Genomic DNA, 56,550 nt, shown 5'->3' with positions numbered 1-56,550 from the left:
TCACGATCAGAACGGCGACGGCGATGCCGATCAGGTTCGCGGCGACGATGAGGACGGTCATGATGACCTGAATCCGGACCCGACGGCGGTGCTGGTCTTCGGATACCCGCCCGAGCAACCAGGATCCGTAGGCGGGCGTGTCCGGCAGTCGGCCGCTCTGTCGGGTCACCTTCTCCAGGACCCGGCCCAGACGCTGCGCGACGCTTTTCTTGGGGGCCGTATTGGGCGACATGGTGGCGTCAGCCTAATTCTTGCGGGGCGGTCCGGATGACGTCGGGTCTGGCCGCGCCCGTTCTGCCGCGGTCTGTGCCGCGCCAGCGGGCCACGTCGGGATTACCCCATCAACAGCCCGTTCTCTGCGCCGGGTGGGTCTGATTTCGTGCAGCACGCTCGAGGGCTACTCGTCGGCACGTTTTAAGGTGATCGGGTGCGTCTCGTCATCGCCCAGTGCACCGTCGACTACGTTGGCCGTCTCACCGCGCACCTGCCGTCCGCGCGCCGATTGCTGTTGTTCAAGGCGGACGGTTCGGTCAGCGTGCACGCCGACGACCGCGCCTACAAGCCACTGAACTGGATGAGCCCGCCGTGCTGGCTCAGCGAAGAGCCAGGCCCGGTGTGGGTGGTCGAAAACAAGACCGGTGAACAGTTGCGCATCACCGTGGAGGCGGTCGAGCACGACTCCAGCCACGACCTGGGCGTCGATCCGGGTCTGGTCAAGGACGGCGTGGAGGCCCACCTGCAGGCACTGCTCGCCGAGCACGTCGGCCTGCTGGGGGAGGGGTACACGCTGGTCCGCCGGGAGTACATGACCGCGATCGGACCGGTCGATCTGTTGTGCCGCGACGAGAAGGGCGGCTCGGTCGCCGTGGAGATCAAGCGGCGCGGCGAGATCGACGGCGTGGAGCAGCTCACCCGTTATCTGGAACTCCTCAATCGCGACACCATCCTGGCGCCGGTCAAGGGGGTATTTGCCGCCCAGCAGATCAAGCCGCAGGCCCGCACGTTGGCGACCGATCGCGGAATCCGTTGCCTGACACTCGATTACGACAAGATGCGGGGAATGGACAGCGACGAGTACCGGCTGTTCTGAGATGGCCCGCCGCCGTCGACCGCCTCCGCGGCAGACTTTATCGCTACCCAGCCGGATCGAAATCGGGCCGGACGGATACGACTACGAGGTGCGTCCCTTGGCCGCGGCCCGCGCCGTCAAGACCTATCGCTGCCCCGGTTGCGATCACGAGATACGTTCGGGCACAGCGCATGTGGTGGTGTGGCGGGTCGGCGCACCCGACGCGGCGGACGACCGCCGACACTGGCACACGCCGTGTTGGGCCAACCGCGCCACCCGCGGCCCGACCCGGAAATGGTCCTGACGTGGTCCTGACGAAGGGCTTAGTGCGCCGGCTCGACCAGCTCGATCAGCACGCCGCCGGCGTCCTTGGGGTGAATGAAGTTGATCCGCGAATTCGCGGTACCGCGCCGGGCCTTCTCGTAGACCAGGCGGACGCCCTGGGAGCGCAGCTGCTCGCACATGGCATCCAGGTCCCTGATCCGGCAGGCCAGCTGCTGGATGCCGGGTCCGCGCTTGTCGATGAACTTGGCGATCACCGACGTCTCATCCAGCGGCGCCATCAACTGGATCTGCGCACTGGTCCCCGGCACCGCCAGCATCGCTTCGCGAATGCCCTGGTCGTCGTTGATTTCTTCGTGCACCAGGATCATGCCGAGGTGGTCGTTGTACCACGCGATCGCGGCGTCGAGGTCGGCGACTGCGATGCCGACGTGATCGAGTCCGGTCACCAGTGACGTAGCCAGGGTGGGACGGGCGTCAACTTGATCGGTCGTCATTACATAACGGTAACCTCATAAGAAAGAATCCGCTTCTCCGGGTTGGCCCGATCAGCCGTTCCCGTGCCGTTTAGGAGGTTTCATGACGACGTCGGTGATCGTTGCTGGGGCTCGGACGCCCATCGGCAAATTGATGGGATCGCTGAAAGACTTCAGTGCCAGCGACCTGGGTGCCATCGCGATCAAGGCCGCGCTGGAGAAGGCTAACGTGCCGGCATCGCTGGTCGAGTACGTGATCATGGGGCAGGTGCTGACCGCGGGCGCCGGGCAGATGCCGGCGCGTCAGTCCGCCGTGGGTGCGGGCATCGGCTGGGACGTGCCGGCCCTGACGATCAACAAGATGTGTCTGTCCGGGATCGACGCCATCGCCCTGGCCGACCAGCTCATCCGGGCCGGTGAGTTCGACGTGGTGGTCGCGGGTGGTCAGGAGTCGATGACGAAGGCGCCGCACCTGCTCATCGACAGCAGGGCCGGTTACAAGTACGGCGACGTCACGGTGCGCGACCACATGGCCTACGACGGCCTGCACGACGTGTTCACAGACCAGCCGATGGGCGCGCTGACCGAACAGCGCAACGACGTCGACAAGTTCACCCGCCAGGAGCAGGACGAATACGCGGCTCAGTCGCACCAAAAGGCCGCTGCGGCATGGAAAGACGGCGTGTTCGCCGACGAGGTGGTTCCGGTGGACATTCCGCAGCGCAAGGGCGATCCGCTGCAGTTCAGCGAGGACGAGGGCATCCGGGCGAACACCACTGCCGACTCGCTGGCCGGCCTGAAGCCCGCATTCCGCAAGGACGGCACCATCACGGCGGGTTCGGCGTCGCAGATCTCCGACGGCGCGGCCGCCGTGGTCGTCATGAACAAAGAGAAGGCCCAGGAGCTCGGGTTGACCTGGCTGGTCGAGATCGGTGCGCACGGCGTGGTGGCCGGGCCGGATTCCACGCTCCAGTCCCAGCCCGCCAACGCGATCAAGAAGGCGCTCGACCGCGAGGGCATCTCGGTCGACCAGCTCGACGTCGTCGAGATCAACGAAGCGTTTGCGGCAGTGGCCCTGGCCTCCACCAAAGAGCTCGGCGTCAACCCGGAGATCGTCAACGTCAACGGGGGCGCGATCGCCGTCGGGCACCCCATCGGGATGTCGGGAGCACGCATCGCCCTGCACGTGGCGCTGGAACTGGCGCGCCGCGGCTCGGGCTACGGTGTCGCGGCGCTGTGCGGCGCGGGCGGACAGGGCGACGCACTGATCCTGCGGGCCGGGTAACCGTTCCGGCGCGTTGCTGGGTTTGCTGGCGGGGTGCCGTGATAGATACTGTCGGGGTTACTGTGAGATTGGTCATATCGTCCGATCGCGGGCTTCGCGGCGGAATTCCGTCCACTGTTTGCGCGCCCAGGAGGTCGTCGCGCCCGGGCCGTGACGGCGTGACAGACTTGATGCCGTGACTCGTCCCCGTCCCTCGATCGGGCCAGCGTTGGCCGGTGCGGTCGACCTGTCTGGTCTCAAGCAACGCGCTCAGCAGAAGGCCAGTGCGCCGCCGGGTGGCCCCGGTGGTCCGGGTGGTCCTGCTGGCCCCGGCGGCCCGGGCGGCTCCGGTGGCCCGGGCGGGTCCGGTGGCCCCGGGATCGTTCAGGTCACCGAGGCCAATTTCGAGGACGAGGTGATCAACCGGTCCGACGAGATGCCGGTCGTGGTCTTGCTGTGGTCGCCCCGCAGCGAGGTGTGCGTCGACCTGCTCGAGACGCTGGCCGGCCTGGCCGCCGACGACAACGGCACCTGGGCGCTGGCCGCGGCCAACGTGGATGCCGCCCCCGGAATAGCCCGGATATTCGGTGTGCAAGCGGTCCCGACCGTGGTGGCATTGGCTGCCGCACAACCGGTTTCAAGTTTCCAGGGTCCCCAGCCGGCGGATCAGTTGCGGCGCTGGATCGACTCGCTGCTCGAGGCCACCGCGGGGAAGCTGAAAGGCGGACCCGGCTCCGGACAACCGGAGGAAGTAGATCCGGTGGTCGCCCAGGCGCGTCAGGAACTCGAGGCCGGTGATTTCGACGCGGCGAAGCAGTCCTATGAGGCGGTTCTGGCGGCCGACCCCGGCAGCGTCGAGGCCAAGGGGGCCATCCGCCAGATCGAATTCCTCACCCGCGCGACCGCGCATCCTCCCGACTCGGTCCCGGCAGCCGATGCGGCACCCGACGACATCGACGCGGCCTTCGCCGCCGCCGACGTCCAGATTCTCAACCAGGACGTCACCGGCGCGTTCGACCGGCTGATCGTGTTGGTGCGCCGGACATCTGGCGACGACCGCAGCAAGGTCCGCACCAGACTCATTGAGCTTTTTGAACTCTTCGACCCGGCCGATCCTGAGGTGGTCGCCGGCCGCCGCAACCTCGCCAACGCGTTGTACTGACGGGTTCCCCGCGGGCAGACGCAAAATCGCCCCGGAACGTGAGTTCCAGGGCGATTTTGCGTCTGCTCGCCAAAGGCGCCAGAGGACTCAGGCGGGTTCCAGCCAGATCGCCGACGACGGCGGCAGCACCAGCACCGCTGACGCCGGACGTCCGTGCCACGGGTCCTCGGTGGCGTCGACGCCACCGAGGTTGCCGATCCCCGCACCGTTGTAGACGGTCGCGTCGGTGTTCAGGACCTCTCGCCAGCGTCCCGCCTGCGGCAGGCCCAGCCGGTAGTTGCTGTGTTCAGCTCCGGCGAAGTTGAACACGCACGCAAGCACGGAGCCGTCGCTGCCGTAGCGCAGGAAGCTCAGCACGTTGTTGCCCGAGTCGTTGGCGTCGATCCACGAGTAGCCCTCGGGTGTGGTGTCCCGACTCCACAGCGCGGGGTGGCTCGAGTAGATCCCGTTGATGTCGCGCACCAGGCGCAGCACACCGTTGGAGAAGCCCTGCTCGTCGAGCTGCCACCAGTCCAGGCCACGCTCCTCGGACCACTCGGCGCGCTGGCCGAACTCCTGGCCCATGAACAACAACTGCTTGCCCGGGTGTGCCCACTGGTAGGCGAGCAGGCTGCGCAACCCGGCCGCCTTGGCGTGGTTGTCGCCGGGCATCCGCCCCCACAGCGTGCCCTTGCCGTGCACCACCTCGTCGTGGCTGAGCGGTAGCACGTAGTTCTCGCTGAACGCGTAGAGCATCGAGAAGGTCATCTCGTGATGGTGATAGGTGCGGTAGATCGGATCGCGGCTGAAGTAGTCCAGCGTGTCGTGCATCCAGCCCATGTTCCACTTCATCGAAAAGCCAAGGCCGCCAAGGCTGGTCGGCCGGGTGACACCGGGCCACGAGGTCGACTCCTCGGCGATGGTGACGATGCCGGGCGCGGCCTTGTGGGCGGTGGCGTTCATCTCCTGCAGAAACTGCACCGCCTCCAGGTTCTCGCGCCCGCCGTAAATGTTGGGTGTCCACCCACCCTCGGGACGCGAATAGTCCAGGTACAGCATCGACGCCACCGCATCTACCCGCAGACCGTCCATGTGGAACTCCTGCAGCCAGTACAAGGCGTTGGCCACCAGGAAGTTTCGTACCTCCGGACGTCCGAAGTCGAATACGTAAGTGCCCCAGTCTAATTGCTCGCCACGCCGGGGGTCGGAGTGTTCGTAGAGCGGTGTTCCGTCAAAGCGCCCCAGCGCCCAGGCATCCTTCGGGAAGTGCGCCGGTACCCAGTCGACGATGACGCCGATGCCGGCCTGGTGCAGCGCGTCTACCAGCGTCCGGAACTCATCGGGAGTGCCGAAACGGGACGAGGGTGCGTAATACGACGTCACCTGGTAACCCCAGGACCCGCCGAACGGATGTTCGGCGACGGGCAGCAACTCGACGTGGGTGAACCCTTGTTCGACAACATATTCGGTGAGTTGTGCGGCGAGGTCCCGGTAGCTGAGTCCGGGGCGCCACGAGCCGAGGTGAACCTCGTAGGTGCTCATCGGCTCGAAGACGGGGTTGCGCTGGGCCCGCTGCTCCAACCACTCGTGGTCGTTCCAGGTGTACTCGCTCACCGTCACCCGCGACGCGGTCTGCGGCGGCACCTCGGTGCCGAACGCGAACGGATCGGCGCGGTCGGTGACGGAGCCGTCGGCTCCGTGTACCCGGAACTTGTACAGGCCGTCGATCGGGAAGTCGGGCCAGAACAATTCCCATACGCCGGAGGAACCGAGCACCCGCATCGGGGCGTCGGTCCCGGTCCAGCCGTTGAATTCACCGATCAGGCTGACGCCCTTGGCATTCGGGGCCCATACCGCGAATGACACCCCGGTGACGACGCCGTCGGGAGTGGTGAACGAACGGGGATGGGCGCCGAGCACCTCCCAGAGGCGTTCGTGACGTCCCTCGGCGAACAGATGCAGGTCGACCTCGCCCAGGGTGGGCAGGAACCGGTAGGCGTCGGCGACGGTGTGCGGTTCGGACCCGTCGTAAGTCACCTCGAGTCGGTAGTCGACGAGGTCGACGAACGGCAACGCGACGGCGAACACGCCGGAGTCGATGTGCTCGAGCGGCAGCCTGTCCTCGCCGACGAGTGCGACCACGCTGACGGCGTGCGGGCGGTAGGCCCGGATGACGGTGTGGTCGTCGTATTCGTGGGCGCCCAGAATGCCGTGCGGGTTGTGAAGGGTACCTGCGGTCAGACTTGCCAGTTCGGCGGGATCAGGCGCCAGATGCGTTTTGGCGAGTTCATCGGTGTGATTCACTTGCCGTCACCTCCTGCGTAACAACGTGATTCGGGATTCCTCGGGTATGAGCGGCATGTTGATGATGTGGGCGACGGCACGGCCCGGGTCGATGCGGATGTAATTGGATTGCCCCCATTGGTATTCCTCGCCGGTGATCTCGTCGCGCACCCAGAACCGCTCGTAGGGCTCCATGCCCAATGCCGCCATGTCCAGGTGCAGGGTCGCTTCCTCAGGCCCGAAAGCGTTCAGCGTCACCACCACCAGGACGCAGTCGCCGGTTTCCGCGTCGAACTTGCTGAAAGAGAGCAACGCGTCGTTGTCCACGGTGTGGAAGTGGATGGTGCGCAACTGCTGCAGAGCCGGATGCAGCCGCCGGATCTCGTTGAGCCGGGCGATGAACGGCTCCAGAGAGCGGCCTTCGGCCAGCGCACCCGCGAAGTCGCGGGGACGCAATTCGTACTTCTCCGAGTCCAGGTATTCCTCGCTGCCTTCCCGCACTGCCCGGTGCTCGAACAGTTCGTAGCCGGAATACACCCCCCACGCCGGGCTCATCGTCGCCGCCAGCACCGCGCGGATGGCGAACATGCCCGGGCCATGATGCTGCAGCACTTCGTGCAGGATGTCCGGGGTGTTGACGAACAGATTCGGCGTCCGGAAGTCGGCGAGTCTGGCGATGTCGTTTCCGAATTCGGTCAACTCCCACTTCGCCGTGCGCCAGGTGAAGTAGCTGTAGGACTGCGTGAAGCCGAGTTTGGCCAGCCCGTACTGGCGTGCCGGCGGGGTGAAGGCCTCGGACAGGAACAGCACATCGGGGTCGACGGCCTTCACCTTGCCGATCAGCCAGGCCCAGAAGTCCGGTGGCTTGGTGTGCGGGTTGTCCACGCGAAATACCTTGACCCCGTGGTCAATCCAATGCCGCACTACTCGCAGCACCTCGTTGTAGAGCCCGGTGGGATCGTTGTCGAAGTTCAGTGGATAGATGTCCTGGTATTTCTTCGGCGGGTTCTCCGCATAAGCGATGGTGCCGTCGGGCAGTTCGGTGAACCACTGGCGGTGGTCGCGTGCCCACGGATGGTCCGGGGCGCACTGCAGCGCCAGGTCCAGCGCCACCTCCATGCCCAAATCTCTTGTCGTGGCGACGAAGTCGTCGAAGTCGTCGATCGTGCCGAGCGCGGGGTGGACGGCGTCGTGGCCGCCCTCGTCACTGCCGATCGCCCACGGCGAGCCCACGTCGCCCGCGGCGGCAGTCGGATTGTTGTTGCGGCCCTTGCGATGCACCTTGCCGATCGGGTGAATCGGTGGCAGGTACACCACGTCGAAGCCCATCTCGGCGATCCGGGGAAGCGCCGCTGCGGCCGTGGCGAACGTGCCGTGCACCGGGTGACCGTCGGCGTCCCAGCCGCCGGTGGAACGCGGGAACAACTCGTACCAGGAACCGAAGCGGGCCAGCGGCCGGTCCACCCAAATGCCGTGCTGCTGGCCGCGGGTGACCAACTCGCGCAACGGGAACTGGTCGAGCAGTTCCTCGATCTCGGGTGCCAACGCCAGCGCCGTGCGGGTCAAGGGATCACCGGGCTTGCGCAGCGCGGCGGCGGCATCGAGCAGCGGGCTGCGCTGTTGACGGGGGACGCCGGTGGCGGCGCGATCGAAAAGCGCGGCACCCACCAGCAGGTCGTTGGAGAGTTCCTTTTCGCCTTGGCCCGCATTGAGTTTGGCGACCAGCCCATGACGCCAGGAATGAATCGGGTCACCCCACCCGTCTACCCGGAAAGTCCACAATCCCACCCTGTCCGGGGCGAATTGTCCGTGAAACACAAACGGCTCCAGGCCCATTGTCATCGGGAAATTCCGGGGTTTCACCTTTTCGGCGACCTCGACGCCCCCAGCCTCCTGCTCAGCGGCGGCTTGCACGGCCTTCATCCCGCGGGCGTCGCCCACCTGGGGGTAGCGCGAGCCGAGGTACCGCACCACCAGCGTCGCGGCCACGGCCTCATGCCCCTCGCGCCACACGGCGGCGCTGACCGGGATCACTTCACCTACGACCGCCTTGGCGGGGTACGTACCACACGAGACCACGGGCTGTACGTCGTCGATCTCGATACGACCGGGCACCCAATCACTCCATTCGATTGCCCGGCGTCGTGGCGGCTCGTCGTTGCGCCGCATCGTCGCCGGGGCGTTCCGGATTAGTCACCCCAAGCGGCCGCGCCGGTCGTCGTTGAGGTGTCGTTCGTCAGCTCGATGTCTGTCGCCTCTTTGCGCCCCATACCCACCCTAGTGTCCGGCTACACCGGTGAGTGCCCAAGCGCACTGGATAAGTGGTTGCGATAGAACGCTGCACGCAGCGAAAACCGCACTAAGGTTGAAATGCGTGAAAGCCCTCCGCCGCTTTACCGTCCGCGCCCACCTTCCGGAACGCCTGGCCGCGCTGGATCAGCTCTCGACCAACCTGCGCTGGTCATGGGAAAAACCCACGCAAGACCTGTTTGCCACCATCGACCCCGACCTGTGGTTCAAGTGCGGCAAGGATCCGGTCGCGGTGCTCGGCGCGGTGAAGCCCGCCCGGCTCGACGAGCTGGCAGTCGACGAGGAGTTTCTGCGCCGGCTCGACGAGCTGGCTGCCGACCTGAACGACTATCTGACCCGTCCGCTCTGGTACCAGCAGCAGGAAGCCGCCGGTCTGCCGATGCCTACCGGAATCGCGTACTTCTCGATGGAGTTCGGCGTCGCCGAAGTGCTGCCCAACTACTCCGGTGGCCTGGGGATCCTGGCGGGTGACCATCTGAAGTCGGCCTCGGATCTGGGGTTGCCCCTGATCGCCGTCGGTCTGTACTACCGCTCGGGGTACTTCCGGCAGTCACTGACCGCCGACGGCTGGCAGCAGGAGACCTATCCGTCGCTGGATCCGCAGGGGTTGCCGCTGCGGCTGCTCACCGACGCCACTGGTGATCCGGTGCTGGTCGAGCTGGCGTTGCCGGAATCTGCGCAGTTGCGGGCGCGGATCTGGGTGGCGCAGGTCGGCCGGGTGCCGCTGCTGCTGCTCGATTCCGACGTACCGGAAAACGAGCACGAGCTGCGCAGCGTCACCGACCGGCTCTACGGCGGTGACCAGGAACACCGCATCAAGCAGGAGATTCTAGCCGGCATCGGCGGGGTGCGGGCGATCCGCGCGTTCACCGCCATCGAGGGGCGCCCGGCCCCCGAGGTGTTTCACATGAACGAAGGCCACGCCGGGTTCCTCGGCGCCGAACGCATCCGGGAGTTGGTCACCGACGCGGGCCTCGATTACGACACCGCACTGACGGTGGTGCGATCCAGCACGGTCTTCACCACCCACACCCCGGTCCCCGCCGGCATCGACCGGTTCCCGGTGGAGATGGTGCAGCGGTATTTCGACGACGAAGGCAGCCGCGTGACCACGCTGCTGCCGGGCGTACCGACCCAGCGGATCCTCGCACTGGGCGCTGAGGACGACCCGACGAAATTCAACATGGCCCATATGGGCCTGCGGTTGGCGCAGCGGGCCAACGGGGTGTCGTTGCTGCACGGCGAGGTGAGCCGGGCGATGTTCAACGAGCTCTGGCCGGGTTTCGACCCCGAGGAGGTGCCGATCGGGTCGATCACCAACGGCGTGCATGCGCGCACCTGGGCCGCCCCGCAGTGGCTGCAGCTGGGCCGCGAGCTGGCCGGATCGGACTCATTCAGCGAGCCGGCGGTGTGGTTGCGGCTGCAGCAGGTCGACGCCGGGCATCTGTGGTGGATCCGGTCCCAGCTGCGCGAGCTGCTGGTCGAGGACGTCCGGGCCCGGCTCCGCCAGTCGTGGCTGGAGCGGGGCGCATCCGAAGCCGAATTAGGTTGGATTGCAAAGGCTTTCGATCCGAATGTGCTCACGGTCGGCTTCGCCCGGCGAGTCCCGACGTACAAGCGGCTGACATTGATGCTGCGCGATCCCAGCCGGCTGGAACGCCTCCTGCTCGACGAGGAACGCCCGGTTCAGCTGATCGTCGCCGGCAAGTCGCACCCGGCCGACGACGGCGGCAAAGCGCTGATCCAGCAGGTGGTGCGATTCGCGGACCGGCCAGAGGTGCGGCATCGCATCGCCTTCCTGCCGAACTACGACATGTCGATGGCGCGGTTGCTGTACTGGGGCTGCGACGTGTGGCTGAACAACCCGCTGCGGCCGCTGGAGGCGTGCGGCACCTCCGGCATGAAGAGCGCGCTCAACGGCGGGCTGAACCTGTCCATCCGCGACGGCTGGTGGGACGAATGGTACGACGGCGAAAACGGTTGGGAGATACCGTCTGCCGATGGCGTCATCGATGAGGACCGGCGCGACGACCTGGAGGCCACCGCGCTCTACAACCTGCTGGAGCAGGCGGTGGCGCCGAAGTTCTACGAGCGCGACGAGCACGGGGTGCCGCCGCGCTGGATCGAGATGGTGCGCCACACCCTGCAGACGCTGGGTCCCAAGGTGCTCGCTTCGCGGATGGTCACTGACTACGTCGAGCACTACTACACCCCGGCGACGCAGTCGCGGCGCAAAACCATCGCCGAGGGCACGTTCGAACCGGCTCGCGAACTGACCGCGTACCGGCGGCGGGCCGAGGAGGCGTGGCCGCGGATCGTCGTCACCGATGTCGACAGCACCGGACTGCCCGACACTCCACTGCTCGGGTCGAAGCTGACGTTGACCGCCACGGTCCAGTTGGCCGGGCTGGCACCCGACGAGGTGACCGTGCAAGCGGTGCTGGGCCGGGTCGACAGTGGCGATGAGCTACTGGACCCACACACCGTCGAGATGACGTACACCGGCAGCGCCGAGGGCGGCAACCAGGTCTTCTCCACGACGACGCCGCTGCCGCTGGCCGGGGCGCTGGGCTACACGGTGCGGGTACTGCCGCGTCATCCGTTGCTGGCGAACAGCAACGAGCTCGGCCTCGTCACGCTGGCCTGACAACCCCGCGAGCAGACGCGAAGTCGCACGTTCTCACGGAGAATCGTGCGACTTCGCGTCTGCTCGCGCCAGCGCGGGGGAGTCGCGCAGTCGGCGCAGCGCGGCGCGGACCTGCTCGGTGTTGGTGGTCTGCCAGAACGGTGGCAGCGACGCCCGCAGGTAGTCGCCGTACCGCGCCGTCACCATGCGCGAGTCCAGCACCGCGACCACACCGCGGTCAGACACCCGGCGCAGCAGCCGGCCAGAACCCTGCGCCAGCAACAGCGCCGCATGGCTGGCCGCCACCGCCATGAACCCGTTGCCGCCGCGCGCGGCCACCGCACGCTGGCGCGCGCTCAGCAGTGGGTCGTCGGGACGGGGGAACGGGATGCGATCGATCAGCACCAGGGACAGCGACGGACCCGGGACGTCGACGCCTTGCCACAGTGACAACGTCCCGAACAGCGATGTCTCGGGGTCGTCGGCGAATTGCTCGACCAGTGCCGAGGTGCTGTCGTCGCCCTGACACAACACCGGGGTGGACAGCCGCTCGCGCATCGCCTCGGCCGCCGCCCGGGCCGCGCGCATCGACGAGAAGAGGCCCAGGGTGCGCCCGCCCGCGGCGGTGACCAGCTCCGCGATCTCGGTCAGTTGTTCGGCCGTGCCGGTGCCCTCGCGGCCCGGTGGCGGCAGGTGCGCGGCGACGTAGAGGATGCCTGACTTGGCGTGGCTGAACGGCGACCCCACATCGACGCCGCGCCACGCCGCTTCCGCGCCGGTCAGGCCCCACGCCTGGGCCATCGCGTCGAAGGCTCCACCGACCGTCAGGGTCGCCGAGGTCAGCACCGTCGTGGCACGCGAGAACACCTTGCTGGCAAGCAGTTCGGCGACCGACAGCGGCGCCACCCGCAGCACGGCGCGCGGCGAACCCCGGTTCTCTTCGTGATCCAGCCACACGATGTCGGTGCGGTCGGGGATGGCCGGTCCGAACGAATCGAGGATCCGCGCCGCGGTGTCGGAGATCTCGATCAGCGCCGAGGCAGCTTCCGCGCGCGCCGCGGCCGCCCGCGCGTCGCTGGTGCTTTCGATCGCCGACCGGGCCGCGTTGGCGGCATCGCGCAACGCTGCCAGGTACGTCGCCAGCTCGTCGTCGAGGTGGTCGATGCGGCCGGGCTGCGCGTCGTGGATCGCGGAGGAGAAGGTGGCCGAGGCTGCCTCCAGGCGATCGACCAGTTCCGGACCCACCAGCCTGCCCAGCCGCCGGGCGGCCACTCCCAGCGCCGCCGACGTCAGCTCGGCGGTAGCCACCGAGGTCACCCGGTCGGCCAGTTCGTGCGCTTCGTCGACCACCAGCAAGGAGTGTTCGGGCAGCACCGCGGAGTCAGACACCGCGTCGATTGCCAGCAGCGCGTGGTTGGTGACGACGACATCGGCGGTTCCGGCGCGCGCCCGGGCCCGCTCCGAGAAACACTCCGAGCCGAACGAACAGCGTGCCACCCCGATACATTCGCGCGCCGAAACGCTGACCTGAGACCAGGACCGGTCCTGCACACCGGGCTTCAGGTCGTCACGGTCGCCGGTCTCGGTTTCGGCCGACCATTCGGTGAGACGTTGCACGTCGCGGCCCAGCGCCGTGACCGCCATCGGGTTGAACAATTCCTCCTGCGGCCGATCGTCGGTGTCGTCGGCCGCGCTGCCGTTGTGAATCTTGTTCAAGCACAGGTAATTTCGACGCCCCTTCAGCAACGCGAAGGTCGGCCTGCGGGGCAAGGCGCCGGCCAGCGAATCGGCGAGCCGGGGCAGGTCGCGGTCGACGAGTTGGCGCTGCAGTGCGATCGTGGCGGTCGACACGACCACCGGTGCGTCGTCCTCGACCGCCCGGACGATCGAGGGAACCAGGTACGCCAACGACTTTCCGGTGCCGGTGCCCGCTTGCACGACCAGGTGCTCACCCGTTTCAAACGCCCGCGCCACCTCGGTGGCCATGTCCACCTGACCGGGGCGTTCGCTACCGCCGAGCGCGGCTACCGCGATCGCCAGCAACTCGGGGACAGACTCGCTCACGGCTCAGACCGGAATGGTTTGCGTCGGGATCGCCGGATCGCCGGGGGACAGCGCCAGCCCCTCCCACGGCAGGCTGCGCAACCCCGACGCCACCAACTCCCGCGCCATCGTCAAGTCATTGTCGACCAGGATCTCGCCGCCGCGGACGAGCGACGTCGTCAGCGCCCGGTGCGGCCCGGTGACCGACGGTGGCCGCCCGAAGGGATGCACGACCTCCTCGGTGACGGTGCCGGTGGGCCGGGACAGCCGCAGCGCCGCTTTGCGGCCGCCGTGCGACCCCTTCTGGCTACTGCGCTTCTGCACCGCGATTCCATCCACCTCCACCAGTTTGTAGACCATGCTCGCCGTCGGTGCGCCCGAGCCGGTGACCAACGAGGTACCGACGCCGTAACTGTCCACGGGTGCGGCCAGTAGCCCGGCGATGGCGAACTCGTCGAGATCGCTGGACAGCACGATGCGCGTGTTGGGCGCACCCAGTTCGTCGAGCTGGGCGCGCACCTGGTGGGCCAACACCGCGAGGTCGCCGGAGTCGATCCGGACGGCACCCAGGTCCGGACCTGCGGCCGCCACCGCGTTGGCCACTCCCGTGGTCACGTCGTAAGTATCGACCAACAGCGTGGTGCCGGGCCCCAGCGCTGCGACTTGCGCGCGGAATGCCGCCAACTCGTCGGGCCCCTGATCGGTGGTGTGCACCATGGTGAACGCGTGCGCGGCGGTGCCCACCGACGGCACCCCGTACCGGCGTTGGGCCTCGAGATTGGATGTGCCGGCGAAACCGGCGATGTAGGCGGCTCGCGCGGCCGCGACCGCGGCCTGCTCATGGGTGCGCCGCGAGCCCATCTCGATCACCGGGCGATCCCCGGCCGCGCTGACCATGCGTGCCGCCGCCGACGCGATCGCCGTGTCGTGGTTGAAGATCGACAGGATCAGGGTCTCGAGCAGCACGCACTCCGCGAAGCTGCCGTGCACCGACAACACCGGCGAATGCGGGAAGTACAGCTCGCCCTCGGCGTAGCCGTCGATGTCGCCGCGGAAGCGGAATTCCCGTAGATACTGCACCGTGTCGGCGTCGAGGAACTCCGACAACAAGTCACAGGCGCCGTCGTCAAACCTGAACTGCGGCAGGGTTTCCAGCAGTCGTCCGGTTCCGGCGACCACCCCGTAGCGCCGGCCCGGCGGAAGCCGCCGCGCGAACACTTCCCAGCTGGTGCGACGGTGCGCCGTGCCGTCGCGCAGGGCCGCGGCCAGCATGGTCAACTCGTATTTGTCGGTCAGCAGCCCAGCAAGTACCGAGTCGTTCACATCGCAAAGGTATCGGCTGGCTGCAATGTAAGCCTGGCTCGGTATCCTTAGCGCCATGGTTGTAGCGATCGCGCCGGCCAAGCCAGGCAGCACCGGACAACGGGAATCCGCTCCGGTCGAAGCTACGACGAGTCCGTGGGTGACCATCGTCTGGGACGACCCCGTGAACTTGATGACCTACGTGACGTACGTCTTTCAGAAGTTGTTCGGTTACAGCGAGCCGCATGCCACCAAACTGATGCTGCAGGTGCACAACGAAGGAAAGGCCGTGGTGTCCTCGGGCAGTCGGGAGTCGATGGAGGTCGACGTGTCCAAGCTGCATGCCGCCGGGTTGTGGGCGACCATGCAGCAGGACCGCTGAGTCCTGATAGTGCGCAAATGGAAGCGCGTCGAAACCCGCAACGGACCTCGTTTCCGGTCGTCGCTGGCCCCGCATGAGGCGGCTCTGCTCCAGAACCTGGTGAGTGCGATGGTCGGTTTGCTCGACGAGCGGCAGGCAACGTCGCCGTCCGACGAACTCGAGGAGATCACCGGCATCAAGACCGGGCATTCCGAGCGCCCGGCCGACACGACGCTCGGCCGGCTGCTGCCGGACTTCTACCGCAACGACGAGGGCGATCCGCTGACTCTCGAGGCTTCGGAAGCCCTCAACTCCGCGCTGCGCAGCCTGCACGAGCCGGAAATCATCGACGCCAAACGCGTTGCGGCGCAACAGTTGCTAGATACCTTGCCGGCCAACGGCGGACGGTTCGAACTGACGGAGGACAGCGCCAACGCCTGGATCTCGGCCGTCAACGACCTGCGGCTGACGTTGGGAGTCATGCTCGAGATCGGGCCACAGGGCCCGGAGCGGTTGCCTGCCGACCACCCGTTGGCCGCGCATTTCGATGTCTATCAATGGTTGACGGTGTTGCAGGAATACCTCGTGCTGGTGCTGATGGGGCCACGATGATCCCTGAAGAAAAAGGCAGGACGGCCGGATGAGTTCCATCACCGACGTCGCCGGTATCCGGGTCGGCCATCACCAGCGGTTGGATCCGGATGCGTCCCTCGGCGGTGGATGGGCTTGCGGCGTCACCGTAGTGCTGCCGCCGCCGGGCACCGTCGGTGCGGTGGATTGCCGCGGCGGTGCGCCGGGGACCCGGGAGACCGATCTGCTGGACCCGGTCAACAGCGTGCGCTACGTAGACGCCGTGTTGCTGGCCGGCGGCAGCGCGTTCGGTCTTGCCGCGGCTGACGGCGTGATGCGCTGGCTCGAGGAACAGCAGCGCGGCGTGGCCATGGGTGACGGTGTAGTGCCGATCGTGCCGGGTGCGGTGATCTTCGACCTTCCGGTCGGCGGCTGGGATTGCCGGCCGACGGCCGAGTTCGGTTACGCGGCCTGCGCGGCGGCCGACGCGTCCGGCGACGCGGCGCCGGTGTCCGTCGGGACGGTCGGTGCCGGGGTCGGGGCGCGCGTCGGGGTGCTCAAAGGCGGCGTGGGGACGGCGTCGGTCACCCTGCCCTCCGGCGTGACCGTCGGCGCGCTGGCCGTGGTCAACGCCGCCGGCGAAGCCATCGACACGGCCGCCGGGTTGCCCTGGATGGCCGAGCTGATCAATGAATTCGCCCTTGCACCACCACCGTTCGAGCAGATCGAGGCGCTGGCGCAATTGCCGTCCCCGTTGAGCGAGCTGAACACCACCATCGCGGTGGTGGCGACGGATGCGGCGCTGAGCCCGGCGGCGTGCCGGCGGGTCGCAATCGCCGCACACGATGGTCTGGCCCGGACGCTGCGGCCCGCTCACACTCCGCTGGACGGCGACACCGTGTTCGCTCTGGCCACCGGTGCCATCGAGGTGCCCCCTTCGGCCAAGACCCCGGCGGCGCTGTCGCCCGAGACCGGGTTGCTCACCGTGATCGGCGCGGCCGCGGCCGACTGCCTGGCCCGGGCGGTGCTCGACGGAGTCATCGCCGCGGAGTCGGTGGCCGCGATACCGGCATACCGGGATGTGCTGCCGGGTGCGTTCGGGCCGTGAAGGCGCTGCGGTGCTGGTGATCCGCGCCGACCTGGTTGAGGCGATGGTCGCCCATGCCCGCCGCGACCACCCCGACGAAGCCTGCGGTGTGCTCGCCGGCCCGGATGGCTCCGATCGGCCGGAGCGGCACATTCCGATGGCCAACGCGGAACGCTGCCCGACGTTCTACCGCTTCGATTCGAGCGAGCAACTCTCCGTGTGGCGGGCCATGGAACGTGCGCGCGAGGTGCCTGTCGTCATCTATCACTCGCATCCGGGGTCCGAGGCGTATCCGAGTCGCACGGATATCGAGTTGGCGGCCGAACCGGATGCGCACTACGTGGTTGTGTCCACCCGCGATCCGCACCGGCACGAGCTGCGCAGCTACCGCATTGTCAACGGTGCCGTAAGCGAGGAACCTGTTGACATCGTCGAGCAGTACTGAGCCGCCATAGAAAGGCCAGCATGACCGTCACCGTGTCCATTCCGACCATCCTGCGACCCCACACCGGTGGCGAGAAGCGCGTCTCGGCCAGCGGCGACACGGTGGGTGACGTCATCAAAGACCTGGAGGCCAACTACTCGGGCATCTCCGATCGACTCATCGATAACGGCCGGTTGCACCGGTTCGTGAACATCTATGTGAACGACGAGGATGTCCGGTTCTCGGGCGGCTTGGACACTGCTGTCGCCGACGGCGACTCGGTCACGATCCTGCCCGCGGTCGCGGGCGGGTAGCGGCGTTAACTACCGGTAGCCTGGACGTTTGGGGCAAGGGATGAGGAGCAGCGGCGCAGATGAATAAGCGCGTTCCGGCGACCCAGTCGGACAAGAAGCCGGGCTGGGTGATCGGCGCGACGACGATCATCACCTTCGTCGCTCTGTTGTACGTCGTCGAGCTGATCGATCAACTCAGCGGCGGCCGGCTGGACCGCAACGGCATCCGTCCCCTGACCACCGATGGCTTGTGGGGCATCGTCTTCGCCCCGGTCCTGCATGCGAACTGGCAACACCTGATCGCCAACACCGTGCCGATGCTGGTGCTGGGCTTCCTGATGACGCTGGCGGGTTTGTCGCGGTTCGTCTGGGCGACCGCGATCATCTGGATCCTGGGCGGCTTCGGGACCTGGCTGATCGGCAACGTCGGCAGCAGCTGCGGCCCGACCGACCACATCGGCGCGTCGGGGCTGATCTTCGGCTGGCTCGCCTTCCTACTGGTGTTCGGCATTTTCGTCCGTCACGCGTGGGACATCATCATCGGCCTGGTCGTGCTGTTCGTCTACGGGGGCGTGCTGCTCGGCGCCCTGCCCGTCCTCGGTGTCTGCGGGGGCGTGTCCTGGCAGGGCCACTTGTGTGGTGCGATCGCCGGCGTGGTGGCCGCGTATCTGTTGTCGGCGCCCGAGCGCAAAGCCCGTGAGCGGAAAAAGGCTCACCGCTCGCCGCACCTGAAGACATGAGTTCGCCGCTGGCTCCCATCGGAGTGTTCGATTCCGGCGTCGGAGGGCTCACGGTCGCGCGGGCGATCATCGACCAACTGCCCGACGAGGACATCATCTACGTCGGCGACACGGGCAACGGCCCGTACGGTCCGCTGGCCATACCGGAGATCCGCGCCCACGCGCTGGCCATCGGCGACGATCTGGTCAGCCGCGGCGTCAAGGCATTGGTGATCGCGTGCAACTCCGCTTCCGCGGCTTGCCTGCGGGATGCGCGCGAACGGTACGACGTGCCGGTCGTCGAAGTGATCCTGCCGGCGGTCCGCCGCGCGGTTGCTGCAACCCGCAACGGTCGCATCGGGGTGATCGGCACGCGGGCGACCATCACCTCGCACGCCTACCAGGACGCGTTCGCCGCCGCGCGCGACACCGAGATCACCGCGGTGGCCTGCCCCCGGTTCGTCGACTTCGTCGAGCGCGGCGTCACCAGCGGAAGGCAGGTGCTGGGTCTGGCCGAGGGGTACCTGGAGCCGCTGCAGCGCGCCGAGGTGGACACCCTGGTGCTGGGTTGCACGCACTACCCGTTGCTGTCCGGACTGATCCAGCTCGTGATGGGCGAGGACGTCACGCTGGTCTCCAGCGCTGAGGAGACCGCCAAGCAGCTCCTGCGCGTCCTCACCGAACGCGACCTGCTGCACCCCCACCCGGACGATCCCGGCGCCGCCCCGCCGTCCAGGGTGTTCGAGGCCACCGGCGACCCCGAGGCGTTCACCAAACTCGCCTCCCGATTCCTCGGGCCCGCGGTCGTCGGCGTGGGCCCCGCTCGCCAGGTTCCCGTCTTGTGAAAAAGCCGACGATTCTGATGGTCCAATGCGGCGATGTTTTCCCCATCGTGGTAAGCGGCATGGCACAGTGGTGTCCGTGCGACTAACCGTGCTCGGATGCTCCGGCAGCGTCGTGGGTCCGGATTCGCCCGCGTCGGGTTATCTGCTTCGGGCACCGGACACTCCGCCGCTTGTGATCGACTTCGGCGGGGGTGTGCTGGGGGCGCTGCAACGTCATGCCGATCCCGGTTCGGTCCATGTGTTGCTGTCGCATCTGCACGCCGACCACTGCCTGGACGTGCCGGGCTTGTTCGTCTGGCGGCGATACCACCCGACCGCGAAGCCGAACGGTAAGGCTTTGCTGTACGGCCCGAGCGACACCTGGTCGCGGCTGGGCGCGGCCTCGTCTCCGTACGGCGGCGAGATCGACGATTGCTCGGACATCTTCGATGTGCGGCACTGGGTCGACGGCGAAGCGGTGGACATCGGCGCGCTGAGCGTGCTGCCCCGGGTCGTCGCGCATCCCACTGAATCGTTCGGACTGCGTTTCACCGATCCGAGTGGAGCCTCGCTGGTCTACAGCGGGGATACCGGTGAATGCGACCAACTCGTGGAATTGGCCCGCGGCGCGGACGTCTTCCTGTGCGAGGCCTCGTGGACCGACTCGCCGAAGCATCCGCCCGCCCTGCATCTGTCTGGCACCGAAGCTGGTCGGGCAGCGGCACGGGCCGGCGTGCGGGAACTGCTGTTGACACACATTCCGCCGTGGACTTCTCGCGAGGACGTCATCAGCGAGGCCAAGGCCGAGTTCGACGGGCCCGTGCACGCGGTCGTGCCCGGCGAGACCATCGAAGTCCGGCGGGCTGGCTGAGGCTGCGCACACTGTTTCGAGTGCGCGGTGGCCGCGCGATTTCCGGCGGATCGCCGCAGTGATCGCACACCGAAAGCAGTCGTCGCACACTCAATGCCGTTCGGTGCGCGTTGGCTGCCCGGCGATAGGGTAGGTGTCGTGTCCAAAAGAGAAGACGGCCGCCTCGACGACGAGCTTCGCCCGGTAACCATCACCCGCGGTTTCACCGACCATCCGGCGGGTTCGGTGCTTATCGAATTCGGCGGCACGAAGGTCATGTGCACCGCCAGCGTCACCGAAGGGGTGCCGCGCTGGCGCAGGGGATCTGGCCTGGGTTGGCTCACCGCGGAGTACGCGATGCTGCCGTCGGCCACCCACACCCGGTCGGACCGGGAGTCCGTCAAGGGCCGCGTCGGCGGGCGCACGCAGGAGATCAGCCGGTTGGTCGGTCGGTCGCTGCGGGCGTGCATCGATCTGGCTGCGCTGGGTGAGAACACCATTGCCGTCGACTGCGACGTGCTGCAGGCCGACGGCGGTACCCGCACGGCCGCGATCACCGGCGCCTACGTCGCGCTGGCTGACGCCGTCACGTACCTGTCGGCAGCCGGCAAGCTGTCCGATCCCCGGCCGCTCTCGTGCGCGATCGCGGCGGTGAGCGTTGGTGTGGTGGACGGACGGGTCCGCGTCGATCTGCCCTACGAGGAGGACTCGCGCGCCGAGGTCGACATGAACGTCGTCGCCACGGACACCGGCACGCTGGTCGAGGTGCAAGGCACCGGCGAGGGCGCGACCTTCCCGCGGTCGACCCTGGACAAGCTGCTCGACATGGCGCTGGGGGCCTGCGAGAAGTTGTTCGCCGCCCAGCGCGAAGCGTTGGCGCTGCCGTACCCGGGCGTGCTGCCCGAGGGGCCGAAGGGGCAGAAAGCGTTCGGAAGCTGACCGTGTCCGAGGGTGATGACCCGCATCGCCCGGCTGCGCCGGGCTTGCGATCATCGGTGCCGGACGGTGATGACCCGCATCGCCCGGCTGCGCCGGGCTTGCGATCATCACGAGTCTTGGTGGCTAGCCGCAACCGCAAGAAGCTGGCCGAGTTGCAGCGGGTGCTGGACGGCGCTGGCCTGTCAGGTGTGACGCTGGTGTCGCTGGATGACGTCGCGCCCTTCGACGAGGCGCCGGAGACCGGCGCGACGTTCGAGGACAACGCCCTGGCCAAGGCGCGTGACGCGTTCGCCGCAACCGGATTGCCCAGCGTCGCCGACGACTCCGGTTTGGAGGTCGCCGCGTTGAACGGCATGCCCGGCGTGCTGTCCGCGCGCTGGTCGGGCAGGCACGGCGACGACGCCGCCAACACCGCGCTGCTATTGGCCCAGTTGCGCGACGTGCCCGACGAGCGGCGCGGCGCGGCGTTCGTCTCGGCCTGCGCGCTGGTCTCCGATGCCCATGAGGTGGTGGTGCGCGGCGAGTGGCCCGGGACGATCGCCCACGAGCCGCACGGCGACGGCGGGTTCGGCTACGACCCGGTCTTTCTTCCCGCCGAAGCCGACGCCGACGGCCGGACGGCCGCGCAACTCAGCCCGGCGGAGAAAGACGCGGTGTCGCACCGCGGTCGCGCGCTGGCCCTGTTGTTGCCGGCGCTGCGGGCGCTGTAAATCAGACCGGGAAGCTGGCCTTGACCTCTTTGGTCTGCCGGTGTTCCACGATGAGGCCGAGCAGCGGGATGGTGCCGGCGAGCAGTACGCCAATGGTCTTGCCGATCGGCCACCGGACCTTGATCGCAAGGTTGAACGCGGCCAGCACGTACACGAAGTACACCCAACCGTGCACGACTTCGATCCACCGGATTTCGCGGTGGTAGACCAAGTGCGAGACGACCTCTCCGCACAGCACGATCAGCCAGATACCCGTCGTCCACGCCATCACCCGATACGCCAGCAACGCAGTGCGGATCTTGTCGGCGGGGAACGCCGAAGCGCTGCGCTCGGGCGTCTCGGGTGTGCTCATGCGGTCGTCCTTTTCTGCTGTGCAGCATCGTCTTTGGCGAGCTCGGCCAGGTAGGCGTTGTACTCGCGCAGCGCGGGATCGTCGGGTTGTTGCGGTTCGGGTTTCGGCCGTTCGGGAAGCAGGCCGGGAGGAATCTCGGTGACGGTGTCGCGCGGGGCGGGCGCGACGTCTTCGTAGCGGACGAATTTACGGTACGCATAGACGCAGAACGCGGCGAACATGGGCCATTGCAGGGCGTAGCCGAGGTTCTGGTAGTCGCCCGACACCGACTGGAATCGGGTCCACTGCCACCAGCCCAGCGCCAGGCATCCGCACGCCGCAAAGACGACCAGCGCTATCGCTGCGGGTCGGCGGCGTCTCGTGCGGACCGGGGTGGACACCTTACGACGGTACCGCGTGGGAGTTCTCCGGCGGCCCTGAGCGGGCGCTCATGACTTGGGACCGACGAACTCGTCCAGGCGCGCCACCGCGGCCTTGCGGTAGACCGCGATGCAGTACTGACTTGGCCGCGTCCACGGAATATCGAGCTGGTCGAGGGCTCCACAGAAGAGCGCGCGGATATCGTCGGATCGATTAGAGAAGTGGTATCGAATGCTTAGCACACCACGGTCGTTGGCGACGACGCGACAGCCGTCACTATCGATCAGACCTCGAACGAATTGTTCTGGCGCTTGACTGACGAGGACTTGCTGCCAAGGCTCCAGCCGAATTGGCCGAAGATGCTTCATGCCAGGGCCATGTTGCGGCAAGAGACAGGGCCAATGGCGGGAGTAGTGCGAAACGTCCACGCACCCATAGCTGCGTGGATGGATCGAGGCGTGTTGTCCTGGGAAGAGAGCATCGATTGCGGCACGACAGCGATCAATGATGCGCGGGTACTTCTTATCCAGGGTGATCCTGAGACGCCATACACGGGTGCTCTTTGAAATACAACCATCACCGAGGTACAGACCGAGCAGGTAGCAGTAGTGCATGGGCGGCAGCGTGGCTAGATCGTGGTCCATACGACAATCCGCCGAACCAGCGTGAACCCTTCGACGCACTTGAAGCCCGCAGAAACGCCAGTCGTGCACTGTCCTGCGGGGAATGCCAGTGTGTCTCGCAATAGCGCAATCGTTCATACCCGCGGCGATTAGACGCTGCACGGCGTCGAACTCCTCAGCTGATCGCACTGGCGAGCCCTTCTGGTCGGGTAACGCTGAATGCACACCCTATGGGGGGCCACTGACACTCTCGCCAGCAAGCAGAGCGGTACGATCAGGCAACGCAGCGGGCGTGATGAAATTGGCATACATGCCGGCTTTAGGTGCCGGTGCTCGTGAGAGCGTGTGGGTTCGAGTCCCACCGCCCGCACCCAAACACACTAAGCGTTTCGCTCATTTCAGCGAACGGGTGTTTATCGAAAGCCCGGATCGGGAAGTGGATACCTACCGTGCTTCAACCGTCTCACGGAAGTTTCCGACAACCCTTGGGGAAGAACTATGGGTTCGACACTTCGCAGTGTCTTGCAATGGAGCAAAGCGCCCGCGGAAGGCGTTTCAACAGCGTCGACGCACTGGGCGAACGTGGCACGGGGGCTGGCTGCCCGAGCGACCACGCCGCTGCTTCCCGATGATTACCTGAAGTTTCTCAATCCGCTCTGGTCGGCGCGCGAACTGCGAGGGCTGATTGTCGGTGTACAACCGGAAACTGAAGACTCCGCCACCGTCACGATCAAGCCGGGGTGGGGCTTCTCCGGTGACTACAAGGCCGGACAGTATGTCGGCATCGGTCTGCGCATCGACGGTCGCTGGCACTGGCGTTCGTACTCGCTGACCTCGGTTCCGCGGCGGGACAACAAGAACATCACCATCACCGTCAAGGCCACTCCCGAGGGTTTCCTGTCCACGCACCTGGTGGAGGGAGTGAAACCCGGGACCATCGTGCGGCTGGCCGCTCCGAAGGGGGATTTCGCGCTGCCCGAACCACCGCCGGAGAAGATCCTGTTCATCACGGCCGGAAGCGGTATCACCCCGGTGATGGCAATGCTGCGAACCTTTCAATCACGGGGTCAGAAGGCGGATATCGTCCACATCCACTCCGCGCCCAGCGAAGGGGACGTGATCTTCGGCGACGAGCTACGCGAACTCGAGAAATCCCAGCCCGGTTATCGACTTCATCTGCAGCTCACCGAAACTGCAGGTCACCTCGAGTTCGGCAAGCTGGCTGACATCGCGGAAGACTGGAAAGACCGCCCGGCGTGGGTCTGCGGCCCGTCCGCTCTGCTGGACGATGCTGAAAAGCTCTGGGAAAAGGCCGATCTCAGCGATCAGCTGCATATGGAGCGCTTCACCATCGCCGCTACCGACAAAGGCGGCGAAGGTGGGACTGTCACCTTCTCAATCTCGGACAAGACGATCGAGATCGACGGTGCGACTTCGCTTCTGGACGCCGGCGAGAAGGTCGGTATCCAGATGCCGTTCGGTTGCCGGATGGGTATCTGCCAGACCTGCGTACTGCCATTGGAAGCGGGACATGTCCGCGACTTCAGGTCAGGAACCGAACATCGCGAAGGTGACCGCATTCAAACTTGCATCTCCACCGCCTCCGGCGACTGCACGCTCAAAATCTGAAGGAGTATTAGATGGCCATCACCGACATCAAGGAATACGCCCACCTGACCACCGAAGACGTCGAGCAACTCGCGCAGGAGCTGGACGCGATCCGTGCCGAGGTAGAAGAGTCCCGCGGCGAGCGTGACGCGCGGTACATTCGCCGCTCCATCCAGCTGCAGCGCGCGCTGGCGGCCGGTGGTCGAATTGCGTTGTTCGCCAGTAAGAATAAGGTCGCCTGGCTGGCCGGAACCGGCATGCTCGGAATGGCCAAGATCATCGAGAACATGGAGCTCGGCCACAACATCACCCACGGGCAGTGGGACTGGATGAACGACCCGGAGATCCATTCCACCGAGTGGGAGTGGGACACCACCTGCCCGAGCGTGCAGTGGAAGCACTCGCACAATTTCGTGCACCACAAGTATACCAACGTCGTCGACCTCGACGCCGACGTCGGTTACGGCATCATGCGGGTCACGCGCGACGAGCCTTGGGAGCCTTATTATCTGGGCAACCCGATCTACAACATCCTGCTCGGCACGCTGTTCGAGTGGGGCGTCGCGTTGCACCACATCGAGTCGAAGAAGCTTCGGAAGAAGGAGAAGACCTGGGCGGAGGCGCGCAAGGACCTGCGCGTGATCGGCACGAAGGTCGCCAAGCAGGCCGGTAAGGACTATTTGGTGTTCCCGGCGCTGACGGGCCGCAATTGGAAGCAGACCATGAAGGCCAATTTCGTGGCCAACCTGATCCGCAACTACTGGTCCTACATGGTCATCTTCTGCGGCCACTTCCCCGACGGCGCAGAGAAATTCACCGTCGAGGAGTTCGAGAACGAGACGCAGGGGGAGTGGTACCTACGCCAGATGCTGGGATCGGCGAATTTCAACGCCGGACCGGTGATGGCTTTTATCAGCGGCAACCTGTGCTATCAGATCGAACATCATCTGTTCCCGGACCTGCCCAGCAACCGCTATGCCGAGATCTCGGTGCGTGTCCGTGAGCTGTGCGACAAGTACGATCTGCCCTATACAACGGGATCCCTTGGCCGCCAGTATTTTCAGTCGTTCTGGACGATTTTGAAGCTGGCGTTGCCGGACCGCATGCTCAAGGCGACATCCGACGACGCGCCGGAAACGCGCTCGGAACTGAAGTTTCGCGTGCGCGCCGGCCTGAAGGAGAGCTTCGTTGATCCCGAGACAGGCCGACGCCGCGGTTTGCGCACCGCATTGCGCGAATTGCGTTCGACCGCAGCCTAACCGGTGCCGCGGCCAGTCTTCTGCTGCAGCTCGTCGATCAGTGCGGACGCCTGGGCTTTGGTCAGGTCGTCCGGGACGTCGGCGCCGGCCTCCTGAGCCAAGGTTTGCACATAACTGCGTTGGGGGCCGGTCATCGGTTCGTCGCCGGTGACCCAGTCGGCGGGATCCTTCTCCGGATTCTCCTGCGGCGCCTGCAGTGCTTCGTTGTTCGTCATGTTTGTCACCTCCGCACACCCGGATAGCCATCGCACAAACTTTCGAAACCTGCGGACCGGCGGTGAATCGATACCATCGGTGTCGGCGTAATGCCCTTGAACTGACGGGAGATCACGTGTCGATTGCACAACGCGAGCGGGCCGCGCTGGTGGAGACCATCCGGGCCGCGGGGCCCGAGGCGCCCACGCTGTGTGAAGGGTGGAAAACCCGCGATTTGGCGGCTCATCTGGTGATCAGGGAGTATCGGCTGGACGCCGCCCCCGGCATCCTCATCCCGTTCTTCGCAAGACACACCGAGAAGGTGCAGACCGAGGTCGCCCAGCACACCGGATGGGACGAGCTGGTGGACAAGGTCGCCTCCGGTCCTCCCGTCTACTCGCCGTTCAAGGTGCTCGACCCGCTGATCAACGTGGCGGAGATGTTCATCCACCACGAGGATGTTCGCCGCGCAGCCGCAAGCTGGGAGCCCCGCGAGCTCGAGCCCGGCCTGAAAAACAGACTGGCACGGACGGTGCCGCTGATGGGGCGGCTCACCTTGGCGAAGGTCCCCGGGCGGGTTGCGCTGCGCACCGCTGGCGGCAAGACGCTGCTGACCGCCGGGAACGGGCCGGCTGTCACGGTCACTGGTGAGCCCGAGGAACTGCTGCTGTTCGCCGTGGGCCGAGCGGCCCGGGTCGATTTCGACGGTGACGAGTCGGCGGTGCAGGCCGTCCGGGAAGCGCCGAAGGGCTTCTAGGCCTCTTAGGGCCGCGTGTACGGAAGCCGATGCCGTATGCCTTACAGTCTCCTACGTGGCTCGTAACCTGGCTGGAGGCGTGTGGTGAGTGCCGTGTCTTCAATCCCGCGCTACCCCACCGACGTCACTGCCGAGTGGTTGTCAATGGTGCTCAGCCGCCGCGGCACATCGGCTGAGGTTGCCGACGCTGAGGTGGTCGCTATCGGTACCGGGCAGACCGGAGCCACTTACCGGGTCACGGCCACCTACGGGTCCGATCCCGCCGGGCTGCCCCAGACGTTCGTGATCAAACTGCCCGCTCAGGATGACGCCGTGCGGGATCGGGTGGTCTTCGGTTACCGCAGCGAATGCTCCTTCTACAGCTCGGTGGCCGATCGGGTGCGGGTGCCGGTGCCGGAGTGCTACTACTGCGAGATCACCGATGATGCAATGGAATATGCGCTGCTGCTGGCCGACCAGGCACCCGCGGTGCAGGGCGATCAGATCGCGGGTTGCGGCGAGCGGGAGGCGCGGCTGTCGGTGACCGCGTTGGCCGGCCTGCACGGACCGACCTGGTGTGATCCCATCTGGCTGGATCTGCCCGGCATCGCGTTCGGGCGTCCCGATGAGGAATCGGCGAAGGGGCTCGGTGACGTCGCACAGATGAGTGCCGACATCACGCTGGAAAAGCTGGGCGACCGGATGACTGAGCAGGACCGCGAAACCTTCGGTGCCACAATGCGTATGGTGACGCCGTGGTTATTGTCCGAGCATGACCGGTACGCCCTGCTGCACGGGGATTACCGCCTGGACAACCTGTTGTTCGATCCCGAGCGCACCCGGGTGAGCGTGGTGGACTGGCAGACGCTCGGCATCGGACTCCCGACTAGGGACCTGGCGTATTTCACGGCCACCAGCCTTGACTCACAACTTCGTGCCGCCGTCGAGGCAAGCCTGGTCGACGACTACTACCAAGCGCTGCTCGGCCACGGCGTCACCGGATACGACCGCGACACCTGCTGGCGTGACTATCGCCTGGGAGTTGTTCAGGCGCCGCTGATCTCGGCGTTGGGGTTCGCGTTCGCCTCCTCAACCGACCGCGGCGACGACATGGTGCTGACCATGCTCACTCGCGGATGTCAGGCGATTCGCGACCTGGGGACCCTGGACCTGATTGGTTGATCACCCGCTCGGGAGAAGCGCCACCATCTTCTCCACCTGCTTGCGGGTGAGCACCACCGTCGACCCGTCGGGTAGACCTAGGATCCGGTCCGTCGCAACGCCATACAGCTTCAGGCGTTTGACTGCGGCGTCGACGACTTTGCGGCGAGCCCGCGCGTCCGGTGCGTTCATGATGCGGACCACCTGTGTGTCCATGCTGGCGGCGAACCCCTGAATCATGTCACCGACACCCTCGGGATCGAAGGTGTCGAACACGCCCTGCCGCACTCCCTCGGTGATCAGTTCGGTCAGCACTGGCCGGAAAAGATCCTCCCAGATAGTGACGATGCGCTGAAACAGTGGCCGGTTCTGCGGTTTCAGCAGTGAGGTCATCGCCGCGATCTGTTCCGGTGCCCCCATGGCCATTTTGACCTGATAGCTCGCCGCGAGGCCGGCGTTGAGGCGCTCCAACGCATTCTTGCCCGGCTGGGCGAAAACCGGACGCAGCGCCTCGAATGCCTGCCCGGCGCTGCGCTGCGCAAGTGCTTCGACCAGTGCCTCCTTGGACGGGAAGTAGTGATAGAAGGCGCCTTTGGACGTACCTGCGGTGGCGAGCAGATCGTTCAGGCTGACGTTTTCGTATCCGTGTTCGAGAAAGAGCGCAAGAGCCTGGTCCAGCACTTCGGCTTGGCGGACATTTTTCTGCTTGATGACGCGTGCCATTGCGGTGGCGACTCAGTCGGACTTTATCGCCCACCCCACGTAGGCGAGGTAGAGACCGCACAGGGCCAGCAGCCCGAATCCGACGCGCACACCAACGAGGGCAGGGCCAGACGGCTGCGCGGAGGATGCGGCCGCATTGACGATCAGCTGTGGCATCGCGAGCAAGACGAAGCCCCGCAGCAGTAGGAACCAACCGAACAGGGAGATGATCACGGCGGCGATGCTGCGCCAAAACTGGTGAAACGCAATGATGAACAGGCCGCCGATGAACAGCAGTGCACCCGTCATCCATGGCCACATCGGGTCGGTCGAGAAGGTGGACAGCAAACCTCTGATGCTCGCGGCCCGGATGGCGACGATCGCGGGAACCACGGCAATGAACGGCCCGAGCACCCGGGCGAATGAGCGGGTGCGCTGTGATCGGTCGATCGTGGTGACAGTAGTGCTCATGCCTCGACTCCGTGTCCTCGTGGCGGTGGCGGCTCGTCCGTCCCCAGTTAGACCACTGGTCTAATTTTAGGCCAGTGGTCTAAAAATCGCGAGTAGGTTATTCCCGACGACCTGCTTCGTGAACCAATTGCATGCGGGAAGTCAGCCCGAGCTTGCTGTAGACGTGCGTGAGATGAGTCTGCACGGTGCGCGGAGAAATGAAGAGGCGGACGCCGATCTCTTTGTTGCTGTGACCTTCCTGAGCCAGGCGAACCACCTCGAGTTCGGTCGGTGTCAGGGAATCCCATCCGCTGGCGGGTCGTTTGCGTTCCCCGCGGCCCCGTTGCGCATAGGCGACCGCCTCGTCGGCGGACAGCTTGGAACCGGCCTGCCAGGCAATACGGAATTCGTCGTCGCTTAAGGCAATACGCGCTTCATCCAGGGAAGCGAGATAGCCGGCGTCATAAACCCGGAAGCGAATGATTTCGAGTTGTTGCCGCATGGCCTGGGTTGCGCCGAACAGGCGGACCGCGTCGAGGTGACTTCCTGCGGCAACGGCCAATTGGGCGAGCGTTTCCATAAGGTCTGGCACGAAGAGGTGTGCTCCCAGCTCGACCGCCCGGGCCAAAGCATCGTGTGCGTCGCGCTCGGCTTGCCCGAATTCCCTCTGCGCAAACGCAACTCGCGCCCGGGTGGTGAGTGCGTGCGCCGAGAAGCAACCAACCCCGGCGGCGACGTCTGCGTCGGCGAAGCTGCGCGCAGATGCCAGCTCACCGCGTGCCAGTGCGACCTGGGCGGCCGGCTTGCTGGGTGTGGCAGCAATCTTGAGCCAGAACCCGTCCAGGTGCTTGCGGGCCTCCTCGCACGCGGTCCATGCCGCATCCACGTCGCCCCCGGCCAGTGCAGCCACGACGAGCGCTGAATAAACCACGCCCTGCTGGTACCGCCCGATCTCTGCAGCGCCGTCGAGCGCTTCGAGCGCGACCCTGCGCGCCTCGTCGGGCTTTCCTCGATAGGCCAGGACGTGGGCCAGGGTTGCCCGAGCGCTCACCTGCCAGATCAGCGCGTGCTCGGCGTCGGCCTCGGTCATCACCTCGCGGTGCCGCGCTTCTGCCTCGGCGGTCAGCCCGCGAGTGAGGAGCGCGTTGGACAGACACCAGCGACAGCCGCGCGAGTAATTCCGGTCGCCTATCGCGTCTGCGAGATCACGGCCTTCCGTGCCCGCTGACACGGCGGTGGCCAGGTCACCTGTGCCGACTATTGCGTTGAACGCCTTGCTGTAGAGGAGTTGGCTGAGTCGCCTGCGATCCCCGAGGTTTCTGATGAGTTCCTCAGCCTCTGTCAGATAGGGCTCCGCCGCCTCGCGATCCCGCGCGGCGAGGCGGCCGCAGGTGGTCAGCGTCCGCGCCAGGAGTGCCGGATCGTCGAGTCCGCGTGCGATTTCCAGCGCGTCCTGGGCCCATGTGAGGCTTTCAGCCTCGCGCATATTGCACAGGAACGCCTTGTCGGACAGGGCCCGAGCCTTTGCGGCGGGCGTCACGTCCGCAGACCCGGAATCAGCGTCCGCCAAAGCCGCATCGAGCCAGGCAGATCCTTCGTTGATGTAGCCGCGGGTCAACCAGAGCGGTTGTAAGGACGTGGCCAGCCCCAGCGCGCTTTCGGCGTCGCCGGTTTCTCGACTCCATGCGTACGCCGCGCGCAGATTGTCGATCTCGATCTCTGCGCGATCGAGCAGCATCGGCAGGTCGATGGCGTCCGGCATGTCCAGGGCCGCAGCCAGCCTGGTGTAGTGGTCGCGGTGTCGGTCCCGGAGAGCAGCGGCGTCAACCGATTCGGTGAGCTTCTCCTGTGCATACTGGCGGATCGTTTCCAGTAACCGGTATCGGGTTGCGTCGCCGGCTGTTTCGGCTACCACCAATGACTTGTCGACCAGCAGCGCCAAGATGTCCAGCACTTGGTGGCGGGCCAGATCGCCGTCGCTGACGACCTCCTGGGCGGTCTCGAGGTCGAAGCCGCCCAGAAAAACCGCCAACCTGCGGAACAGGACGCGCTCCGGCTGAGTCAGCAGATTGTGCGACCAGTCCACCGAGGCTTGCAGGGTCTGCTGGCGGCGCACGGCGGTTCGAGAGCCACCGGTGAGCAATCGGAACCGGTCCTGCAGTCCGTTCAGGATGTCGTGCGGCGTCAGGGCGCGCACCCGCGCCGCAGCCAATTCGATGGCCAGCGGCATACCGTCTAAGCGGCGGCATATCTCGACTACCGCCGCCGCGTTGTCGTCGTCGATAGCGAAGCCTGGGCGGGCTTGTGCTGCCCGATCGGCGAACAGACGGACGGCGTCGTCGGACAGCGATAACGACGGCACCCGCCATGTCACCTCGCCGGTCAAACCGATCGGCTCGCGGCTGGTGCACAGCACCCGCAGTCGCGGACAGCCGCCCGCCAACGAGGTGAGCAGCGTTGCGGTGGAATCGAGCAGGTGCTCGCAATTGTCCAACACGACAAGCACATTCCGATTTCCGATGTGCTGCAGCAGGCTGTGCTGCGGTGAGCGTCCCGGCTGATCCGGCAGGCCGAGCGCGCGTGCGACCGTCGCGGCGACCAGGTCTGGGTCGGTGACCGGCGCCAGGTCGGCCCACCAGGTCCCGTCGCCGAAGTCAGCCACGGCCAGTGTCGCAACCTGCAGGGCCAGTCGGGTCTTGCCGACGCCGCCCGCGCCGGTCAGCGTCACCAGGCGGTTGTCCGCCAGAACCGCACGCACCTCGGCTATCTCCGCGGTCCGCCCTACGAAGCTGGTCAGCTGAGGTGGGAGATGTTGGGCGACAACCGTTTCCCGCAGCCGCAGCGGTGCAAAATCGTTGCACAGGTCGGGATGACACAGCTGGACAACGCGTTCCGGGCGGGACAGGTCGCGCAGCGGGTGACTGCCCAAGTCGGTCAGCCACGCATCTGTTGGAGGGCAGTCCGCGATGAGGTCGCTGGTGACGCCGGACAGTACGGTCTGGCCGCCGTGTGCCAGTTCGCGCAGCCGGGCAGTCCGATTGATCGCGGGTCCGACGTAGTTGTTCTCGTCACGCAACTGCACCTCGCCGGTGTGCACTCCGATGCGCAGCCGCAGCGGCGCCAGGGCGGCCCGCTGCAGCGCGAGTGCGCAGGCTACCGCGCTCGACGCGCGGTCGAACGCGACCACGAAGCTGTCGCCTTCGCCCTGTTCGACGGGACGAACGCCGTGGTGCGCTGACACCAGCCGGTCCAGCGTGCGATCAAGGTTGGCGATCGCGGCGGTCATGTCGTCCGGACTCGACTGCCACAACTGCGTCGAGCCCTCGACATCGGCCAGTAGCAGGGTGACGGTGCCGGTCGGCAACGGCTCGTTCATGTCCGTACCGCTCCACTCCACAGACCTGGCCTGTGCCCGAGGATTGCGTTCGTTCATGTTAGCCAGCATGTGGGAGACACGGGAGAAGAACATCGGCGCATGCGCGTAGATCTACGCTGAGACACCGAAGAAGTCGATCTCTTGTCAGGTTGGGCGGGCGTCACCCGGCAGTCGACGGGGGAGTGGTTTTCCGGGCGGGCGTAGCGTCCGTTAGCGCTGTGCCGCCTTGACGAGGTTGGACCCGATGATCAGTTGCTGAATCTCGCTGGTGCCCTCATACAGTCGTAGCAGGCGCACATCCCGATAGATGCGTTCGACGGGAACACCGCGCATGTAGCCACTGCCCCCGTGCACCTGCACGGCGAGATCGGCGACCTTGCCTGCCATTTCGGTGCAGAACAGCTTGGCCGCCGACGGCGCGATCCGCCGGTCGGAATTGTCGACCCACTGCCGTGCCGTGTCACGCACCAGCGCGCGTCCGGCCAGCACGCCGGTCTGCTGCTCGGCCAGCATTGCCTGCACCAACTGAAAGTTGCCGATCGGTGTGCCGCCCTGGGTTGCGGTTGCGGCGTAAGCCACAGATTCGTCGAGCGCGCGTTGCGCCGCGCCCACGGCAATTGCGGCGATGTGAACCCGTCCGCGCGCCAGGGAGGTCATGGCGGCGCGGTAGCCGATGTCTTCATTGCCGCCGATGAGTGCGGTGTCGTCGACGCGTACTTCGCTGAAGCTGACGTCGGACGTCCAGGCGCCCTCCTGACCCATCTTGGCGTCCTTGACGCCGACCTCCACACCGGGCGCGTCGGCCGGGACCAGGAACACGGCGATGCCGGGACCCTTGTCGTCGGCGGGCCGGGTGCGGGCGAAGACGATGAACAGGTCGGCAACGGGGGCGTTGGTGATGAACCGCTTCTGCCCGTCGATGACCCAGTGTTGCTGATCACGAACGGCTTTCGTCTTCAAGCCGGCCGGGTTGGAACCCGCGCCCGGCTCGGTCAGGGCGAAGGAGGCGACGGTGTCGCCGGACGCGATTGACTCGAGCCAGCGGCCCTTCTGCTCGTCGGTGCCGAAGCCGACCAGGACCTGACCGGCGATGCCGTTGTTGGTGCCGAACATCGACCGCAGTGCCAACGAGGTGTAGCCCAGTTCCATGGCCATCTCGACGTCCTGCACCAGGTTCAGGCCGAGCCCCCCGAACTCCTGCGGAATCGCATAGCCGAACAGGCCCATCTTCTTGGCCTGGTCACGCAGATCGTCGGGCACCCGGTCGTCATCGAGGATCTCCTGCTCACGCGGCACGACGGCGGTCCGGATGAAGTGGCGGGTCTGCGCCAGGATTTCGCGAAAATCCTGGTCAGAGACTTCGGGGACCTCTGAAGTCATGTGAGGTGGCTCCTTCTGGCAGGATTGGCACGACAAGGCAATATCATATATGAAATACGATATTGGTTGATGCGGGCCTGGGTTGTGGGCCATGACGAAGGGGTGCGTGATTCAGGTGTCGTTGCTGGACGGTCAAACCGCGGTGATCACGGGCGCAGCGCAAGGACTCGGGTTCGCAATCGCCGAACAGTTCGTCGCGGAGGGCGCCCGCGTAGTGCTCGGCGATGTGAACCTGGAAGCGACCCAGGCGGCGGCCGAAAAGCTCGGTGGCGACGACGTGGCGGTTGCCGTGCGATGTGATGTGACGAAATCCGATGAGGTGCAAGCGCTTCTGGACACCGCTCTGTCGCGCTTCGGCGGACTGGACATCATGGTCAACAACGCCGGGATAACCCGTGACGCGACCATGCGCAAGATGACCGAGGAGCAGTTCGATCAGGTCATCAACGTCCACCTCAAGGGCACGTGGAACGGCATCCGGCTGGCCGCGGCGATCATGCGGGAGAACAAGCGCGGCGCCATCATCAACATGTCGTCGGTCTCGGGCAAGGTCGGGATGATCGGCCAGACCAACTATTCGGCTGCCAAGGCCGGGATCGTCGGGATGACCAAAGCCGCCGCCAAAGAGCTTGCCTACCTGGGTGTTCGGGTGAATGCGATTGCCCCCGGGCTGATCCGCTCGGCGATGACGGAGGCCATGCCGCAGCGCATCTGGGACTCGAAGGTGGCCGAGGTTCCGATGGGCCGCGCGGGTGAGCCCAGCGAGGTGGCAAGCGTCGCTCTGTTCCTGGCCTCGGATCTGTCCTCGTACATGACCGGCACGGTCATGGAGATCACCGGGGGCCGGCACCTGTGACGACCGGCGCTCGGCAAGAGACGGCCCGCCGCGAGGCGGTGATCTGCGAGCCCGTCCGGACTCCCATCGGCCGCTACGGCGGAATGTTCAAGTCGCTGAGCGCGGTTGACCTCGGGGTCGCCGCGCTCAAGGGTCTGCTGCAGCGCACCGGCCTTGCCCCCGACGCCGTCCAGGATGTCATTCTCGGCCACTGCTATCCGAGCAGCGAGGCACCCGCGGTCGGGCGGGTGGTGGCCCTGGACGCCGGCCTGCCCGTGACGGTTCCGGGAATGCAGGTCGACAGGCGGTGTGGATCCGGACTGCAGGCGGTCATTCAAGCCTGCCTGCAGGTCGCCAACGGCGACAACGACCTGGTGATCGCCGGCGGCTGCGAAAGCATGAGCAACGTGCCGTTCTACTCCACCGATATGCGTTGGGGCGGAGCCCGTTCCGGTGTCCGGGTGCACGACGGGCTGGCCCGCGGACGCATCACCGCCGGCGGCCGTCACTACCCGGTGCCGGGCGGCGTGCTGGAGACCGCCGAGAATCTGCGGCGGCAGTACGGCATCTCGCGTCGTGAACAAGACGAGTTGGCGGTGCGCTCACACCAGCGCGCCGTCGCGGCACAGAAGGACGGCATCCTCAACGACGAGATCATCCCGGTGACGGTGAGCACCCGCCAGGGCGACGAAGTGGTCGACACCGACGAACATCCGCGCGCCGACACCACGGTGGAGTCGCTGAGCAAACTGAAACCCGTTCTCGTCAAGGAAGATCCGGAGTCCACCGTCACCGCGGGCAATGCCAGCGGCCAGAACGACGCAGCTTCGATGTGTGTGGTGACGACGCCCGACAAGGCGGCCGACCTGGGTTTGACGCCGCTGGTGCGGCTGGTGTCGTGGGGTCAGGCCGGAGTGGCGCCCCACATCATGGGCATTGGGCCGGTGCCCGCCACCGAAGTTGCGCTGGCCAAAGCCGGGCTTCAACTCAGCGATATCGACCTGATCGAACTCAACGAAGCCTTTGCGGCCCAGGCTCTCGCGGTGATGCGGGAGTGGAAGTTCGGTGCCACCGACCACGACCGCACCAACGTGCACGGCTCGGGAATCTCGCTGGGTCATCCGGTGGGAGCCACCGGTGGACGGATGCTGGCCACCCTGGCACGCGAACTGCACCGCCGCCAGGCACGCTTCGGGCTGGAGACCATGTGTATCGGCGGCGGCCAGGGGCTGGCGGCCGTGTTCGAGCGGGTGCCATGAGCGCTCCCGCACTGCCGCTGGACGGTCTCACCGTCATCGAGGTGTCGAGCTTCGTCGCCGCACCACTGTGCGGTATGACGCTGAATCAGCTGGGCGCCAAAGTGATTCGGATCGATCCGATCGGCGGCGCGGCGGACGCGCAGCGCTGGCCATTGTCCGAGGACGGCACCTCGATCTACTGGACCGGGCTGAACAAGGGAAAGCGTTCGGTCACCGTCGATCTGCGTTCAGAAGAGGGACGGGAGCTGGTCCAGCGACTGGTCGTGGAATCCGACGGGATCATCGTCACCAACGCCGCCGGCATGACATGGCTGGGTCATGAGGCATTGGCCGCCAGGCGTACCGACATCATTCACGTCCAGCTGCTCGGGCGCGGCGACGGGTCCACCGGGGTGGACTACACCGTGAACGCCGCCGTCGGCTTTCCGCTCGTCACCGGCCCGGCCGAGCACGCCGGTCCGATCAATCATGTGCTGCCGGCCTGGGATGTCAGCTGCGGCTTGTATGCCGCGCTCGCCGTGGTGTCGGCGGTGCGCCGCCGGGACCAGTCCGGACAGGGAGCCCGCGTCAGCATCGCGCTCGAAGACGTAGCGCTGGCCACGGCGGGAAACCTGGGCCTGCTGACCGAGCCCCAGGTACTCGGGACCCAGCGGCCACGGGTGGGCAATTCCATTTTCGGCCAGTACGGTCAGGACTTCGTCAGCCGGGACGGCACCAGGTTCATGGTTGTGCTGTTGACGCGACGGCATTTTCGTGACCTGGTCGAGGTCACCGGGACCGGTGCGGCCGTGTCGGCGCTGGCCGAGGCGTTGAACGTGGACTTCGGCGCCGAGGGAGATCGCTACCGGTACCGCGACGTGCTCTCGGGCCTGTTCGCCACCTGGTTCGCCGACCACGACGCCGAGCCGATCAGCGCGGCACTGGCCGCTACCACGGTGCTGCACGAGCGCTACCGCACCTTCGCCGAGGTGGCCGAGGACCCGAAAGTCACTGCAAATCCGCTCTTTTCCCGGCTGCACCAGCCGGGCGTCGGCGACTATCTGGCCCCGGCAATGCCGGCCGCCTTCGATGGTGTCCACCCCGCCAGTGCACCCGCACCGGCGCTCGGGGCCGACACCGCCGACGTGCTGGCCGAGTACCTGGGTCTGACGGCCGACGACATCACCCGGCTGGCCGGCGCGAAAACCATCGCAGGCTGAGAGGAATCCCGCGCATGACCAAACTCGCCCAGACACTCGGTCTCACCGACATCCAGACCGAGATCGTGGCAACGGTGCGCCAATTCGTCGATAAGGAAGTCATTCCCAACGCCCAGGAACTCGAACACAGCGACACCTATCCCCAGGCGATCGTCGACGGATTGCGCGACATGGGCCTGTTCGGGCTGATGATCCCGGAGGAGTACGGCGGGCTGGGGGAGTCGCTGTTGACCTACGCGTTGTGCGTCGAAGAGCTGGCCCGCGGCTGGATGAGCGTATCGGGTGTTCTGAACACCCACTTCATCGTCGCGTACATGCTGCGTCAGCACGGCACCGACGAGCAGAAACAACGGTTCCTCCCTCGGATGGCCATCGGCGAAACCCGTGGCGCCTTTTCGATGTCGGAACCGGAACTGGGTTCGGACGTGGCCGCGATCCGCACCCGGGCCACCCGCAATTCCGACGGCACGTACACCATCGACGGCCAGAAGATGTGGCTGACCAACGGCGGCAGCTCGACGCTGGTGGCGGTGCTGGTGCGCACCGACGAAGGCGCCGACAAGCCGCACCGCAACCTGACGGCGTTCCTGGTGGAAAAGCCAACGGGTTTCGGTGAAGTCGTGCCGGGCCTGGTCATCCCCGGCAAGATCGACAAGCTCGGATACAAGGGCATCGACACCACCGAACTCATCTTCGACGGCTACGGCGCGAGCGCCGATGACATCCTCGGTGGCAAGCCCGGGCAGGGCTTCTTCCAGATGATGGACGGCATCGAAGTCGGCAGGGTGAACGTATCGGCCCGCGCCTGCGGAATCGCGCTTCGGGCCTTCGAACTGGCCGCGCGCTACGCCCAACAACGGCATACCTTCGGCAAGCCGATCGCCGACCACCAGGCCATCGCGTTCCAGCTGGCCGAGATGGCGACGAAAGTCGAAGCCGCCCATCTGATGATGGTGAACGCGGCCCGGCTGAAGGACTCCGGGGAACGCAACGACGTGGCCGCGGGGATGGCCAAATACCTAGCCAGCGAGTTCTGCTCCGAGGTGACCCAGCAGAGCTTCCGAATCCACGGGGGTTACGGCTACTCCAAGGAGTACGAGATCGAACGGCTGATGCGCGATGCGCCGTTCCTCCTCATCGGGGAAGGCACCAGCGAGATCCAGAAGTCGATCATCAGCAAGCGCCTGCTCGACGAGTACCGGGTGTGAAGCCATGACGGTTCCCGACTTCGGCGCGCGTCCTCAGCTGTCCGAGGATGTCGCGAGTTTCGTCCGGAAGCGCATCTTCGAGGGCACCTACGCCGCCGGCCAGTACGTCCGACTGGACCAGCTGGCTATGGAACTGGGTGTCAGCGTCACCCCGGTGCGTGAGGCACTGTTCGCGCTGCGCGCCGAAGGCCTGGTCGCTCAACAACCCCGACGTGGTTTCGTGGTGCTGCCGCTGACCCAGCGCGACCTCGCCGATGTCGCCAACGTTCAGGCCCATGTCGGCGGGCAACTCGCCGCGCGTGCCGCGCTGAACATCACCGACGACCAGCTTCGCGAACTCCAGAAAATTCAGACTCAGCTCGAAGCCGCCTACGCCGCAGATGACGACGAGCGCACGGTGCGCCTGAACCACGAATTCCATCGGGCCATCAACATCGCCGCGGACTCGGCGAAACTGGCTCAGTTGATGTCGCAGATCACCCGCTACGCACCCGAATCGGTGTTCCCGATGATCGAGCACTGGCCGGATCAGGCCATCCGGGACCATCGGCGGGTGCTGGACGCGCTGGGCAAGCACGACGAGGAGCAGGCCCGTGCCGCGATGTCGGAACATCTGGCCGCCAGCGCGATTCCGCTGATTGATCATCTCATCGAGCGTGGCGTGGTGGTTCGAGGCGAACACTGACGCCTTGTCCCGGCGTGACCGGGGACATACGCTGCCCCTACGGGTCGCAGGACAGGGGAATGAAATGCGCGTGTTGCCTACCACAGCGGTGCTGATGGCCTGCGTGTCGGCGATCGTGTCGGCGCCGCCGGCCGCCGCCGAGCCATTGGATCCGATACCCGGCAATGGTGTCTTCGTGGTCGGGCCTGACATCGCGCCCGGTCTCTACCGCACGGCAGGCTCGGCATCGACGTTCGGGGTGTGGATCAACAACGTGCCGACCCAGGACTCGATGTGCGCATGGTTCACCTACAGCACGCCAGACGCCAACAAGGAGCATGTGCTGCAGACGAACATCTCCGTGGGCCCGATGTTCGCCAACATCAACACCTCGGTCAAGGCGTTCGAGTCGCAGAATTGTCAACCTTGGACGCGGGTGCCCTGAGTTTTCAACAGCTCACGTAGCCGGGGAATATCGACCTTACCGGTACCGCCCCGGGGCACGTCGTCATCGGAGTCCAACAGCAGCCACACCGTCGGTATCTTGAACGTGCTCAGCACTTCTCGGGCAGCATCGCGCAACTGGCGGGCGTCGAGGCCCGCGCAGAGCACCGCGGCCCCCACCTGGCCGTCCACGTCGGTGACGAAGGCATTCTGGACGCCGTCGAAGCTGCGCAGCGCCCGTTCGACTTCGGCGGGATAGACGGTGGCGCCGCTGACCTTGAACATGTCGTCGGATCTGCCGTGGTAGTAGAGGAAGCCGTCCGCGTCGAGTCGGCCCAGGTCGCCGGTGGGGTAGTAGCCGTCGACGGTGAACACTTCTTCGCGGCTGCACCGGCAGATCCCGCGCAGCGTGTGCGGTCCCCGGAGTTGGATCATGCCCACGGTCCCCGCTGCGGCCGGTTGGCCTGAGTCCAGGTCGACAATGCGAATCTCCATGCCGGGAAACGGCTTTCCGCAGCTGCCCCACGTGGATGCGGGCAGGTCGGTGTCGGCGGGATAGCCGCAGTACGGTCCGAATGCCTCGGTCATGCCGAACAATCTGGCTCGCGCGCCGGCCGGTGCACGCTGCTCGACGGGCAGCAGCGCCTCCAAGCTGCCGGGTCGTAGCGCGGACAGGTCGACATCGGCCCGATCCGGGTGGCGTGCCAGCGCTTCGGCCTGGTCGGGCCAGCCGCGGAACAGCGTGACACGCTCACGCTCCAGCAGCCGCAGGGTGGCAGCGGGCGCCGGGCGTTCCTCGGTCACCAGGGTGGCGCCGGCGAGCAGCGCGGACAGGACTCCGCTGCCGAAGCCGCCTACCCAGAAGAACGGCATCGGCAAATACAGGCGGCTGTCCGGGGTGATGCAGCGGGCCGCTAAGCCGGAGCGCACCGCGCCCAAAGCACTGCCATGCGAATGGATGACGCCCTTGGGCGCGCCGCTGCTGCCCGAGGTGAAGATGATGACGAGCGGGTCAGCCGGGGTTACCGTCCCGGCCATGGCGTCAACGATCCGGTGGGCCGGTCCGTTCGCGGTGACATGCTGCAGCCCTTCTACTGGCCAGACGCGTTGTAGCGCAGGAAGTTCGGTATTCGACACCGAACTGATGGCGTCGAGGTACCGATGCCCGCGGAACTCCTCGACGCTTACCAGGACCTGCACGGCGGCCGCCCGGAGCTGGGCGATGAGCTCGGCGGGCTGCAAGAGCGTGCTCAGCGGTACCAGCACCGCGCCGATGCGGGTCGCCGCGACGGCGATCTGCACCCAGCGGGTGCAATTGGGCATGATCAACCCGATCCGGGTGCCTTTACGCACCCCGGCCGCAATCAGCACGGCGGCCAGATCAACTGTGCTGGAATCGATTTGGCGATAGCTGAGTCGACCCGCGGGATCGATGACCATGGCTTTGGCGTCATGAGCGGCGGCCTGCAGTCGCACCAGACGATCGATGGTGTCAGTCATCGAACAGCTTCTTGAGTCGCTGCGCATCGATTTTTCCGCTCGACAGCAGCGGTATCGCGGTGCGGGGCAGGGCAAGAATGCGCCGCGGGATCTTGTAGGCAGAGAGTTCCGTTCGAAGACGCAGACGCAGTGCCGCCTCGTCGAAGTCCTCGGATCCGTCCGGTAGAACGACCACCGCGGCCACCACCTGCCCGCGGGTCGCGTCGGGTACGCCGACGACGTGCGCAGTAACGCCGATGCCGGCCATGGCCTTTTCCACCTCGACGGCAGAGACATTGGCGCCGGCCGTCTTGATCATTCCGCCCAGTCGGCCGGCGAAATACAGGAATCCGTCGTCGTCAGCGCGGACCAGATCACCCGTGTGGAACCAGCCGTCGACGTCGAAGCACTCTTCTCTGCTCCGCTTGTAATAGCCCTGCATGACATAGGGTCCGCGGACCCATAGTTCACCTACCTCGCCCGGTCGCACCGGAGTGCCGGTATCCGGATCGACGATCAACGTCTCGAACCCCGGCGCCGGTCTGCCGTAGGAACCCCGCCGCTGTTCGGGTTGATCGGATTCGTCCTCGCTGATCAGCAGGACGCTTCCGGCTTCGGTCATCCCCAGCATGTTGTGCCGCAATTCCGGATCCACGGGGCGGGCCTCCGGGGCCATGATCGGATACAGATTTCCTCGGCGCAGTGTCGACAGATCCCGGTCGAGATAACTCGGATGATCGGTCAGGTGCGCCACACCGGCCACGAAACCGTTGGTCATCGTCGGCTTTTCGGCTTCGATCAGATCGAGCACCGCACCCGCGTCGGTCGAGTTGGAGCACACCAGCGTCGATCCGGCAACCAACGTCGCGAGGAGGGCGAACGCGAGCCCCCCGATCCAGAAGAGCGGCGAGTTGCAGAACAGTTTGTCATCCGGGGTCAACCCGCGAATCGCATTGAGGTTGCGCTGATGGCCGATCAGAGCGGCATGAGTGTGCACCACCCCCTTGGGGGCGCTGGTCGAGCCGGACGTGTAGACGATGTCCAACACGTCACAACCGTCGACGTCGTCTTCCGTCGCGCGCAGCAACTCAGCGGGGACGTTCTCGCTGAGCTGCGACACCCGCTCGATGTCGGTGACATGACGCAGCAGCGGAGCACCGCTGATGAAGAGCTCACCATCGAGGTTCGCGCCGCCGAAAGCCTCGCCGAGGCGCTGCGCATAGTCATGCGATCGAAAAGAGCCGGCGCTCATCAGGATCGCCACATCGGCGTGCACCAGTTGTTCACGCAGTTCACGAGCGGTAGCGAAGGTCGAGAACGGCACCAAGACCGCGCCGATTCGGGTCGCGGCCAGCATTCCGATCACGAAGTCGGGACCGTTCGGATAGAGCAGGCCCACGTGGGTGCCCTTGCCCGCTCCCAGCGCGATCAATCCCCGGGCGAGAAGCGCCGAGCGCCGCTCGGCGTCGGTATAGCTGATGCGGTCAGCGTCGCACACCAGCATCGGGTGGCCACGGCGCGACTGGGACTGTTGTCGCAGCAGCCGCGCGATCGTGAAGGGTTCACCGGGCATGATCACGCTGGAAGAACTCACGGACCGCGCCCAGGTCGGTTTTGCCCGACGGCGTGCGGGGGATCTCGTCAACGACGACGATCTCGCTGGGAATCTCATATCGCGCCAGGCGCTTTCGCAAGTGCGTCACCAGGTCGTCGGTGGTGGCGGGCGCCCGCAGCTCCACCACGGCCACCGGAGTCTCACCGAGCCGCGCGTCGGCGCGGGCGATGACCGCCGCACCGGCCACCGCCGGGTGGCTCTCCAGCGCGTTGCGCACGTCGTCGGGCATCACCTTGAATCCGCCGCGGATGATGGCCTGGTCCGCCCGCCCCACAATCCAGACGAACCCATCCGCGTCGATGCGGGCCAGGTCCGTGGTCTGCATCCACCGCGCCGAGCCATGTTGTGCGGGCTTGACTTCGAGCCGGCCGACCTGGTCGGGGCCCACCACAGAGCCGGCGTCGTCAACCACGCGTAGCTGTGCACCGGGATTCGCACGACCCACACTGCCGCGCTTGGCAGCCCAGTACCGCTGGTGGTCGGGCAGTGTCCAACCGGCGACACCCCCACCGAATTCGGTTGCGGCATAAGAGGTGAGGACCGGGATGCCGTACCTCGCGGTGAACGCATCGGCGTCGTCGGCCGACAACGGCGCCGTGCCGCAGGTGACGGTGCGGATGCCGGCCAGGTCGTCGCGGGTCAGGCCGGAGTGCAACACCGTCCGCAGGGCGGCAGGTACCAGCGACACCGTGCGCGGCCGGTGCTTGCGTACCGCCGCCGCCCAGCTGGTCAGTTCGAAGCGCTCCAACAGAACGAATGGCCTTGCGGCGACGACACATTGCAGTACCCGGAACACCCCGCCGATGTGAACCAGCGGCGAATTGACGATCGCGACGCTGCGCCGCACCTCACCAGGCGGGGGTGCGGTGCGGTAGTCCGGGCCGATCACGCTGTGTGCCAGCGTGTCGTAACTCAGGTCGATGCGTTTGGGTGGGCCGGTGGTGCCGCTGGTCAGCATCCGCACCGCGACGTCGGAACGCTGCCGCGCTACTTCGGGGCGGCCGCCAGGCCCGTCGAAGATGCCGTCCAGGGAAACCGTTGCGGTGGAGGGATTTCCGTTGACCAGGGTGGTCAGGTCGTCGGGCTCACCCAGCACCAGGGGCAGCCGTAACCCCTCGATGTCGGCCCGGGTGCGCTCGTCCCCGCGGGACGGGTTGATGGTCACCACGGTTGCGCCGCTCATCAGCACACCGAGCAGAGCCGCCACGTGTGCGGGCCGGTTACGTAACAACATCCCGACGTCGGCGCCCCGCAGCGACGAGCCGACCCGGCGGGCCGCGGTCCCGAGCTGACCCCAGGAAATCCATCGGCCGTCGAACTCGATGGCCGGCGCATCCGGTTGCAACGTCAGCACATCGGCGATGCGCCGGCTGAGCGGATGATCAGTCACTAGCGGATCTGTGGCTTTCGCTGCCCGGCATCGCCGGCGGCCAGTTCCGCCGTGCCGACCGGGTTGCCCAGCCGGGTGTAGATCAGACCCTGTTCCATCGCCGCCCGGTAGGGTTTGTCGAGCGACTCCCAGATCGCCTTGACGGTGCCCTGGGTGGCCGACGGCGGTTTCGCCGCGATGGTCGCCGCGATTTCATGCGCCCTCGGCCACAGCTGTTCGGGCTCGACGACTTCCGATACCAGCCCGATACGCAGCGCGGTGTCGGCGCTGACGCGTTCGTCGTTGCCCATCAACGCCATTCGCAGCGTCTCGCCGAGGCCGATCCGTCGCATCAGCCCGATCGGCTCCAGCGCGCACACCAGTCCGGCAGACACATGCGAATCGAAAAACGATGCCTCCGTTGAGCAGATGACGACGTCGGATTCGTTCACAAAATAGAACGCGCCCGCTGTGCACATCCCCTGTATCGCGCACACCACCGGTTTCCACATCTTCTGCCACTTGGGGCTCAGGAATTCGCCGGGATCCTCGTGGTTCCAGATGTTGTCGGGTTGACCGTAGGGTGTCTTGATGTCCAGTCCGGCACTGAAAGCCCTTGCGCCGGCGGCCCGCAACACCACCGCGTGCACGGCATCGTCGAGCTTGACCACCCGCCAGGCTTCGGCCATCTCCATACACATGGTGCGGTTGAACGCGTTGAGCCGGCCGGGCCTGTTCAGCGTGATGGTCGCGACGTGGTCGGCGGCGTCGACCTCGAGCAGAATGGTTTCAAAGTTCATCAGCGGCACTGCCAATCCGGTTTCCGCTTCTCGACGAAGGCCCTGGGCCCCTCCTGCGCGTCGTCGGTGCGCAGCACCCGCTCACGGAACGTCTCGGCCATTATCTCGGCCTCGTGCAGCGGGACGTTCAGGCCTTTGAGGATTGCCAATCTGGTGCCCCGGACCGCCAGCGGAGCGTTGGAGTTGACGATGCCGGCGATCTCGCGCGCCCGGTCCAGCAGGCGATCGTGCTCGACGATCTCGCTGACCAGCCCGAGCTGATAGGCCCGCTGCGCGTCCATCCGTTCGTGCTTGCCCATCAACGCCATTCGCAGCGCGATCGAGCGGGGCAGCACCCGCGATACGCGAACCATCTCCCGTCCCGCCACCAGTCCGATGCTGACATGCGGATCGAAGAAAGTCGCCCGCTCGGAGGCGATGACGATGTCAGATGTCGTCACCCAATCCATGCCTGCCCCGCAGCACAGGCCGTTGACCGCGGTCACCACCGGTTTGGCGGTGCTGCGAAACGGCGGGGTCCCTTCCTGCGGCGCCTCCCACTGGTCGTAGGTCGACAGGTACGGCCGCTCGTAGATCACCTTGCCGTCTTCGGGAATGGCTTTGACGTCGGCTCCCGTGCAGAAGGCGCGGCCGGTGCCGGTGACGATGGTCAGCCAGACCCGGTCGTCGTTTTCGGCCTCGTCGTAGGCGGCCCGCAGCTCGGTGATCATGTGCGGGTTCAGGGCGTTCAGCGCCTCCGGGCGGTTCAGCGTGATGATGGCCGTGTGTCCGTCGATCTCGTAGACGATGTTGTCGAACGCAGGCATGGCTTCCCTTCTCAGCTCTGCGGAGGCCACTCAACGGCCCCGGAATTCCGGCCCGCGTCGTTGCCGGAAGGCGTCCAGACCTTCTTTGAAATCTCCGGTCCGGCATGATAATTCGAGGTTGAAAAGCTCTTGCGTCATCGATTGACTCAGCGTTGCGTGTGTGGCGTAGTTGATGGCCTGCTTGGCCAGCCCGATGGCAGCGGTAGGGCCACCGGCCAGCCGCGCCAGCAAGGCGTCGACGGTGTCGTCGAGTTCGGGCGGAGCGACGGCTTGATGAATCAGACCCCAGTCGGCCGCATCCGTGGCGCGAACCTTTTCGCCCAGCAGCAGCATTCGCCGGGCGCGGGCGAGGCCGATGAGGCGGGGGAGCAGCCAGGTCGCGCCGGAATCCGGACTGAATCCGCGGTCCACGAACGGTTCCCAGAATGTGGCATCGTCGGCCGCCACGGTGAAGTCGGCCGCCAGAGCGAGATTGCAGCCCATGCCGACGGCCCAGCCACGCACGCTGCATACCACCGGTAACTGGATCGTGTGGACCAACTCGATGACCCGGTGCGCCGCGTGCGGCACCCGTCGCACCAGGGCGCCGGCGCGTGGCCGCTCGTCACGGGAGTTGTTGGTGGCCACCCAGTCGGCACCCGAGCAGAAGTCGTGTCCGGCGCCGCTGATGTGGATCACTCGCAAGGAATCGTCCGTGGCGGCGTCAGTGAGTAACTCGATGAGCTGGCCGATCATGTACGGCGTCAACGAATTACGAGATGCGGCTCGATCGATGACGATCCGCAGCACCCCGCCGTCGCGCGAGGCTGCCACCGTACCCGCGTCGGCGTCGTGGCTCACCCTCGAATCCGGCCTTTCCGCCCAGTGCCCGATCCATACGGTTACCCATACAGTAGGCAATACGATTGCTACGGTGTATAAGTTAGCAAGGAAACCCTACCGGCGAAAACACCGCCGTGGGAACGACTGGAAACCGGGCAACCCGGGAACGTTGAGGACGCATGACCGACGGCACAGGCGAGGCAGCCCCCGGTAACGCCAGGTTTGGTGAAGCGCCGCTCGCCCAGACCACCGCCGCGGCCGGTGCCATCCGGCGCCTCACCTCGCTGCTGCTGTCCCTGGAACATCCGCACCCCACCGTGGAAACCATGCTTGGACAGTTCGAAGAATGGGAACGCGAACTGGCCGTCGCGGTGCCGGCAGATCCTGCTCCCCGCATCGGTATTCAGGCCGATGACGAGCGCCGGGTTTACCTCGACCACGCGACCGACATCGGTGCGTACAACCCGTGCTTTCCCGAATATTCGTTTCAGCACCTCGATGCCGGGCATGCCACCGGGACCGTCGCGTTCCCACTGGCCTACGAGGGGCCACCCGGTTTGGTGCACGGCGGCTTCCTCGGTGTCTTCTTCGACTGCATCATGCAACACCACAACTGTGTCACGGGGCTTTCCGGCAAGACGCGGTCGCTGACCGTCACATTCCGGCGCCCGACGCCGGTGCTGACCGAATTGCGGTTCGACATCACGCGGTCACAGGCCGAGCGAGCCATCACCTCGACGGCCCGGTTGCTGCTCGACGACGAGGTGTTGTGCGTCGGCGAGGTGCACACCGTGGCCTCGCGACCGGATCAGCTTTCCACCACCCAATTCGGCAGACGCCGAGAGGAGCCCGACTCATGACGGCCGCGGACACTGCTGACGACCGGGTCCTGTTCGACGTCGACCACGACCAGCGCATCGCCACGATCACCCTGAACAACCCCGGGCGGCACAACACATATGACCCGGCCATGCGCGACGCCATGGCACGCTGTCTGGATCAGGTCGCCGAAGACGACGACCTCACCGTGGTGTTGTTGCGCGGCGCGGATGGCACCTTCAGCACCGGGGCGGATATGAACAACGCCTACGGCTGGTACGGCGAGGCCGCCGGCGGGGACGCGGCGGCACCGAAGAAGCCCAGCCAGCGTCGTCGACTCACCGTGGACCGCAAGTCATTTGGCTTCTATCACAACCTCATGGGCTTCCCCAAGGTCACCGTGGGAGAGATCGCCGGCTACGCCCTCGGCGGGGGATTCGAGATGGCGCTGATGACCGACATCTCGGTGATCGCCGGCGACACCAAGATCGGCATGCCGGCCACCCGTTTCCTCGGGCCCGCGCTGGGCAGTCTGCACATGTTCTTCCACCGGTTGGGACCGGTACTCGCCCGGCGCCTGCTGCTGACCGGTGATGTGATCGAGGCCGGTGACCTCGCGCATCTCGGAATCTTCACGGAGACATGCGATTCCGCGTCGGTGACGGCCCGTGCCCGGTACTGGGCGGAGAAGGCGGCCAAGATGCCGGCCGACGGCGTCGTCATCGCCAAGGAAGCGTTCCGGCTGGTGGAACAGAGCCAGGTTTACCAGGGCGAGGAAGTCGCGAGTTACCTGTTCCACGCGTTCGGCACCAACCTGCAGTTCGCACCGGGCGAGTTCAACTTCGTCAAGACGCGGGCGCAGCACGGCACCAAGGAGGCGTTCCGGTTGCGCGACGAACACTTTCACGTTCCGGAACCCGAAGCGTGAGAACCGTTCAGCGAGTAGTCGTGGCCCTGGCGCGACGCGGTGCGGACTTGGCGGCCTTCGACGACGTCTTGCCCGCCTCGATCAATTGACCCGCGTGGTCGAGAATGCACTCGAGGCCGTACTCGAAGTTCGTTTCGTCGGGAGCGGCGATCCGGTGGCCCTTGCCGGTGACCTGAGCGATCAGGGGCGTGGTCTGCGGGTCGACGGCCACCGCTTCTTCGATGGAGCGCGTCCCGTCCTCCGATGACTGGTTCTTCTCGTGCAGCCTATGCAGCACCACGGATCCGCGGACGTGCAGCGAGATTGCGGAATACGTGTCGAACGCATCCTCGGGCGACAGTCCCGCCTCGACCAGATTGGCGATCGCCTTCTCCATCTCCTGGGCTCCGACGCGGGCTGCCTTCGGGCTCAGCGCCGCCCGGATCAGGATCAGGTCGCAGAGAATGGGGTTGCCCATGAACGTCTTCCGCATCAGCCGGGCATGGTTGCGCAGTGTCTCGCGCCAGTCTTTGGCTTCGACGTATGGGGTGGCGAACACATACTTGCTCAGGGCGCGGTCGGTCATCGCGTTGAGCAGATCGTCCTTTTTGCGGAAGTACCAGTAGATACTGGTTACTCCGACGCCGAGGTGTTTGCCGAGCAGTGGCATGCTCAGGTTGTCGATCGAAACCTGTTCTGCCAGTTCGAAAGCGCCGCTGATGATGTCATCGGGATTGATGGAGCCGCGTTCGCGCCGCTGCCGCTTCTCCGCAGTCGCCTGCTTTGCCACTCCCGGGTACCTCCACTGATATCTGCCCCGCTCACGGGTTTTCTGTCTGCTACTGTAATACCTATCGTAGGCTTTTTGATATAGATCGCCGGGCGGGCGGACAGGAACGTGCTGCAGCCATCGAATGTGCCACAGGCTAGGCCATGGAGCCCGGCCTGGCGAATGCCGTCACGCACGCCGGCTGAAAGGTCACTTCGTGGCGACCGCGAGTGAGGCGCGAGCCTGGGCACGCGGTGCTTTGCGGGGCATCGGCGACTCCCTGTATACGCCGTTCTGTGGCACCGACGGCGACGATATCGACTGGGACGCTTACCGCACGCTGGTGCGGTACTGCGCCGGCGATCTGGGGCACCCGATGTTGTGGTGCACCAGCGGGCTCGCCGAATTCTGGGCTCTGACCATCGATGAACGAATGCGCTTGCTGGAAGTGGCGATCGAGGAGGGCCGTCGGGCGAATCCCGACGTGGTGATCCAGGCGTGCACCGCCGCCATGAGTGCCAAGGATTGTCTGGAACTGACGCTGCACGCCCAGCAGGCGGGCGCCGACATCGCTTACATTCAGACGCCGATGATGGAAGCGCACGGTGGCGAAGGGGTGCTGCGCTTCTTCTCCTACATCGCTGCCCGAACGGATATCGCGTTGGGCATGTTCAATTCCCCGTCGTCGGGATACGTGCTGACCGCGGCCGAAAGCGCGCGGATCTATAACGAGGTGCCGGCGGTGTGCGCCACCAAGGAGGGCGCCTTCCGGCCGGAGAGCAGTCGGCGCCTGCACGAACTGGCGCCCGGCCTGGTGCTCTGGGAGTGCGACCGCACGGTCTACCGGGCCGGCTGGCTGCGCGCCGGCATCGTCTGTCCGGCGCAATTGGGCACCGCCGGCTACCTCTTCGAAACGCCGCAGCGCCGGTTGTTTTCCGAGTACTGGGATCTCGTGATGGCAGACAAATTGCTCGAGGCGATGGACTATGGCCGGGAGTCGGGCCTGGACCAGTTCGATCTGGACCTCGGCTCGTGGTGGACCTGTTATCCCGGGCGGCCCGACTACTTCACGCACTGGGGCGGTGCATTCAAATACGCGGCGTCGCTGCTGGGGCTGCCGATCGGATCGTATCCGCATTCGCGGCCACCGCAGGCGCAGTTGCCGGCCGAGGCCAAATCGCGGATCGAGGCTGCGTACCGTCGGCTTGGACTGCTCGAGTAGCTCCAACCATCCTGCGCCACAGTTCGTTTCATGCTGAAGGCCCGGTCAGATGACCGGGCCTCCCGCATGCGCCTCGTCTACTTACTGGTGTGCCTCTTGGCGCGCCTCTTGGACCTTGGCCTCGCCACGGGCGGCCTCGGCCTGAGCCTCGTACTTGGCGGCGTCACGCTGGGCCTCGGCCTTGTCCTGCTGGGCCTTGCCCTCGTCGACCAGGTCGTTGCGGCCGGTCACCGTGCCGACGACCTCTTTGGCCTTGCCCTTGACGTCCTCGACGACACCCTTGATGGCCTCGGCCGGACCGCTGTTCTCGTTCGCCATTGCGCTCTCCTTTTCGTTTGTTGACGCTGCCGGTCTTTTTCCCGGTTGGAGGGTCAGTGCAAACGAGTTGGCGATGTGTCGCTCATCACGACGTCATCCGGCGGTGCCGACGGTGTCGTCGAGGCGGCCGCCGTCTGTGCGCCGGCGGTGAGTCGGCGGCGGGCCCACAGCGCTACCGCGACGACCCCACCGATCAATGACAGCCAGAAGGCGAGCTGAGTGAGCATCCACGCAAGTTGGGCGCGTACCGCCAACCCGCGCGCCTGCCCGACGCGATGAGCGACTGCTTTCGTCGTGGTCATGAAGTCCTCCCGTAGGCGAGTTTCTGCTAATCGGTAACCCCGTCCGTCGTCTGCCAAACCCCGGACTACCGCTCTGGATTACCGCCCCGGAAAGGCGGGCATACCCGTGCGGATCAAGGCGACGACAATCGTCGCGATCGAAAGGACTGAAAAATGCTCACTCTCGGCGTTATCGGGTGGATCGTCATCGGCGGCCTGGCCGGCTGGATCGGCAGCAAGATCATGAAAACCGATGGGCAGATGGGTCTCGTCCTCAACATCGTGGTCGGTGTCGTGGGAGGGCTGCTGGGCGGCTTTCTGCTGCGCGGCTTCGGAGTGAACGTCGCCGGCGGCGGTCTGCTGTTCTCATTCCTCACCTGTCTGCTGGGAGCCGTCATCCTGCTGGCGATCGTCAAGCTCGTCACTGGCCGCCGAGTGTCCCGCTAGCCCGGCACACACGCTGTTCGCAGCGACTTCGGGCTCCTGCCGCCACTCGCGGAACCCAACGCCGACAGATATCGAAAGGTATACGGTATGGGTGAACAATCCGCCTGTATCCCGCGAGGAGTCACTCATGAGCGCAGCAGACGCCGAAGACGCGGTGCTCTATGAGGCCACCCCGACTGGCGTCGCGATCGTCACGCTCAATCGTCCGGACCGGCTCAACGCGTGGGGTCCCGACATGGCCGGCCCGTTTTATGCGGCGGTAGATCGCGCCGAAGACGATCCAACGGTCAAGGTGATCGTGGTGACGGGCCGGGGTCGCGCGTTCTGTGCCGGCGCGCACTTGGGCGCACCGGGATCGGCGGGCCGCGTCGGCGATTCGCTGGAAAGCGCCGGCGGCAAGTCCGTCGCGGACCTGGTGGGCGAGCGGCCGCCGCACTTCGTGACCGAACTGCGCAAGCCGGTCATCGCGGCCGTCAACGGACCTTGTGTCGGAATCGGACTGACGCAGGCGCTGATGTGCGATGTCCGATTCGCCGCGGATGGTGCGAAATTCGGCGCGGTGTTCGCGCGCCGCGGCCTGATCGCCGAGTTCGGCATCTCCTGGATCCTGCCGCGACTGGTGGGCTGGGGTGTCGCGCTCGATCTCTTGCTGAGTGGCCGCACATTTTTGGCCGACGAGGCGCTTCGTCTGGGTCTGGTCAAGGAAGTCGTACCGCCCGAACACCTGATGGCGCGGGTGCTGGAATACGCCGAGGACATCGCCCAATACTGTTCTCCGACAGCGATGGCGGTGATCAAGCGGCAAGCTTACGGCGACGCCACACGCGACGTCGTCACCGCGACGGCGGACGCCGAAGCGCTGATGTGGGAGGCGCTTCCGCGGCCCGATGTCGTGGAAGGCATCGTTAGCTTCTTGCAGAAGCGGCCACCGCATTTCCCTTCGCTCACCGACATTTAGAGCTTCCCGCCTTTTTGTAGCCGTCCGCGCGGCCGTCTGCCGCGTGCGGCCTCTCTGCGACGCACCGCCAGCCTGCGGCGGGCAGCGCCACCTATTGGCTTATGCCATACCCGGTAGGGTATATTTAGCGAGTGTACGACCGAAGTCCGTCGTAACGAGGGTCGAACGACCCTTCCGGCGCTTCGGTACCGGCGCGAGACTCACAGCAGGCAAGGCAGAAAGACCAGGGGAACCGTCATGCTCACCTTCATCAAGCGAGCCTGGATACCGCTTGTCGTCGTTGTCGCTGTCGCCTTGGGTGGCATCGCCGTCCAGCGACTGCGTGGCGTCTTCGGCTCGGACAAGCTGTTCTCGACGACCGGAAGTGCCGCCGAAACCATCGTGCCCTTTAATCCAAAGACCGTGACCTACGAGGTTTTTGGGCCGAGTGACACCAGGGGGAGCCTGAGCTACCTGAATAAGGATGCGGTTCCCGAGGAAGCGAAGTTCAACGGTCTGCCCTGGACATACACGATTTCGACGACCAACCCGGCCGTCATCGCCAACGTCGTGGCGCAGGGAGATGGCGACCGTATCGGCTGCCGAATCACCGTCAACGGCGATGTCCGGGATGAGCAGTCATCCACCGGGCATCACGCCCAAACCTTCTGTCTGGTGAAAGCCGCATGAGTACCGACACGGACAGTCGTCCACGCTTCATGCGCTTCGTCAGGGCGTTCGCCATTCCGATCATCCTGGTGTGGCTGCTGTTGACGCTTGCGCTGAATCTCCTTGTCCCGCCGATCGAATCGGTCGCCCGCACCCATGCGGTGACGATGTCGCCGCAGGATGCGCCCGCGATGATCGCCGCGAAACGCATCGGCGCGACGTTCCACGAGTCCGACTCGGACAGCATCGTCATGATCGTCCTGGAAAGCGACAAGGACCTCGGTGACCAGGCACACGCCTACTACGACGGACTGATCAAGAAGCTGGCCGCGGACACCAAACACGTGCAGCACGTGCAAAATCTGTGGGGCGACCGGATCACCGCCGCGGGTTCCCAGAGTGGGGACGGCAAGGCGGCCTATGTTCAGCTCAACGTGGCCGGCAACCAGGGCAGCACGCTGGGAAACCAGTCCGTCGACGCGGTCCGCAAGATCGTCGATGAGTCGAAACCGCCGCCCGGGCTCAAGACTTACGTGACCGGCCCGGCCGCGCTGACGACGGACATGAACGAGGCCGCCGACAAGAGCATGTTCAAGATGATGGGCGTGACCGGTGTGGTCATCATGATCATGCTCTTCGTGGTCTACCGCTCCGTCGCCACGGTGCTGCTGGTCCTGGTCATGGTTGGCTTCGAGATGGGCACGGCCAGGGGAGTGATCGCGCTTCTCGGCCGCTATGACCTGTTGGGCTTTTCGACGTTCGTGGTGGCCATGCTCTCATCGCTGGCCATCGCGGCGGGCACGGACTATGCGATCTTCTTGATCGGACGTTATCAAGAGGCGCGTCAGAACGGCGAGGACCGGGAATCGGCCTACTACAGCATGTTTCGCGGTACCTACCACGTGATCCTCGGATCCGGGCTGACCATCGCCGGTGCGTCCTTCTGTCTGCACTTCGCGCGCCTGTCGTACTTCAAGGCACTCGGCATCCCGTCGGCGCTGGGCCTGCTCATCGTGATCGCCGGGGCGCTGACCGCGGCGCCGGCGATCGTGGCCGTGGCAACCCGATTCGGCCTGCTCGATCCCAAGCGGATGATCAAGACCCGCGGATGGCGGCGGATGGGGACCGCGACGGTTCGTTGGCCGGGACCGATTTTCGTTGCGTCACTGCTCATCGCACTGGTCGGGCTGCTCATCGTGCCGACCATGTCGATCAGCTACAACGACCGCTACTACATCCCGTCGAATCTGCCGTCGAACGTCGGATACAACGCCGCGGAAAAGCATTTCAGCGCTGCCCGGCTCAATCCCGACATCCTCATGATCGAGGGCGACCATGACATGCGGAACTCGAGCGACATGATCATCCTGGACCGGATCGCCAAGGACATCTTCCGGACGCCCGGAATCGCCCGCGTGCAGAGCATCACCAGGCCATTGGGCGGCCCCATCGAGCACAGTTCGATCCCGTTCCAGGTCAGCATGCAATCGCTGCCGATCCAGCAGAACCTGCAGTTCATGAAGGACCGCATGGCCGACATGCTCACCATGAGTGACGATCTCGGCGTCATGATCGGCTCGATGCAACGCATGCAGGGCCTGATGAAACAGATGAGCGGCACGACTCACCACATGGTCGGCGACATGGGTGCGATGAAAGCCACCCTGGACGAGATGCGTGACCACCTGGCTGACTTCGACGACTTCGCCCGGCCATTCCGGAGCTACTTGTACTGGGAGGAGCACTGTTTCAACATTCCCGCCTGCTGGGCGGCGAAGTCGGTCTTCGAGGCGATTGACGGGGTGGACAAGTTCAGTGCGGACATGACCACGCTGATCGGCGACATGACCAATATCGACGCTCTGCTGCCCCGGATGCTGGCGGAATTCCCCCCGATAATCGCGGTGGCACAGTCGATGCAAGGAACGTTGTTGACTCTGCACAGCAGCTTCTCCGGTCTGGTCACGCAGATGTCGCGGATGACCGACACCGCGAGTGCCATGGGTCAGGCGTTCGACTCTTCCAAAGCCGACGACTACTTCTACCTACCACCGGAGGCGTTCGACAACCCGGACTTTCAGCGGGGCCTGAAGCTGTTCCTGTCGCCGGACGGCAAGGCGGCGCGGTTCATCATCACCCATGACACTGATCCGGCGACGCCCAAAGGTATTGCGGCAGTGAAGCCGGAACTCAATGCGGCGCACGAAGCCGTGAAGGGCACGCCACTGGCCAACGCCAAGTTCTATCTCGCCGGCACCGCCGCGGTCTACAACGATATTCAAACGGGCTCGCAGTTTGACCTCTTGATCGTCGGAATCGCAGCGCTGACACTGATATTCGTGGTGATGCTGGTCATCACCCGGGCGCTGGTCGCCTCGCTGGTGATCGTCGGCACGGTGTTGTTGTCGCTGGGCGCGGCCTTCGGCCTGTCGGTGCTGGTGTGGCAGCACATCCTCGGGCTGGAGCTCAACTGGATCGCGCCGGTGTTCGGCCTGATCATCCTGTTGGCCGTCGGGTCCGACTACAACCTGCTGCTCGTGTCGAGATTCCAGGAGGAGATCGGTGCGGGGCTGCGGACCGGGATCATCCGCTCGATGGGGGAAACCGGCGGTGTCGTCACCGCCGCGGGTCTGGTGTTCGCGTTCACGATGATGTCCATGGCGGCCAGCGACTTGAGCTCGATCGGCCAGGCCGGCAGCACGATCGGGCTCGGCCTGCTGTTCGACACGCTCATCGTGCGTTCCCTGATGACACCCTCGATCGCCGCGTTGCTCGGCAGGTGGTTCTGGTGGCCGCTCAAGGTGCGGCCCCGCCCGGCCAGCTCCATGCTGCGGCCCTTCGGACCGCGCCGGCTGGTGCGCTCCCTGCTACTGGGTGAAGAGACCGACGTGGCGAAACCCGTCGAGCGCCGGGATCCGGTGGGAGTGGGCGTCTAGCGTCGAATGCGGGAATACCCATAGGGGTATAAGGGTTGACATAAGTAGGAGCGGCAACTGCCGCATAAGTACCTACAGTCCGAAGGAGCAACAATGACCGTCAAATCCCTCACCGCCGACGATTTCGAAGCAACAATCCTGGCTAACCCGATTGTGCTGGTTGACTTCTGGGCCCCGTGGTGCGGTCCGTGTCGAGGCTTCGCGCCGGTTTTCGAGCGGTCCGCGCAGCAGCACTCCGACGTCGTGCACGCCAAGGTTGACACCGACACCGAGCGGGAACTCGCCGCGACGATCGGTATCCGCTCGGTGCCCACCATCATGGCGTTCCGGGACGGCATCCTCGTCTACAGCCAGGCCGGAGCGATGCCCCCCGCGGTCTTGGAAGACTTGGTCGGCAAGGTCAAGGGCCTGGACATGGATGCGGTGCGCGCAAAGATCGCCGAGCGCAAGGCCGCCGCCACCGCATAGCCCTGCGTCAGGCGGCGTCAGGCGATGGCGCCCGCATCCTTCAGCTCGGCGATACGGTCCCAGTCCATGCCGATTTCCATCAGAACGATCTCGGTGTGCTCGGAGGCCTGGGGCGCCCGCGTCGTCTGCAACGGTTCGTGGTTGAACTGGACCGGCCCGCGCACCACCTTGAAAGGCGCTCCGCCGCTGGCCACTTCGACTTCGGAGATCATGTCGTTGGCGACCGCCTGCTCGTCCTCGGCCAGGTCCAGCAGACTCTGGAACGGCGCCCACTGACCCTTCATGGTCTTCAGGTGCTGTCGCCAGTAGTCAAATGACTTGCCGGCGAACGCATCAGCGATGAGCTTGGCGGCCGCGTCGGCGTTCTGAATCAGGGGTAGCACATCGGAGAAGCGGGGATCGTCGGCGGCATCCGGAATCCCCAGGTGCTCGAAGGTGTCCCGGATCAACCCGGTCGGGCTGATGATGCAGAGATTGATGGTGCCGCCGTCGGAGGTCAGGT

Annotated in this window: 57 protein-coding genes and 1 tRNA gene (2 of these 58 cut by a window edge); 34 read left to right on the top strand and 24 right to left on the bottom strand. The window is 65.8% G+C overall.

From position 1 onward, the window contains the following. Positions 1-232, bottom strand: the 5' portion of a protein-coding gene (locus C0J29_RS22390) for an adenylate/guanylate cyclase domain-containing protein (RefSeq protein ID WP_120793605.1). 1,406 nt of this gene lie to the left of the window's left edge; 232 of the gene's 1,638 nt are visible here — the first part of the coding sequence; its start codon is at positions 230-232; its stop codon lies beyond the left edge, outside the window. Between the two features lie 195 nt (positions 233-427). Between C0J29_RS22390 and nucS the strand changes: the two genes are divergently transcribed. Next, entirely contained in the window at positions 428-1,090 is a 663-nt protein-coding gene (gene nucS / locus C0J29_RS22385; RefSeq protein WP_065046147.1) for an endonuclease NucS, read from the top strand. A 1-nt stretch (position 1,091) separates the two neighbouring features. Next, on the top strand, positions 1,092-1,373 hold the full coding sequence (locus C0J29_RS22380) for a hypothetical protein (protein ID WP_120793604.1): 282 nt from the start codon (positions 1,092-1,094) through the stop codon (positions 1,371-1,373). Between the two features lie 19 nt (positions 1,374-1,392). Here C0J29_RS22380 and mce read toward each other — a convergent pair whose 3' ends face one another. Beyond that, on the bottom strand, positions 1,393-1,848 hold the full coding sequence (gene mce, locus C0J29_RS22375) for a methylmalonyl-CoA epimerase (RefSeq protein ID WP_065046144.1): 456 nt from the start codon (positions 1,846-1,848) through the stop codon (positions 1,393-1,395). Positions 1,849-1,930: 82 nt separating this feature from the next. On the opposite strand from mce, the gene C0J29_RS22370 reads away from it, so the two are divergent. Then, on the top strand, positions 1,931-3,112 hold the full coding sequence (locus C0J29_RS22370; RefSeq protein WP_065046142.1) for an acetyl-CoA C-acetyltransferase: 1,182 nt from the start codon (positions 1,931-1,933) through the stop codon (positions 3,110-3,112). A 175-nt stretch (positions 3,113-3,287) separates the two neighbouring features. Then, positions 3,288-4,253 (top strand): tetratricopeptide repeat protein, encoded by a 966-nt coding sequence (locus C0J29_RS22365; protein WP_120793603.1) that lies wholly within the window; start codon positions 3,288-3,290, stop codon positions 4,251-4,253. 87 nt (positions 4,254-4,340) lie between these two features. On the opposite strand, the gene glgB is transcribed toward C0J29_RS22365, so the two are convergent. Both glgB and C0J29_RS22355 read right to left on the bottom strand, forming a co-directional pair. Continuing rightward, positions 4,341-6,536 (bottom strand): 1,4-alpha-glucan branching protein GlgB, encoded by a 2,196-nt coding sequence (gene glgB, locus C0J29_RS22360; protein WP_065046137.1) that lies wholly within the window; start codon positions 6,534-6,536, stop codon positions 4,341-4,343. Positions 6,537-6,542: 6 nt separating this feature from the next. Further along, the gene (locus C0J29_RS22355; RefSeq protein WP_198913412.1) at positions 6,543-8,630 is read right to left on the bottom strand and encodes an alpha-1,4-glucan--maltose-1-phosphate maltosyltransferase; all 2,088 of its coding nucleotides are present in this window, start codon (positions 8,628-8,630) and stop codon (positions 6,543-6,545) included. A gap of 259 nt (positions 8,631-8,889) precedes the next feature. Here C0J29_RS22355 and C0J29_RS22350 point away from each other — a divergent pair, with 259 nt between their 5' ends. Continuing rightward, on the top strand, positions 8,890-11,472 hold the full coding sequence (locus C0J29_RS22350; RefSeq protein ID WP_120793601.1) for a glycosyltransferase family 1 protein: 2,583 nt from the start codon (positions 8,890-8,892) through the stop codon (positions 11,470-11,472). A 33-nt stretch (positions 11,473-11,505) separates the two neighbouring features. Here the strand turns inward: C0J29_RS22350 and C0J29_RS22345 are convergent, their stop codons facing one another. Together C0J29_RS22345 and C0J29_RS22340 are read right to left on the bottom strand one after the other, a co-directional pair. After that, a complete protein-coding gene (locus C0J29_RS22345; protein WP_065046131.1) occupies positions 11,506-13,515 on the bottom strand; it encodes an ATP-dependent DNA helicase in 2,010 nt (669 codons plus the stop codon). 3 nt (positions 13,516-13,518) lie between these two features. After that, the gene (locus C0J29_RS22340) at positions 13,519-14,817 is read right to left on the bottom strand and encodes a nicotinate phosphoribosyltransferase (protein ID WP_065046129.1); all 1,299 of its coding nucleotides are present in this window, start codon (positions 14,815-14,817) and stop codon (positions 13,519-13,521) included. 55 nt (positions 14,818-14,872) lie between these two features. Between C0J29_RS22340 and clpS the strand changes: the two genes are divergently transcribed. The 10 genes from clpS (at position 14,873) to rdgB (ending at position 21,573) form a co-directional block, all read left to right on the top strand. Then, positions 14,873-15,178, top strand: a complete 306-nt coding sequence (gene clpS / locus C0J29_RS22335; RefSeq protein ID WP_055579620.1) for an ATP-dependent Clp protease adapter ClpS — start codon at positions 14,873-14,875, stop codon at positions 15,176-15,178. A 9-nt stretch (positions 15,179-15,187) separates the two neighbouring features. Then, positions 15,188-15,769 (top strand): oxidative stress transcriptional regulator AosR, encoded by a 582-nt coding sequence (aosR, locus tag C0J29_RS22330; protein WP_065046127.1) that lies wholly within the window; start codon positions 15,188-15,190, stop codon positions 15,767-15,769. Between the two features lie 28 nt (positions 15,770-15,797). Beyond that, positions 15,798-16,835: a P1 family peptidase gene (locus C0J29_RS22325; protein WP_120793599.1), complete on the top strand. Its 1,038-nt coding sequence runs from the start codon at positions 15,798-15,800 to the stop codon at positions 16,833-16,835. Beyond that, complete coding sequence (locus C0J29_RS22320) at positions 16,819-17,259, top strand: M67 family metallopeptidase (protein WP_277950727.1); 441 nt, start codon at positions 16,819-16,821, stop codon at positions 17,257-17,259. Before C0J29_RS22325 ends, C0J29_RS22320 begins: the two co-directional genes overlap by 17 nt. A 20-nt stretch (positions 17,260-17,279) precedes the next feature. Further along, positions 17,280-17,552, top strand: a complete 273-nt coding sequence (locus C0J29_RS22315) for a MoaD/ThiS family protein (RefSeq protein WP_065046123.1) — start codon at positions 17,280-17,282, stop codon at positions 17,550-17,552. A 59-nt stretch (positions 17,553-17,611) separates the two neighbouring features. Further along, complete coding sequence (locus tag C0J29_RS22310) at positions 17,612-18,271, top strand: rhomboid family intramembrane serine protease (protein WP_120793597.1); 660 nt, start codon at positions 17,612-17,614, stop codon at positions 18,269-18,271. Continuing rightward, a complete protein-coding gene (gene murI / locus C0J29_RS22305; protein ID WP_065165082.1) occupies positions 18,268-19,095 on the top strand; it encodes a glutamate racemase in 828 nt (275 codons plus the stop codon). Before C0J29_RS22310 ends, murI begins: the two co-directional genes overlap by 4 nt. A gap of 70 nt (positions 19,096-19,165) precedes the next feature. Continuing rightward, complete coding sequence (locus tag C0J29_RS22300; protein ID WP_065165091.1) at positions 19,166-19,945, top strand: cyclic nucleotide-degrading phosphodiesterase; 780 nt, start codon at positions 19,166-19,168, stop codon at positions 19,943-19,945. A gap of 138 nt (positions 19,946-20,083) precedes the next feature. Next, positions 20,084-20,863 carry a ribonuclease PH gene (gene rph, locus C0J29_RS22295; protein ID WP_120794900.1) on the top strand — a complete coding sequence of 260 codons (780 nt, stop codon included), beginning with the start codon at positions 20,084-20,086 and terminating at the stop codon, positions 20,861-20,863. Between the two features lie 98 nt (positions 20,864-20,961). Then, entirely contained in the window at positions 20,962-21,573 is a 612-nt protein-coding gene (rdgB, locus tag C0J29_RS22290; RefSeq protein ID WP_120794901.1) for an RdgB/HAM1 family non-canonical purine NTP pyrophosphatase, read from the top strand. A 1-nt stretch (position 21,574) separates the two neighbouring features. Here the strand turns inward: rdgB and C0J29_RS22285 are convergent, their stop codons facing one another. The 3 genes from C0J29_RS22285 to C0J29_RS22275 are packed head-to-tail and all read right to left on the bottom strand — an operon-like array spanning position 21,575 to position 22,929. Next, positions 21,575-21,925 (bottom strand): DUF3817 domain-containing protein, encoded by a 351-nt coding sequence (locus tag C0J29_RS22285; protein ID WP_120793596.1) that lies wholly within the window; start codon positions 21,923-21,925, stop codon positions 21,575-21,577. Continuing rightward, the gene (locus C0J29_RS22280) at positions 21,922-22,305 is read right to left on the bottom strand and encodes a hypothetical protein (RefSeq protein ID WP_065044890.1); all 384 of its coding nucleotides are present in this window, start codon (positions 22,303-22,305) and stop codon (positions 21,922-21,924) included. Before C0J29_RS22280 ends, C0J29_RS22285 begins: the two co-directional genes overlap by 4 nt. Positions 22,306-22,353: 48 nt before the next feature. After that, positions 22,354-22,929: an LAGLIDADG family homing endonuclease gene (locus C0J29_RS22275; protein ID WP_242460520.1), complete on the bottom strand. Its 576-nt coding sequence runs from the start codon at positions 22,927-22,929 to the stop codon at positions 22,354-22,356. 265 nt (positions 22,930-23,194) lie between these two features. Between C0J29_RS22275 and C0J29_RS22270 the strand changes: the two genes are divergently transcribed. The 3 genes from C0J29_RS22270 to C0J29_RS22260 all read left to right on the top strand — a co-directional run bounded on the left by C0J29_RS22270 (position 23,195) and on the right by C0J29_RS22260 (position 25,775). Then, positions 23,195-23,278: transfer RNA gene (locus C0J29_RS22270), tRNA-Leu, on the top strand. A 128-nt stretch (positions 23,279-23,406) separates the two neighbouring features. Then, positions 23,407-24,537, top strand: coding sequence for a ferredoxin reductase (locus C0J29_RS22265; protein ID WP_120793595.1), 1,131 nt, complete (start codon positions 23,407-23,409; stop codon positions 24,535-24,537). Between the two features lie 11 nt (positions 24,538-24,548). Next, a complete protein-coding gene (locus C0J29_RS22260; protein ID WP_065044892.1) occupies positions 24,549-25,775 on the top strand; it encodes a fatty acid desaturase family protein in 1,227 nt (408 codons plus the stop codon). Here the strand turns inward: C0J29_RS22260 and C0J29_RS22255 are convergent. Beyond that, complete coding sequence (locus tag C0J29_RS22255) at positions 25,772-25,990, bottom strand: DUF3072 domain-containing protein (RefSeq protein ID WP_055579659.1); 219 nt, start codon at positions 25,988-25,990, stop codon at positions 25,772-25,774. The genes C0J29_RS22260 and C0J29_RS22255 overlap by 4 nt on opposite strands. Positions 25,991-26,106: 116 nt before the next feature. Here C0J29_RS22255 and C0J29_RS22250 point away from each other — a divergent pair, with 116 nt between their 5' ends. Both C0J29_RS22250 and C0J29_RS22245 read left to right on the top strand, forming a co-directional pair. Continuing rightward, complete coding sequence (locus C0J29_RS22250) at positions 26,107-26,727, top strand: TIGR03085 family metal-binding protein (protein ID WP_120793594.1); 621 nt, start codon at positions 26,107-26,109, stop codon at positions 26,725-26,727. 93 nt (positions 26,728-26,820) lie between these two features. Further along, positions 26,821-27,888, top strand: a complete 1,068-nt coding sequence (locus C0J29_RS22245; RefSeq protein ID WP_065163161.1) for a phosphotransferase family protein — start codon at positions 26,821-26,823, stop codon at positions 27,886-27,888. Here C0J29_RS22245 and C0J29_RS22240 read toward each other — a convergent pair whose 3' ends face one another. From C0J29_RS22240 to C0J29_RS22225, 4 genes are all read right to left on the bottom strand, one after another. Beyond that, positions 27,889-28,590, bottom strand: a complete 702-nt coding sequence (locus C0J29_RS22240) for a TetR/AcrR family transcriptional regulator (RefSeq protein ID WP_065163128.1) — start codon at positions 28,588-28,590, stop codon at positions 27,889-27,891. It abuts the gene before it with no gap. 12 nt (positions 28,591-28,602) lie between these two features. Continuing rightward, positions 28,603-29,040, bottom strand: a complete 438-nt coding sequence (locus C0J29_RS22235) for a hypothetical protein (RefSeq protein ID WP_120793593.1) — start codon at positions 29,038-29,040, stop codon at positions 28,603-28,605. Between the two features lie 97 nt (positions 29,041-29,137). Next, on the bottom strand, positions 29,138-32,464 hold the full coding sequence (locus tag C0J29_RS22230) for a LuxR C-terminal-related transcriptional regulator (RefSeq protein ID WP_172834751.1): 3,327 nt from the start codon (positions 32,462-32,464) through the stop codon (positions 29,138-29,140). Between the two features lie 141 nt (positions 32,465-32,605). Continuing rightward, complete coding sequence (locus C0J29_RS22225; RefSeq protein WP_065163131.1) at positions 32,606-33,775, bottom strand: acyl-CoA dehydrogenase family protein; 1,170 nt, start codon at positions 33,773-33,775, stop codon at positions 32,606-32,608. A gap of 91 nt (positions 33,776-33,866) precedes the next feature. On the opposite strand from C0J29_RS22225, the gene fabG reads away from it, so the two are divergent. The 6 genes from fabG (at position 33,867) to C0J29_RS22195 (ending at position 39,385) form a co-directional block, all read left to right on the top strand. Beyond that, a complete protein-coding gene (gene fabG, locus C0J29_RS22220) occupies positions 33,867-34,631 on the top strand; it encodes a 3-oxoacyl-ACP reductase FabG (protein ID WP_162951531.1) in 765 nt (254 codons plus the stop codon). Then, positions 34,628-35,869, top strand: a complete 1,242-nt coding sequence (locus tag C0J29_RS22215) for an acetyl-CoA C-acetyltransferase (protein WP_120793592.1) — start codon at positions 34,628-34,630, stop codon at positions 35,867-35,869. Before fabG ends, C0J29_RS22215 begins: the two co-directional genes overlap by 4 nt. Then, complete coding sequence (locus tag C0J29_RS22210; protein WP_120793591.1) at positions 35,866-37,068, top strand: CoA transferase; 1,203 nt, start codon at positions 35,866-35,868, stop codon at positions 37,066-37,068. Before C0J29_RS22215 ends, C0J29_RS22210 begins: the two co-directional genes overlap by 4 nt. A 14-nt stretch (positions 37,069-37,082) precedes the next feature. Then, positions 37,083-38,276, top strand: a complete 1,194-nt coding sequence (locus tag C0J29_RS22205) for an acyl-CoA dehydrogenase family protein (RefSeq protein ID WP_065163135.1) — start codon at positions 37,083-37,085, stop codon at positions 38,274-38,276. A 4-nt stretch (positions 38,277-38,280) separates the two neighbouring features. Beyond that, complete coding sequence (locus C0J29_RS22200) at positions 38,281-38,961, top strand: GntR family transcriptional regulator (protein ID WP_065044901.1); 681 nt, start codon at positions 38,281-38,283, stop codon at positions 38,959-38,961. 64 nt (positions 38,962-39,025) lie between these two features. Next, complete coding sequence (locus tag C0J29_RS22195) at positions 39,026-39,385, top strand: Rv1352/Rv1906c domain-containing protein (protein WP_065044902.1); 360 nt, start codon at positions 39,026-39,028, stop codon at positions 39,383-39,385. On the opposite strand, the gene C0J29_RS22190 is transcribed toward C0J29_RS22195, so the two are convergent. The 6 genes from C0J29_RS22190 to C0J29_RS22165 are packed head-to-tail and all read right to left on the bottom strand — an operon-like array spanning position 39,361 to position 46,293. Further along, entirely contained in the window at positions 39,361-40,884 is a 1,524-nt protein-coding gene (locus tag C0J29_RS22190; protein ID WP_120793590.1) for a class I adenylate-forming enzyme family protein, read from the bottom strand. The two genes, C0J29_RS22195 and C0J29_RS22190, sit on opposite strands and share 25 nt — an antisense overlap. Beyond that, positions 40,877-42,436, bottom strand: coding sequence for a class I adenylate-forming enzyme family protein (locus C0J29_RS22185; protein WP_120794897.1), 1,560 nt, complete (start codon positions 42,434-42,436; stop codon positions 40,877-40,879). Before C0J29_RS22185 ends, C0J29_RS22190 begins: the two co-directional genes overlap by 8 nt. After that, the gene (locus C0J29_RS22180; protein ID WP_120793589.1) at positions 42,426-43,868 is read right to left on the bottom strand and encodes a class I adenylate-forming enzyme family protein; all 1,443 of its coding nucleotides are present in this window, start codon (positions 43,866-43,868) and stop codon (positions 42,426-42,428) included. Before C0J29_RS22180 ends, C0J29_RS22185 begins: the two co-directional genes overlap by 11 nt. Then, on the bottom strand, positions 43,868-44,647 hold the full coding sequence (locus C0J29_RS22175) for an enoyl-CoA hydratase/isomerase family protein (protein ID WP_065163162.1): 780 nt from the start codon (positions 44,645-44,647) through the stop codon (positions 43,868-43,870). The genes C0J29_RS22180 and C0J29_RS22175 overlap by 1 nt, the downstream gene beginning before the upstream one ends. Continuing rightward, a complete protein-coding gene (locus tag C0J29_RS22170) occupies positions 44,647-45,453 on the bottom strand; it encodes an enoyl-CoA hydratase/isomerase family protein (RefSeq protein ID WP_120793588.1) in 807 nt (268 codons plus the stop codon). Before C0J29_RS22170 ends, C0J29_RS22175 begins: the two co-directional genes overlap by 1 nt. Positions 45,454-45,483: 30 nt before the next feature. Continuing rightward, on the bottom strand, positions 45,484-46,293 hold the full coding sequence (locus C0J29_RS22165) for an enoyl-CoA hydratase/isomerase family protein (RefSeq protein WP_120793587.1): 810 nt from the start codon (positions 46,291-46,293) through the stop codon (positions 45,484-45,486). A 161-nt stretch (positions 46,294-46,454) separates the two neighbouring features. Here C0J29_RS22165 and C0J29_RS22160 point away from each other — a divergent pair, with 161 nt between their 5' ends. Together C0J29_RS22160 and C0J29_RS22155 are read left to right on the top strand one after the other, a co-directional pair. After that, positions 46,455-47,135 (top strand): hotdog family protein, encoded by a 681-nt coding sequence (locus C0J29_RS22160; RefSeq protein WP_065163141.1) that lies wholly within the window; start codon positions 46,455-46,457, stop codon positions 47,133-47,135. Beyond that, the gene (locus tag C0J29_RS22155) at positions 47,132-48,022 is read left to right on the top strand and encodes an enoyl-CoA hydratase/isomerase family protein (RefSeq protein ID WP_120793586.1); all 891 of its coding nucleotides are present in this window, start codon (positions 47,132-47,134) and stop codon (positions 48,020-48,022) included. The genes C0J29_RS22160 and C0J29_RS22155 overlap by 4 nt, the downstream gene beginning before the upstream one ends. A 7-nt stretch (positions 48,023-48,029) precedes the next feature. On the opposite strand, the gene C0J29_RS22150 is transcribed toward C0J29_RS22155, so the two are convergent. Beyond that, positions 48,030-48,791 (bottom strand): TetR/AcrR family transcriptional regulator, encoded by a 762-nt coding sequence (locus C0J29_RS22150; RefSeq protein WP_120793585.1) that lies wholly within the window; start codon positions 48,789-48,791, stop codon positions 48,030-48,032. 196 nt (positions 48,792-48,987) lie between these two features. Between C0J29_RS22150 and C0J29_RS22145 the strand changes: the two genes are divergently transcribed. After that, complete coding sequence (locus C0J29_RS22145; RefSeq protein WP_120793584.1) at positions 48,988-49,992, top strand: dihydrodipicolinate synthase family protein; 1,005 nt, start codon at positions 48,988-48,990, stop codon at positions 49,990-49,992. Positions 49,993-50,073: 81 nt separating this feature from the next. Here C0J29_RS22145 and mbp1 read toward each other — a convergent pair whose 3' ends face one another. Both mbp1 and C0J29_RS22135 read right to left on the bottom strand, forming a co-directional pair. Further along, on the bottom strand, positions 50,074-50,310 hold the full coding sequence (gene mbp1, locus C0J29_RS22140) for a microaggregate-binding protein 1 (RefSeq protein ID WP_055579650.1): 237 nt from the start codon (positions 50,308-50,310) through the stop codon (positions 50,074-50,076). Positions 50,311-50,363: 53 nt separating this feature from the next. Next, entirely contained in the window at positions 50,364-50,612 is a 249-nt protein-coding gene (locus C0J29_RS22135) for a hypothetical protein (RefSeq protein ID WP_120793583.1), read from the bottom strand. Between the two features lie 153 nt (positions 50,613-50,765). Between C0J29_RS22135 and C0J29_RS22130 the strand changes: the two genes are divergently transcribed. From C0J29_RS22130 to trxA, 5 genes are all read left to right on the top strand, one after another. Beyond that, positions 50,766-51,038, top strand: coding sequence for a GlsB/YeaQ/YmgE family stress response membrane protein (locus C0J29_RS22130; RefSeq protein ID WP_065044912.1), 273 nt, complete (start codon positions 50,766-50,768; stop codon positions 51,036-51,038). 127 nt (positions 51,039-51,165) lie between these two features. Then, positions 51,166-51,996: an enoyl-CoA hydratase gene (locus C0J29_RS22125; protein WP_120793582.1), complete on the top strand. Its 831-nt coding sequence runs from the start codon at positions 51,166-51,168 to the stop codon at positions 51,994-51,996. Between the two features lie 237 nt (positions 51,997-52,233). Then, on the top strand, positions 52,234-52,665 hold the full coding sequence (locus tag C0J29_RS22120) for an MmpS family transport accessory protein (RefSeq protein ID WP_120793581.1): 432 nt from the start codon (positions 52,234-52,236) through the stop codon (positions 52,663-52,665). Beyond that, positions 52,662-55,580 carry an MMPL/RND family transporter gene (locus C0J29_RS22115; protein ID WP_162951530.1) on the top strand — a complete coding sequence of 973 codons (2,919 nt, stop codon included), beginning with the start codon at positions 52,662-52,664 and terminating at the stop codon, positions 55,578-55,580. The genes C0J29_RS22120 and C0J29_RS22115 overlap by 4 nt, the downstream gene beginning before the upstream one ends. A gap of 93 nt (positions 55,581-55,673) precedes the next feature. Continuing rightward, a complete protein-coding gene (gene trxA, locus C0J29_RS22110) occupies positions 55,674-56,048 on the top strand; it encodes a thioredoxin (RefSeq protein ID WP_065044916.1) in 375 nt (124 codons plus the stop codon). A 17-nt stretch (positions 56,049-56,065) separates the two neighbouring features. Here the strand turns inward: trxA and C0J29_RS22105 are convergent, their stop codons facing one another. Then, a protein-coding gene (locus tag C0J29_RS22105) for a CaiB/BaiF CoA transferase family protein (RefSeq protein ID WP_120794896.1) crosses the window boundary here: on the bottom strand, positions 56,066-56,550 show its 3' portion. 730 nt of this gene lie beyond the right edge of the window; only the last 485 of its 1,215 coding nucleotides appear in the window; the start codon falls outside the window, past its right edge; the stop codon is at positions 56,066-56,068.

This window comes from Mycobacterium paragordonae (genome assembly GCF_003614435.1).
In the GTDB taxonomy this organism is placed as follows: Bacteria; Actinomycetota; Actinomycetes; order Mycobacteriales; family Mycobacteriaceae; genus Mycobacterium; species Mycobacterium paragordonae.
Note: the sequence above shows the minus strand (reverse complement) of the source record. Positions and strands in the feature narration are given on the sequence as shown.

Bases quoted from the DNA above. Each gene is read 5' to 3' on its own strand.
- C0J29_RS22260 (WP_065044892.1), top strand. From the start codon at position 24,549: ATGGCCATCACCGACATCAAGGAATACGCCCACCTGACCACCGAAGAC.
- C0J29_RS22235 (WP_120793593.1), bottom strand. From the start codon at position 29,040: ATGAGCACTACTGTCACCACGATCGACCGATCACAGCGCACCCGCTCA.
- C0J29_RS22195 (WP_065044902.1), top strand. From the start codon at position 39,026: ATGCGCGTGTTGCCTACCACAGCGGTGCTGATGGCCTGCGTGTCGGCG.
- C0J29_RS22130 (WP_065044912.1), top strand. From the start codon at position 50,766: ATGCTCACTCTCGGCGTTATCGGGTGGATCGTCATCGGCGGCCTGGCC.
- C0J29_RS22310 (WP_120793597.1), top strand. From the start codon at position 17,612: ATGAATAAGCGCGTTCCGGCGACCCAGTCGGACAAGAAGCCGGGCTGG.
- C0J29_RS22380 (WP_120793604.1), top strand. From the start codon at position 1,092: ATGGCCCGCCGCCGTCGACCGCCTCCGCGGCAGACTTTATCGCTACCC.
- C0J29_RS22155 (WP_120793586.1), top strand. From the start codon at position 47,132: ATGACGGCCGCGGACACTGCTGACGACCGGGTCCTGTTCGACGTCGAC.
- C0J29_RS22325 (WP_120793599.1), top strand. From the start codon at position 15,798: ATGAGTTCCATCACCGACGTCGCCGGTATCCGGGTCGGCCATCACCAG.
- C0J29_RS22120 (WP_120793581.1), top strand. From the start codon at position 52,234: ATGCTCACCTTCATCAAGCGAGCCTGGATACCGCTTGTCGTCGTTGTC.
- trxA (WP_065044916.1), top strand. From the start codon at position 55,674: ATGACCGTCAAATCCCTCACCGCCGACGATTTCGAAGCAACAATCCTG.
- C0J29_RS22370 (WP_065046142.1), top strand. From the start codon at position 1,931: ATGACGACGTCGGTGATCGTTGCTGGGGCTCGGACGCCCATCGGCAAA.
- C0J29_RS22170 (WP_120793588.1), bottom strand. From the start codon at position 45,453: ATGCCTGCGTTCGACAACATCGTCTACGAGATCGACGGACACACGGCC.
- C0J29_RS22265 (WP_120793595.1), top strand. From the start codon at position 23,407: ATGGGTTCGACACTTCGCAGTGTCTTGCAATGGAGCAAAGCGCCCGCG.
- fabG (WP_162951531.1), top strand. From the start codon at position 33,867: ATGACGAAGGGGTGCGTGATTCAGGTGTCGTTGCTGGACGGTCAAACC.
- C0J29_RS22205 (WP_065163135.1), top strand. From the start codon at position 37,083: ATGACCAAACTCGCCCAGACACTCGGTCTCACCGACATCCAGACCGAG.
- mce (WP_065046144.1), bottom strand. From the start codon at position 1,848: ATGACGACCGATCAAGTTGACGCCCGTCCCACCCTGGCTACGTCACTG.
- C0J29_RS22255 (WP_055579659.1), bottom strand. From the start codon at position 25,990: ATGACGAACAACGAAGCACTGCAGGCGCCGCAGGAGAATCCGGAGAAG.
- C0J29_RS22225 (WP_065163131.1), bottom strand. From the start codon at position 33,775: ATGACTTCAGAGGTCCCCGAAGTCTCTGACCAGGATTTTCGCGAAATC.
- C0J29_RS22200 (WP_065044901.1), top strand. From the start codon at position 38,281: ATGACGGTTCCCGACTTCGGCGCGCGTCCTCAGCTGTCCGAGGATGTC.
- C0J29_RS22275 (WP_242460520.1), bottom strand. From the start codon at position 22,929: ATGGACCACGATCTAGCCACGCTGCCGCCCATGCACTACTGCTACCTG.
- C0J29_RS22135 (WP_120793583.1), bottom strand. From the start codon at position 50,612: ATGACCACGACGAAAGCAGTCGCTCATCGCGTCGGGCAGGCGCGCGGG.
- C0J29_RS22230 (WP_172834751.1), bottom strand. From the start codon at position 32,464: ATGCTGGCTAACATGAACGAACGCAATCCTCGGGCACAGGCCAGGTCT.
- C0J29_RS22285 (WP_120793596.1), bottom strand. From the start codon at position 21,925: ATGAGCACACCCGAGACGCCCGAGCGCAGCGCTTCGGCGTTCCCCGCC.
- C0J29_RS22190 (WP_120793590.1), bottom strand. From the start codon at position 40,884: ATGACTGACACCATCGATCGTCTGGTGCGACTGCAGGCCGCCGCTCAT.
- C0J29_RS22125 (WP_120793582.1), top strand. From the start codon at position 51,166: ATGAGCGCAGCAGACGCCGAAGACGCGGTGCTCTATGAGGCCACCCCG.
- C0J29_RS22175 (WP_065163162.1), bottom strand. From the start codon at position 44,647: ATGAACTTTGAAACCATTCTGCTCGAGGTCGACGCCGCCGACCACGTC.
- C0J29_RS22160 (WP_065163141.1), top strand. From the start codon at position 46,455: ATGACCGACGGCACAGGCGAGGCAGCCCCCGGTAACGCCAGGTTTGGT.
- C0J29_RS22115 (WP_162951530.1), top strand. From the start codon at position 52,662: ATGAGTACCGACACGGACAGTCGTCCACGCTTCATGCGCTTCGTCAGG.
- C0J29_RS22240 (WP_065163128.1), bottom strand. From the start codon at position 28,590: ATGGCACGCGTCATCAAGCAGAAAAATGTCCGCCAAGCCGAAGTGCTG.
- C0J29_RS22210 (WP_120793591.1), top strand. From the start codon at position 35,866: ATGAGCGCTCCCGCACTGCCGCTGGACGGTCTCACCGTCATCGAGGTG.
- murI (WP_065165082.1), top strand. From the start codon at position 18,268: ATGAGTTCGCCGCTGGCTCCCATCGGAGTGTTCGATTCCGGCGTCGGA.
- C0J29_RS22185 (WP_120794897.1), bottom strand. From the start codon at position 42,436: ATGCCCGGTGAACCCTTCACGATCGCGCGGCTGCTGCGACAACAGTCC.
- clpS (WP_055579620.1), top strand. From the start codon at position 14,873: ATGGTTGTAGCGATCGCGCCGGCCAAGCCAGGCAGCACCGGACAACGG.
- mbp1 (WP_055579650.1), bottom strand. From the start codon at position 50,310: ATGGCGAACGAGAACAGCGGTCCGGCCGAGGCCATCAAGGGTGTCGTC.
- C0J29_RS22315 (WP_065046123.1), top strand. From the start codon at position 17,280: ATGACCGTCACCGTGTCCATTCCGACCATCCTGCGACCCCACACCGGT.